A 42,148-nucleotide genomic window follows, 5' to 3' on the forward strand; every position below is an offset into this window, starting at 1 on the left:
AAGCAATTTCGCGCATTCATGCAGCATGTCCTCCCCTGCCGGGACCGCATCGACAGCGGGCGCGGGGGTGGCGGATAGGGTGGCCTTACCCGACTTCACCGCTTCAACAGCGCGACGAAGATCGCCGACCGTGAATGTTGGCCAGACCTGCATATGGGGCTCGTCCTCCGCGTCACCTTCATCAGCATCGGCGAAGGGCTGCAACGCGCCGATAGCTTCGGAAAGAGCATCCCGCACCGCATCACCCGCGCGGCTGTCGAGGGCGGCGAGGATGGCGTCGGCTTCGCTTTCGCTAAACTGGATGGGCGGCAAGGACCCGCATCCATCCCAAGCGGCTTGCAATCTGCGCACGGCATCCGGCGTCTGTCGGGTGGTCATGCTGCCATCCTTTCGAGCTTGTCAGCATAGGCGCGCACGCCGCTCCATTCATCGGGCGTCCCGGCGAATAGGCGAAGGCGATAGCGGTGATGATTCTGCGCAAGGCTGGTGCTGTCACAGCTCGCGAACGGGTAGTCACCGCCTACGGCCACACCGCGCAGCATGTGCAGCGGGTGCCAGCAGTTGCCCATCAGCGTGGAGACTTCATCCATGCGACGGCGGTACGCAGCGCAACCCACCGGCTCGCGCTTCGGATCACCGATCCAGCCCAGACAGACGCGATCATATTGCGAGCAGAGGCGCGCCAAGCGATCAAGTGGGCCGTCCATGTGCCAGACGGGCACGCCGCGCGAACGACCATGGGGCCATTCGTTGAGAAGCCCGTCGTTCATCTGCGACGGCGCGGCTGGCTTGTCGGGGATGACAGCCCAGCGCCCCGGCACGAACAGCCGATCTTCCAGCCATTCGTAGTAGCTTGACCAATCCAGCCGTCCGGCGTCCATCGGGTCAACACCGGCGCGAACCGCCTGCATCCAGTAGGAGAACGCGCCGTTGTCGTACATGATGAAGGGCGCCTGCGCCTCGACATCGGCAACACTGTCAGGACGGAAATAGCTAACGCAATATGCCCGCGCGCCAGCAGCCAACAGCGCCTCGCGTGGCGTCAGAGGCGTGCCGTGATAGACCGCCGCCATCATGCTGCCTTCCCCCCATCGCTGGCGTGAGAGGCGGGGGTGGCGAGCATCTTGCGGACAAAATTGACGGCAGCGACGATAAAGGCGGCGTTGCGCTTCCCGACCTGGTCCCAGACGTAAACGTCGTCCTCGCTGTATTCCTCCTCGATCAGCTTTGCGGTGCTGTTTTCGCTGCCGAAAAGCGTCCGCCCTTCTGCGTCGAGAATGATGTAATCGTCATAGCCGGTGCCATGATCCGGACCGCTGCCATATGCACCGTCCTCATTGCGCTCGCTGTCAATTTCCCACGGGCCATCCGAAGCATATCGTGCGGCCTCGCGCAGATCGTCGGGAATGGATATCCCCTCCCCCTGGCGGATCGCGTCTGCGGAGAGGGTGGAGAGGGCCAATGGCTGGACCACCAATCGCGCGCGTGCCTCCGTGCCTGAAGCCCCGCCCCAGAAATATTCTCCGCTTTCAAAGCAATATGCATCGACCTGATAGCGGCGCGGATCTTCCAATGTGGTCGCATATTCGGATCGGAAACCGATCGAGCCGTTGAACTCGAACGGTCCAGGCGGGCAGGCATTAAGCGTGACGGGTTCGCCCATTGGGACCAGCCCCCAGGTCATGCCAAATCCTCCCCGAGTAAAGCAAAGTCTGCAATGTTGCGCATGCGCTGGGTGGTGACGATCGGCAGGCTATGCAGTGGTTCCGCTGAGATGCGCCGGAGAGCCTTGGTCAATAGCGCCTCCCGATCCATCGCGGGCGGGGCGGCGCGGAGGTCCTCTATCGTCTGCTCGATATGAGGCAGATACGGGTGGCGCTCGAAATCGTCGGCGCGCACGTCGTTGCGAATGAAGTCCGCGTACGTCTTGAGGATATCGACCGCATCCATCAGGGCTTTTTCGGGTATGTCAGCCACGGGCGGCCTCCCCCAGGGCAAAGGGGAAAAATTCGATCGCGAGGCAGCACACCATCGCGATCCCGACGATGAAGGCGAGCGCCGATAGGGCGCGGCTAGGCTTACGCATTGGCGTTCTCCTGAGATTTCTCGCGGCGGGCCTGCTGGAGGCGCAGGTCAGCGCGGGCGAGGCCGATGGCGTCGGCCAGATACTTCGCGGCGGCAGTCGCGCTGTGCGGCGCTTCCTGGCCAGCGGTGCGGGTCCGCATGATCGAACCGCCATTCTCGACGGTGCGGGCGACCACGGTTGCCGATACGCAGCCCTCCGGCATGTCCGTCGACGGTCCATGCGCAGCGACAGCGACGACCACAGCCGCCTCCCCTTCGTCGCGCAGACTCGCCAGCATGACGCCGATCGCGTTGATCTCGGCGGCGGTCATCAGTAATCGCCCACCGACGTAACGACGCGGTCCTCATCAATCTCAATGACGGTCCCGCAGGCAAAATAGGCGCGCAGCTTCTGCTCGAGCCCGTAGCTGGTGCCGAAGTGCTTCGACGACTTGATGTCGTGCTCGCGCAACGTTGCGCTGGAGATCTTGCCATCCTTGCCGATCAACAGGCGATAGTCGCAGCGATACTTGTTGCGCTCGTCGTGCACCTGATCTTCGTCGAGATAGACCCATGTCGAGCCATATTCGTTTTGCTCGACGATCACGGTGATGACCTCGCCATAGGCGTCATCGTCATGCCGCTTGAGCATGGCGGCGGCGATCTCTGACAGCTTCACCGTGGAAGGCGCCAGCTTCAGTAGCTCGTCGATGTCCTCAGCCAGCCGACCAGCGATAAGCGGTGCGACCTTCGCCTCGACCTGGGCCTTGACCATCGCAGCAACAACATTGCCGTAAGTCGGCAGGTCGAGCCGATCGACATGCAGCGCATCCTCAATCGCCTTTTCGATCAGCTTCCCCGTGTCGCTCCACGTCCGGAGCGCCTTGTCCACGCTTTCGACAACCAGCTTCTCGACGCGGGTGTTGACTTCCTTTTCGATGAAGTCGGGCGTCATTTTGGCAGCGACGGCAGCGCCAATCAGGCTCGAAAGGTTATCCATGGGCATGCTCCTGAGGATCGGCGGCGCTCGGCGCGGAATCGGCCGAGGCGGCATTGGAGACGGGGAACAGAGCGGCGATGATCCGGCCCCAGTTCGGGACCAGGGAGCCGACCAGCGTCCACACGGCGAGACCGCCTGCGAAGACGAACACCGACACGAAAAGCGTGTCAGTCAGGGGTGACGGGGTCATCGGATGGCCCTCCGGGTGGTGGAAAATTCGGGACGCGACGCGGAACCGCCGGCACCAAGGATGCGACCGGGAATGAAGGCGTCGTACTCGTCGCGCGGACGGCGGAAGGGGCGATGTCCCCAGCCGTCCGGCAAGACGAACTTGAAGCAGCCGTTCGGCGCGATGACCTTGATCCGGCCGCCCTTCATGGCCTTGATGACCGGGCATTCGAACTCGAAGACGGCGGGAAGATTGCCCAGGCCGACGACGACCTCGTCATTGACCGACTGGCGGCGGACCATCATCGACTTGCAGGTCAGTAAATCGAGCCCCAGCCGGATCAGGGTGGCGACCTGCTCGCGGGTCCAGCGGTCCCCGCCGACCTGGTTACCGTCGACAACCTCGTACCCGCGGATATGGCCATACCATGGATAGCCATCCGCCAGTTTCGAGACGATCACGGAGCGAACGTCCGGCTGGCGCCCGATCGGGGGCGTGTTGGGGTTAGCCAAGGCTCGCCTCCACATACCGGAGGGCTTCACCAAGGGCGGCCACCTTAGCGGCGGCCTTCTTCGCCTCGCGCTGCGCGATGATAAACTCGACCCGCGCGTCGGAGGCGGCACGCTCGGCATAACCAATGCCGTCGCGCAGGTTCGCGACAACCGCGTTCGCGGCTGGGGACTTGCGTTGCCCACGGGGCTGCTTCGTCAGCGCTGCGGCCACCTCGATCAGTCGGATCAGGGCATGAGGCGACTTGATCCCCAGCTTCTCGGCGCGGACGCGGAAGGACTCGAAGAGGTCGCCTCGCTCGTCAATGCGGGCGGCAAGCGTCCGGTAAAGCTGCGGGTCGTTCGTTGCCTCGATGATCATCGGGCCCAACTGGTGGTACCGGGTGACCTTCCAGCGCATTTCCTCGACGGTCTGGTCGAGATCAGGATCGATCTCGGCGAGCGTCACCGGACCAGGGCGGCGGGCGGCGCTCACAACACGAACCCCGGCACCGAATAGATGCCCTGACACCGCGCCAGCACCGTGACGACGCTCCGGCCGTCACAGATCAGCCGATCACCCGAGGCGAGCTTGACCACCTGGCAGCCAAAATCGGCAGCGGCGCAGACGGCGCGGGCGTGCGACCGAATTTCTCGGTCAGCCGTCTCATAGTCGGCGTTCGGGTTGATCCGCTGCATCCACCGATTGACCGCGTGGCGCGTGACGCTGATGTGGTGCTCGGTCATAGCGCACCTCGCATCGCACCAGCCTGCTCGGCCAGATCGCGTTCCCAGGCCGCACGGCCCGGCCACTGCTGCCAAAATGCGGTGGCCACCACCGTGGCGTCCTGCATCGGCAGCTTCTTCTCGAAGGTGCGCCAACCGTCCCGGTGCTGCTCCTGGTGGCACTGGTCGCACAGCGGAATGCAATGGCGGTCGGCGACTTTCGTCCCCGCGCCCTTCCCGCCGGCATGATCGACATGGGCTGCGACAATGGGATTGGTTCGATCGCCGAGGGAGTGGCAGGCCACGCACGGCAGTCGGCGCAGCCAGCGCTTATATTCCTCGGCGCACTTCCATGCCGGACGACCGGCGCGAGGCGGCTTACGGGTCTGAAACGCCGAGCGCGGCAGGCCGACGGCGCGCATTATGCCTGACCTCCGGCTCGCATTTCGGCGACCGCCTGCTCGCACAGCAACGCCACGCGGGCGCGCTGGTTCGCGATGTGCGCCTCAATGATGGGTATCGCCAGCTTATAGTCGACATGGAACAGGCGGTGCCCACTCTCACCGGATGGGACGCCTAGTTGCAGACCTCCCTGGCGCCGGCCGTACGCGTCTCGGATGTCCGCCGGCGCGAACTTGTCGATCGCGCCTTTAACGTCTGCCAACAGCTTTTCGGCGGCTGCGATTTCGCCATAGGCAATCGCAATGTCGGTCGCAGTCGTCTGCGTGATCATGCCGACACCGCCTGCCCGGCCGCCATCTGCTGCAGCATGTCGACCTGCTTCGAGACCGACAGCGCCTGATACCATGCCCGCAGCGCCGACAGCGTCAGCTGCCGACGGTCATCGTTCCTATGCTGGGGAATGCCCGCGATGCAGGACATAGCGATCTCCTCGACCGCTTCGCTCGCATCAGGCGGCGATCAGCGGTGAGGGCAAATTAGTGTGACTATTCCCACCGTGTCAATGACAAATGTGATTTCTCACATCGTTCTTGCAATGTTCCTGATCTTGATCATGCTTGCAAGGTCGGGAGGTGGTGATTCGTGCTGGACGATGATGTCGATTTTTTGAGGGTGGTAGGGGTCTCGCATTATCAGGATGCTGTGTCGCGCTGCTCGCCGGGTGAGGCAGTCCGCTTCGTACATGAGCCCGACAATCCTCACGACGCCACCGCGCTGCGCGTGGTCTCGAGCCTCGGCGAGACTATCGGATATGCCCCCAGGAATAGCTGGGTGCATCACATGATCCATCAAAGCGGGCGAGGCGTCTCAGCAGTCGTGCACAGCGTCGGCTACAGCCGTTCTTGTCTACTGGGTGTGCTGCTTAGCATGGCCGTCTGCGATGATGAAATTGAGCGCGCATCGTACTATCCGGGCAGGCCTGCTCCTGAACCGCCGCCCGGCGGGTTCCGCTATTGGATCAGTACCCCAGGCGACGTCGAGCGGCGCGTGGCAGGACGAAGATGACTGGTCGAGCCCAATCGATCTCAATGTCGACAATATCCTCGGCGTTTAGCGACCGCAGCGTCCATAGCCCCGGCCTGGTGCCGAATGCGAGCTGCTTCACATAGGTTTCGCCGCTACTTGCCCGCACGACGCAGAAGTCGCCGACATCGTCAGGACTCACCCCAGGCGCGGCTTTTTCGATGTAGAGGATGTCGCCTGCCGAATAGCGCGGCAACATCGATATCCCATCAACTTCCAAGGCTTCGAGTTCGCCGCCCATGCCTGGGGGCATCGGCACTGCGCCTCCGTCAACGGGCTCGAAAATCACGGAGCCGCCAGCTCCAACGCGGCCCGCTACCCGAATGCTGCCGCCGCCCACGATATCGGCGATCGACACCTCCAGAGCATTCGCAAGACGATGGAGGTTGCCGAGCTTGACGTCATCGCCGTCCAGCATGTCGCGGACGAACGTCTCCCCTTTGCCTGCCTTCTTCGACAGCGGCTTCGCCTTGATGCCCTTTTGGTCCATCAACTGGCGAAGGCGTTCCTTCACGCGCGCGACTTCGTCCTGCTCATTCATGTGTGATCTATCACACGACGGTGACGCTGAACGATAGATGGGTGTTTTCACACCTTGACGGTGTGATAATTCACACATACTGTTGTGCTCATGGAAAAGATCCTGAGCGACATCGAGGCTTTCCTCGCCACGCATGGCATAGCACCAACTCGGTTTGGTGATGAGGCTCTGGGCGACCGTCATTTCGTTCGCCAACTCAGGGAGGGCCGGAGGCTATGGCCTGAGACCGAGGCCAAAGTCCGCAAGTTCATGTCCGAATACCAGCCTGCGCGGGCGGCGGCATGAACATCGGTTGGCCGCAGGGTATCCTGCTCGCGCTGCTGTTCCTCAGCGTCTGCTTGCACGCCAGCAAAAATGGCCGTCCTCGCGAGGGCCATTACGACCTCGGCGCTAGCATGCTGACGGCCGCGATCTGGGTCGGCCTGACGTATTGGGGCGGGTTCTTCGGATGACCGCCGACATTCACTTCCTCTCCCTGGCGGCTGACCTCCCCAAGACGGTCAGCCCCTCCCTCGCCGGCGGCGTGGTTCTCCCGCCCGTCGCCGGTGATTTTGTCGACCATCGCGCGAGCGATCGCGATGCGGACGGCGCGCGGCGCGGTGGAGAGGTGATCGGTATCCATAACCATTCCACTAATGAAACGGAGGGGCGGGATCATGTCTGATCATGCCGCAATGCAGCGACAAGTCGCCCAACGTCAGGTCGCGATGTTCAGCAGCTTCATGGGCCGTGGCCTGCACACGACGCGCGCGGCGCTGTCGGCGGCCTCGGGCATCCCGGAGAGCACGCTTCGCGAATGGGCCAACGGCGCCGCGATGCCGCTGAGCGCGATCTTCACGCTGCGCCGCCACCTTCCGCCCCAGGCTATCGCCATGGTGTGCGAGCCCGGCGACGTCCGCATGGTGGACATCGAGACCAGCGAGACGAACTGGGACGAAATCGCCTCGGAGACGGCAGGCCTGACCTTCGAAATCTGCGAGGCCCGCAAGGACGGCCACATCGACCATGTGGAGCGCGCCCGGCTTCAACACCGTGCCCGCTCGCTGATCGCCGAGCTGTCCGAAATCATCAAGGACTGAGGACCAATCGGCCGGTCTGACCCGGCTCTGGAGTGACGACAATGACGATTGCCAATGACGACGCGGTAGCGGCTGGCGCTGCTTTCGCGACCGAAGAATTGCGTCTTGCGATGGTGCAGCCTGCGGCGGCGGTGATCGTCTCCGGCGGTCAGACCTATCGCTTCCTGTCGATCAGCGATCCCGCCCAGGCGGTGATCCCGCTGTTCGAGGTGGCGGCATGACCGCCGTTCGCGATGGCGTCGCCCGCCTGCCGCGCGGTCGTCAGCTTGGCCTGCATGGCGAAGCGCTGACCCGAGCAGTCGAACTGTACGAGTCCGGTCAGAGCATGGAGGCCACAGCCCGCGCCATCGGCATGCCCACGCCCACCGTGCAGAACGGTGTCATGGCAGCGCTGTGCGTGCTCCGAGGCTATCGGCCCGCTGAGCGCGATAAGAACGGCTACCTGACGTCGGCTGGCGTCGAGCGCCTCCGGGAAATGCTGCGCAAGGGCATGAAGGGCGTCGACATTCAGCTGCGCCTCGGCGTCAGCGCGTCGACGATCAGCAATGAGCGGGGTCGCTACAACGCCGACCTGAAGGCGCGGGGCAAGCGTCCCCTCCCCCGCCCAGGCGGCGGCGCGATGTATTCGGGCGCCCGGCTGTCGCGTGAGCAGATCAAGGAGGTCGAGCGGCTGCTCCATACCGGCCTCGGCTCTCAGCAGGTCGGGCGGCAGACGGGGATTTCCAGCACCAGCGTCATCCGCATTCGCGCGGCGCTCGTGAAGAGGCTCGCCCGCAAGGGTGAAGTCCTGACGGGGTGCGATAAGCGCGGCAAGAGGGTCAAGCTGGCGAACCTCGTCCATGCTGTGCCCGAAGCCGCAAAGGCGAAGCTGCGCCAGCTGATCGCTGATCGGGTGCCGGTCAGCCGTGCGGCGGTGATGACGAACATCGGCAGCTGCTACGCCTACAAGGTCCGCGACGAGATGCGGGCCGAATATGCAGCGCGCGGTGAGGTTTTGCCTGCTCCGATCAAGCTCGGTCGGAAGCTGGCCAAGGAAGCAGACTTCCGAGCCGCTTGGTTGCCAGGCGGGCGGGCGAACAAGGTTCTCTATCGGTCGATCCTGATCGCCTGCGGCGGCGACGAAGCCGAAGCCCGTCGAAAGACGATCCGAGCGATTGCTGAGCGCGACGGTGAAGACCCCGCGATGGCGGAGCAGTTCGACCGCCTGCGCCGCGGTGCAACCGTCACGGCCAAGCCGATCATTCGCCGCGCCGATCCGGCAATGACGCTCGGCGGCGTTGCAACGGGGGCGCTGTAATGGCCGACCATATCGACATGGCGAACGACCTCGCCGCTGCCGAGACGGCGCGTCACATCGCCGCTGCGCGCCAGCCCATCCCGGTCGGCCAGGCTGGTGAATGCGACCAGTGCGGCGATCACTTCGATCGGCTGGTCCGCGATCACAAGGGCCTACGCTGCGGCTATTGCCGCGACGGTCGGAGGCGTCTGCGATGATGGGGCGCAGCTGCAGCGATGAAGCTTGGGACCTCATGCTGTCCCTGGTGCAGAAGCATTCACGGAGCACCGTCGACAGCGTTCTGCGTAAGCGCGATCCGAACGACGTCCCAAGCTGGAATGCAATCGGCCACGCCCGCCGGCAGTTCCTGACCGCGAACCCGAGCGCCCGGCGGATGGTCGGCCGCTCCGCGAAGGCGGTAGCCGAGAGGGTGTCCGTCGCCACTCCGATCCGCCAGCCAGTCTGCAACCGCGCCCCGCTGACCTTCGAGGAGAAGCTGGCGCGCGTTGCCGCAGGTGCCCGCCTCATCACCGTCTACCCGCTCCGCAAGCCCGCCCCGCCCTTCACGCTGGGCGGCGTCGGCAGCTCCACCCTTTGACCTGAGGAGAAGCTCAATGATCATCGACCCTGAGAATCCGCCTCGCGCGGCCGACGGCAATCGCATGCCGCCCGCCGCCAATAGCTTCGGCGACTTCGTCCGCTTCCTGGAAGACGGCCAGTTGGACGCCGAGTTGTCCGAAGTGCTGCGCCAGATGTCCAGCGACATGGCCCACACCGCAATCGAGAGCGGCGGCAAGGCCAAGGGCAAGCTGACGATCTCTCTCGACTTCGCCCTCGATGGCCGCGTCTTCACCATCAAGGCGAAGCACAAGGTCGACGTTCCGGAGGCCAAGCGCCCGCAGAGCGTCATGTGGTCGACCGAGGACGGCCGCTTCACCCCCAGCAACCCGCAACAGGGTCAGCTTTTCGGCGTGCGCGAAGTGCGCGGGCCCGGCTTCCGCGACGCCGTCTGATCGCGATCACCTGAAAGGACATGACCATGGAAAGCATTAACGGAGACGGCGTGATTGCGCAGGCGCGCGACCTCGTCGAGGATTACGTGAAGGCCGAGATTATCAGCGTGGCGGAGCCGAGTACCGGCATCACGCTCGCAGCGGTCCGGCGCGGCAATGACGTCACCGTCCTGCCGCCCTCGACCTTCGATCCCTATCGCCCGCAGCCGCTGTTCCGCACCGGCTCGGCGGTCATGCTGTCGCTGGACAGCCTCATCGAGCATGCGAACCGGTTCAAGGATGACGATAGCGTCGTCTTCGCCGACGACAGCCGCACGAACCCCAGCATCATCGTCGTGCTCGACTACCACCGCGCTGGCGCCGCTGCCGATCCTCGCTTCGGCAAGCATCGGTCGACCTTCACCTTCCCGCTCAGCGACGAGTGGAAGGCCTGGAACGACAAGAATGCCGAGGCGATGGGCATGGTTGATTTTGCTGCCTTCCTCGAAGAGCGCATCATCGACGTGCTGTATGTCGAGGGCGAGGACGATGTGTCCGAGGATCTCGGACGCCTGATCGATACCCTCGGCGGCCGCGATACGATCGCCACGCCGAACAAGCTGATGGAACTGGCGCGCGGGCTGCAGATCAATGAGGCGGCGGTCGTCCAAGAGGCGGTGAACCTTGCGTCGGGCGAGGGCATCGTCCGCTTCCAGTCCACCCATACCGACGAGCACGGCGCTCCGATCAAGGTGCCCGGCCTGTTCTTGATCGGCATCCCGGTTTTCCGCAATGGCCCGCTGTACCGCGTCGCGGCGCGTCTCCGGTACCGCAAGTCCGGCGGCAAGATCGTGTTCTGGTACGAACTGTGGCGCACGGATCGCACCTTCGACCATGCCTTCAAGGAATCGGTCGAGCGCGTGAAGGCCGACACCGGCCTGCCCGTCCTCATCGGTAAGCCGGAGGCCTGATCCCATGTGGTCGCTGCTTTCCCGTCTCCGCCCAGCCCCCGTTGACCGCCTCGCCCCGCTGCGCGCCGACCTCGACGCGTCATTGGCGGAACGTCGGATGCAGCGGCCCACCTCCCCCCGCTTGGAGACGCGTCGGTTCGAACTGGCGCGTCCCAAGGTCGAAGAACTGCGGCGCTCGCTCGCCGATCAGCAGGTGACCCTTTAATGCCGCCTATCCCCATCACGCCCGCCCGGATGCATAATGTCTATCGCATCGGCGGCGGTTCCTCGACGGCGGTCGGCAAGGTGGCGCGCTATACCCGCGCCACCGCTGATCACTGCGCTGAGGGTTTGGCTCGCGCTGGTGGCATGCATCGCGTCGGCATCTGGCATGTCCGCGATCACTCCGCCGTAATCGCCGCTCTGTGCTCGCCATTGGGCCGCGTCGGATGAGCGTCCGCCTGATGACCGAGGTCTGGGCCGTCAGCCTGCCGGATAGCGAGAAGCTGGTGCTGCTCGCCCTGGCCGACTGCGCCAACGACGAGGGCCTGTGCTGGCCGTCGATGGCGACGCTCGCGCGCAAGTGCAGCAAGAGCGATCGCACGGTGCAGGCGTCCATCAAGCGCCTCGTCGCCTCCGGCCACATGAGCCGGTCGGAAGTGCCCGGTAAGGGCTGCCGATACATCATTCACCCCACCACCGAAACGGCTTCACCCCCGAAGCCACTTCGCCCCGAAGTACCTTCACCCCCGAAGGGAACGACGCAGACCCCCGAAGCGGCTTCGGACAAACCATCAAGAACCATAAATCCTCAGGAGGCTTCGCCTCCTTCGGTCAAGCGCAAGCGCGAGCCGAAACCCAAGCCTCATCGCTTGCCCGACGATTGGAAGCCGACGCGCTTCGCCGAGGGCACGGTCGCTCGGGAGATCGTCGACCGGCGCGGTCAGGAATGGGCCCGAGCAACGCTCGAGCTTTTCCGGAACTGGGCCGCCAACGCCGACCACAAGCCCGGCAAGGGCCTCAAGCTGAACTGGCAACTCGCCTTCGCCAACTGGATCATCGAACAGGACAATCGCGATGGAAATCGTTCAACATCCGTATCCCGCCAGCCAGCCAGCGTTCGCGGCGGGCGCCCTGACCCGGCTCTCGACATGCTCCGAGCAGCCCGAGCAGCCCAGAGCACGCCGGATGGTGCCTCCAGTGGTGGGCGAGATCATCGCCAAACTGGGCTTGCGCTATCGACCGAGTGGACAGGCTGACCTTGAGGCCCACGCCGAAGCTCTGGTCTTGCTCGGCGAGGATTGTGCCGACATTCCTGCCGATCTTCTCGACGAAGCGGCACGGCAGTGGGCCCAGTCCAGCAGGTTCATGCCCAAGGCGTCCGAGCTTCGCGAACTGGCGCGCAACGTCCGAAACCGCGCCCGCGCGGCGACTGACTTCGGCGGTCAGCAGCTGCAAGCCCATTGCGACCGGCTCAACCAGCTCAACTGGTGCCGTGGACAATGGCATGTCGTCGGCGACGGTGAAGATCGCCGCATTGACCGGGCGGGCCGCTGAAATGCGTGCATATCACCAGGCGGCGGAGGCCAAGGCAGCATGACCGTCAAGCGCTTCATATTCGAGGTCGACCGGGAGAAGATGTTCGACATGGTCGCAGCGGTCGGCGACGGCGGCTCAACCATCGGCCTCCGCATCGCGGGCGTCCTGCTGGCGGGCCAGCCGGATTGGCGGGATGTGGTCGGCCTCACGTATTACGGGGTGACCTTCATCCCCGATCCCTCTGAGGGCTCAGGATCGTGATGTGCCGCGCAATACGGGCACCCCGCCACCGTTTGAAACGGTCGACATATGCTTCCGTAACAAGGTCGTCCTGCGGGGGATCAGCCCCAAGCGGTGGCGGTGGACGCTCAACGATCCGGCTTACCCGCCGGACTACGACTTTGACATCATCGACTGGCAGCTGACCGCAAAGGGGTGAGAGATCCACGGTGTTTATGGTATGTTCTCAACAGATTGGCAGGGCGGATTTTATGGGGCGGCAGATGAATAGCGCGGCGTTTCGAGCGGCGGCGGCAGCGGCGGTGCTGGCGGGCAAACCTGCGCCAGTGCGGAAGCTGCCGAAGCCGGTGAGCAAGCCGGCGCGCCAGCCAGTGCAGGAGCATGTCGATGCGACGCCGGAGCGCATTGCGCGGGCCAGCGACGTCGACGGCGTGCGCTACGACCGCATCGTCGACGCGACGATCGAAAAGGCTGGTGAGCGCGCCAAGCTGACCCGTCAGTTCGTGGATCGCTGGATCGACCGTATGCTGGCGCGCAAGCAGCTGACCTATCCGCAGTGGTTCGCATGCGATTGGTACGTCACCCTTCACGCTGCGGCCCACAGCGCGGCGCGCGTGGTTGCTGACTATGGTGAGGGGTGTGGCGGCGCTGGCCGAGAAAACTATGGCCAGCCGCTTTCGGCCCGCCAGTGGGATGCGCGCCGCCGCCTGCGCGATGCTCGGACGGCGATCCCGAGCAATATGGCAACGCTGTTCGATCAGGTCGTGATCGAGGACGTGATGACCGCCTTCCGCAACGGTCAGCAGCGTGCCCGGTTCGCTGCGCGTATCGCCTCGGCCGCCCAGCATCTGGCCATCGCCATCAACGCACCAGGCGCTTGACGACAGGGTCCGTTTCGTCCATACCAATCCATAGATGTGAGAGCCGCGCCCAAAGGGGTTAGCGGCTCTTGCTGTATCTGACGTCGGAGCCTGTCACGTGACCAAGCGCCTCCGAGGTCGCGCAGCCGTTCAGCAGCGCCGCCGCCGCCTTGCCGATGAACCCCTTTGCCGCCTCTGTGCCGAGCACGGTACGCCGTTTCCCCACGCAACGATCAACCCGAGCTGAGAGCGCACGCGATGGCATGGCCTACCACCAGCAGGCACGCGCGGGGCTACGGCACCGCTCACGACAAGATGCGGGCGCATCTCATGCGTACCGTTATTCTCTGTGAGGAATGCACCCGCAAAGGCGAGATCGCGACCGGCACGATTGCCGATCACATCAAGCCATTGGCCAAAGGCGGCGGGAGCGACCGCAGCAACTATCAGCTGCTCTGTAAGGCGTGCTCGGACGCTAAGACTTTGGCCGACCGCGGCGCAAAGGCCAAAGCGTCGACCGGCGCGACAGGTGTTGATGGCTGGCCGACCGATCCGCGACACCCTTGGAACGAGCGCCGACCCCGGGGGGGATAGGGAAAGTCGGGAGGGCGCGCCCTCTAGGACCGACGATCCCCTTCGCTTCATCGCTAATACAGGATTTGCTCACATGGCTCGTCGCCCGCGCATCGACAGCGCGGCGGCGGCGGTGTCGACGATGGCGCTGGCCGCTCGCGACCTGTCGCCGCCCGCGCATGTGTTCCTCCGCCCAGGCGATATGCCGTTCTGGGACAGCGTCATCTCGGAAAAGCCGAAGTCGGAATGGACCGAGAGCGATTTGCTTGTCGCTGCCAATCTGGCCCGCGCCATGGCCGATGCTGAAATGGTCTCGACCATGTCCGTCGGTCAGCGCGGCAATGTGAAGGGCAAGGTCAAGCAGGCGTTCGTGATCAAGAGTATCGGCGCCGTCGACAAGTTGGCCCGCCGGATCGTGACGCTGCGCCGCGCGCTGGGCTTGGACAACCGAGCCAAGAATGGCGAGCAGCGGGACGTGAATAAGCGTCGCGAGCACGCGCATGAAATCGAGGCGGGCCGGAACCCGCTGACCGATGACGGGGACAGCCTCCTGGCGAGGCCTGCCGGTAGCGCGTGACGCGCGGCGAGCGGGTCATCGCCTTCATCCATCGGTATTGCCTGGTCCCGGCAATTTAGATTGACGCAAAAACAGGGCTCAAACCCGCAGAAAACTGCCATTTCTTGGGGGCTTCGGCCCCCTTTTTTGTGGCCTGTTGGATTACCAAACCATCACATAAGAAACGGCGGATTTCCGGGCTTTTTCGCGAAGGTCCGGCGGGTCCGTGACGCATGGAGTGACGCATGAGTGACGCACAACCGATGAGCGAAACCGACCTGCTATATGGGGTCGACCAGATCGCCGAGCATCTGAAAATGACCCGGCGACAGGTCTATCACCTGCATGACCAAGGGCACCTCCCGACGTTCAAGATCGGCGGCAAGGTGTGCGCTCGCCGGTCGACGCTGGCAAAGCACTTTGCGGCCCAAGAGGCGGCGCAGAAGGTCGGCAAGGAATGACGCGCGGGCCCACGACACCAGATCGCGAGACGCTGGAAGCCGTCATGCTAATGCGGGTCGGCGGCGGATGGGCGGTCGGCATCGGCTGTCTTGTCGCGGGAGAGATTGGGCGGGAGCGTTCGTCGTATCTGACGGACCGGGAAGCCCAAGCGGCGGCGCTCGACCTGGCTGACCGTCATGACCTGATCGTGGTGCGCGCGTGACCGAGGGCGACGCCGGGCGGATTGTCATAGCTCCGGGCGTGGGCGGCGCGTGGATGCGGTTCGAAGGGATGAAGCACCCCCCCGTTCCTGCGGTCCGATGGCTTCCCGATATGGCGGCGGCGCGAACGTTCGCGATTGTCATGCACCAGTGCCACGGGTGGCGCATCGAGGAAGAATATCCCGACGCGGTGCAATCATGAGCCGGGTAGCGACTGATTGGGCGGCAAAACAGCGCCCCCCGCAAGCGATGGACAAGCTGGTGCTATGGGCGCTGGCAGACGCTCACAATCGGGAGAAGGGTTGCGCCTATCCTTCGATCGCCGCTGTCGAAGAGTTCACCGGCTGGCGGCGGCGCGCGATCGTCGACAGCCTCGCCCGCCTAGCTGACGCCGGGATGATAATTGATACCGGCGACCGGATCGGCCGCACCCGACAGGTGAAGGTCTGGCGGTTCCCGTTCGACGCCGAAAGGGTGCGGGATATGCACCCTTAAACCGACCTGAAAGACTGCCTTAGCGTGCACCCTTTCGGACCGGGAAAGGGTGCAGGAGATGCACACGGAACCTTTATACTAGATACTAGGGTCGCGATCCCTTTCCGAACGCCTCACCAAATTGAACCGTTCACGCCGAGCCGGGGAGCGTCAGCGACCCCGCACCGTAGCGTCAGCGGTAGGTGCGGAATGATAGGGCGGGACCTGCGCCCCATAGACCGAACACTCTGCGAGGCATCCGCGCGCGAGCGGTCACGCAATGTCACGCGGTGTCACGCAATGTCACGGGACAGGGGCGCAACTCCTGCACCCCGCACCGCCTGCACCCCGACCCCCGAAATCCCTTCCCCCCGAAGCGACTGCACCCCGAAGCGACTTCGGGGGATGCATCGGCATGGAGATGACCATGACAGCAATTGTGCCCTTCAACTTCGATTCCACGCCGATCCGCGTGCAGGTGATCGACGGCGCGCCGTGGTTCGTCGCGATCGATGTGTGCACCGTACTCGACATTGCGCACCACCTCGACGCGCTGTCTCGCCTCGATGAGGACGAAAGGGGGTCGCTAGTAGTCGATACCCTTGGCGGGCGGCAGCGCCTGTCGGCGATCAATGAGAGCGGTATGTGGAAGCTGGTGCTTCGGAGCCGGAAGCCCGCCGCGAAACGCTTGGTCCGCTGGCTCACGTCGGAGGTTCTTCCATCAATCCGGAAAACCGGCGGGTACGGTGCGCCTGCGGCGGCGCTGGACCTTCAAGATCCGACCGTGCTGCACCGGCTGCTGCTCGACCATACGGGACGGGCAATGGCGATCGAGGCGCGCGTCGCGGAACTTGAGCCCCAGGCGGCGGCGCTCGCTCGCCTGACGGATGCTGAGGGCGCGCTATGCGTGACGGATGCCGCCAAGGCGCTGGGTGTGCAGCCCAAGCGGTTGTTCGCCTGGCTGGAGCAAAACGGCTGGATATACCGACGCGCGGGCGGGTCGCACTGGATCGGCTATCAGGCGAAGGTCGCGGCGGGGCTGATCGAGCACAAGGTATCGCGCATCCGTGTGGAGCGTGGCCCCGACAAGATGCGCGAGCAGGCGCTCATTACCCCGAAGGGGCTCGCCAAGCTGGCCGAGATCGGAGCGGGTCAATGAAGCCGGGAAGCGCGACTGACGCGACAGTGGCTGCGTTCAAGGCTGCCATGGACGCGGCCCCTGACACGCTGACGGGATGCTTAGCGTTGATCGGCGCGGCGGCGGCGTGTCACGAAATGCTGGGCCCATCGTTGCCGCCGGGTCGCGCGGACGAGCTGCTGCAAATCTTGAGCTTCGCGGCGGCGATCCTGATTGAGGATGGGCGCGGGCCACTCGACCTCGCCGAGCCCGCCGGGCGCGCGTGATGCAGGCGCGTCGTGTCCCTGCTATGTCCCTAGGGACAGGCGCGGGACAATCGAGGGACAGCGCATAAGGAGGAAGCCTGATGTTCACCGACACCCGCCCCGGAGAGCGTGCCGTTGCGGATCGCCTCATGTCGGTGCTGACCGAGATGCACGGCGAGGGCGTGCATGTTGCCGACCTGACCGGAGGGGCTGCGATCCTGCTATGCACGCTGATGGACAGCTATGGCGGGCCGGGCAGGACGCCGACCTTTCTTCGCGGCCTCGCCGATCGATACGAGGCTGACCCGCTGACCGCATCGAGGCCATCGGCGAGCCGGTCCCGCAACTGATGGCATGGGCGAAGACCAGCCGCCACGCGCGGGGCTACGGCAAGGCGCACGATGCGATGCGCGCCCACCTGATGGCCACCGTGATCCTGTGCGAGGAATGCACGCGCAATAATCGGGTGGCGCCGGGCACGATCGCCGACCATATCAAGCCTCTGGCGGACGGCGGCGATGCGAGCCGCAGTAATTACCAGCTGCTATGCAAGCCATGCTCGGACGCCAAGACGATACGGGACAAGGGGCAGCGACAGCGGGTGCGCGGCGCGTGTGGCGTTGACGGCCTGCCGACCGATCCCTCGCACCCCTGGAACCGACCGTGACCTGACCCCCGAGGGGGGGAGGTCGAAACTTCAAAAGGGGCGCGGTCTAGGACCGACGGTCCCTCTTCTTTCATCGCAAATACAGTTTTCGCTCTCTGGCTGGCGGATCGCCCCCGCCCCGGCCTGTTTCCGCGCGTCTGCGCACCACCTGGGGGCGGAGGATAGCTCATGACTGCCGACGATCAGGCGGAGATCACCGATCTGCAACGCCAGCTGCACGCTTACATGAACAACCTGATCGCGTCCGGCTTATCGCCCGCGATCGTCACCACCGCCATGCTTGGTGCTGCCAGCGAGCGGGTGTTGCTGGCGAGCAGCCCGACCATGACGGCGGCGTGGCTGCGGGGGCATGCTCTGGCCATCGAAAAGTTCGGTCCGGCCATGATTGCGGCGCACGAGGCCGGTTGACCATTCACGGTCTGTTCTCTATCGATTGAGCCGACCTTGCACGCGAGAGGCTTGCAGGTCCGCCATCATCGAACCAGCGAGAGGCTGGCGCGCGAAGGCGACGAGAGAACCGACCCGGCCGGGGTGTCCCTGGCGTCAGTTCTAAGACCGTCGACCACGCAGCGAGCGATTGAGGCACCGTGCCCACTGTCCGCTGCGACACAACAAGGGCAATTTCCATGAAGAAGCGTTCGTTTTTCGCCAGTGCGGCGATCCTTGGCCCCATGACCGCAATCGAGCGGTCGCGCGGTCGTTATATGCGTGGACCGGAAGGCCATTCGGGCACCGGCGGGAAGTCGGCCGCCGAGCTGGCCGAGGAAACCAAAACCTACCTCGACAATCGGTTTTTCGCGATCGAGCAGAAGATTGCGCGCGGCGAGCTTCACGGCGGCGCCGAAGCCCCTCTGACCTGGGGCGGCGAGTTCGTCGAAGCGAAGTCGGAAGACATCGCGGCGCTGGTCAAGAGCCGCGGTCGCCTGGGAATGGAGGTCAAGGCAACCATCTCGACCCAGACGGGGAGCGGCGGCGGCCTGATCGTTCCGACGCGCGACCAAACCCTGATGATGCCGCAGCGCCGGCTGACCGTTCGCAATCTGATGACGACCATCGAAGTGTCGAGCAATTCCGTCGAGTATGCCCGCCAGACTGCGCGGCCGACGGGAGCGGATACCGTTGCGGAACTTGCTCTCAAGCCGGAAAGCGCAATCGCCTTTGACCTGACGACCGCGCCCATTCGGACGATCGCGCACTGGATCCCCGCCTCGCTGCAGGTGCTGGACGACGCGCCGCAGCTGCGCGACATGATCGATACCGAATTGCTGTACGGCGTCGCGCTCAAGGAAGAGCAGCAGCTGCTCAACGGTTCGGGCACCGGGCAGAACCTTACCGGCATGGTGACGGCAGCGACGGCATTCGATCCGGCGGTTCTGACGGCCCTGGGCTTCACGTCCCCCAACCGCATCGACCGCATCGGCGCAGCGATTTATCAGGCGGCGCTGACCGATGTTCCGCCCGACGGCATCGTTCTGCACCCCTCCGATTGGTGGGCAATGCGTCTCGCCAAGGATGGGCAGGGGAAATACATCCTGGGCGATCCGGGCGTGGACGTCACTCCGGTCCTGTTCGGTCTCCCTGTCGTGCCGACGCAGGCGCAGGCGGCCGGGCGTTTCCTGGTCGGTTCGTTCAAGTCGCAGACGGTCTATGATCGGTGGGCACCGCGCGTTGAGGTGTCGACCGAGCACGCCGACTTCTTCGTTCGCAACATGTGCGCGATCCGCGCCGAAGAGCGCATCGGTTCGGCGATCAAGCGGCCCGAGGCCCTGATTACCGGCACCTTCGCATAACCGGATCGGCTGGCGTTGCTCACCATCGCCAGCCGCTAATCCCGTCCAGTGAGCGAGGTCGATGCGGCGCGACCAATAACGGAAAGCCCGATGCCCGGGCGGGTCCCTCTCTGGGGGTTCAGGGCTCAATCGGGCAACGCCGCCACCTTTCCACAGGAGATAGACCATGGCGAAGCTCGTCAAGACTGTGGCGGCGGGTGCCGCCGTCGTCGCCCTCGCCGCGACCGGGATCGGTGCAGTGGCCTTCCCGGCATTTGCAGGATCACTCAGCATCTTCGGCATTTCGACTGCCGCCCTTGGCGCGATCAGCACAGGGCAGGCTCGAGCCGGGCCCTTGCGCCGCCGCCGGAGACGCCATCCATGACCGCTATCACGATGATGGTGCAACGCGCGGCACAGCGCGGAGTGATTCTATCAGACTGCGCTGTGACCACACCCGAGGGGGTGCTGATCGGCTCCGTGTCGAAGGTTGTTCAAGGCACCGCGTTCCCGTGGGCCTTCGCCATGACCGGCAATCTTTTGCCCGAGGCGATTCTGACGACCGCGCTGACCGACCCGGCGCGAACAGCGGATGCGGCCGCCTTTTCCCGCGCTTTGCCTGACGCGCTACGGCAGATGGTGGAGCAGACCGCGTTCAAGCTGCGCATACCGATGGCCGCCATCATGACGCAGGCCGTCGGCGTCATGTGGGACGAGGCAGAGCAGCGGCTGGTCGGTTTCTTCGTCACCACCCATTCCGGCGCGCTGAGGCGTTGCAGCGCCGCTTGGAGCACGCCGCTGGGACCGCGATGCTGCTGGCGGATAATGCATTGGTGCCCCCGGATCAGGGGAGCGCAATGTACCTCGTCGCGCACAGCCTCCAAGACTCACTCGACCGACTGGACGCGATTGTCCGCACGGCTTCGGCGGCGGCGGTGCCGTCGTGACCCGCTGGTCATCGTGGGCGTGGATCCGCGCCTTCAAGGCGGTGGGCGGCATAGTGTGGATCTCGGATGATGGGCGGCTCACCCTGGGCTGGCACATCAAGGGGTATACGCTGGCGCAGAACATCGAGGCGCGCCGCCTGTACGGCGAAATCGAGAATAGCGAACGGCGGCATCGCGCCGTCATGAACCGGGTTGCCGCGCGCAACTGACACCCTGCCCCGCCCGTCCCGATCGGCGGCGCGGCGGGGCCTTTCACATGGAGATGAGACTATGGCGAGCGTGAGCAAGCGCCGTTGGACGAAGCCCGACGGGACGACCGGCGAGCGGTGGCAAGTCCGCTATGTCGATCCTGCCACGGGGCGACGCCCGGCAAAGGTGTTTGAACTGAAAAAAGACGCTGACGCCTTCAAACGGAAGGTTGAGCGGGAGATAGAAGACGGAGTGCATACCGCTGCGGCCGACTCGCCAAAAGTCGAGACGGTGGCAGACGAGTTCATGGCCGACGCCGCCCGCCGCTTGAAGGATGGCAGGATAGGCCGGTCACGGTTCGACAAGCTGGAACTGATCGTCCGCCGCAATGTGAAACCCAGCCTGGGCCACCTTAGCATTCGCGACCTGACGCACGATCACGTCCGATCGCTATATGACGGGCTTGTGCGCGACGGCTTCACGCCGTTCCGTGCGCGAGATCGTTTGATCGATATTCGGCAGGTCGAGGCATTCGCGCTGCGGCGGCGATACACAAAGACCCAGCCCGTCGCGGACGTGCTGGAAGAGCTGCGGGGCATGTCACGCCCGGTGATCCGCACATTCGAGGTCGAAGAGGTGCAGCACCTCCTACAAGTCGCGGGCGCGCACCGTCATTGGATGAGGGGTCGTGCGGCGGCGTTGTGCAATCTCATGGTGAACCTTGCCGCGTGCTGCGGTCTGCGGCGCGGCGAGATCCTGGGACTGACGATCGCAAATGTCGACATCGAACGCCGCATCATTCAGGTCCGCCACAACCTCACCACCTACGACGAATTGAAGGGGCCAAAGACCACGGCGGGCGTTCGAGACGTGCCCATGCCACGCCATGTCGCTGCACTGCTGGAAAAATGGGCGGCGGAACATATGCGGCCCGATCCGCGTGGATTGCTTTTCCGCACGCCGACCGGGAACCAGATATTTCCCGCGCTGGTCAACCAGATGTGGAACAAGCTGCTAAAGGACGCGGGGCTAGACCACGAGACAAACGGCTTCCATTTCCACGCGCTGCGGCATTTCGCCGCGAGTTGGATGATCGAGAACAACCTCCCCTTGCCGGAGGTGGCGAAGCTGATGGGACATAGCCGCGTCGATATGACGATGCAGGTTTACGCCCACGCGCTCCGCAACGCGGATGCCCGACATGCGGAGATGCAGCGGATGGCGGACGCAATAGTGCCTAATCTGCTGACGCATGAAGGACGCATGGCAGCGTAACGCACTGTAATATAACGCCCTTTTTTTCTTGGTCCCCGAAGGCAAACTGGTCGGGAAGCCGATGCGGCTGGAGGAGTTCCAGCAGCGCTTCATACTTGATGTTTACGACAATCCGGTCGGCACGACGGAGGGTATCCTCTCCATCGCCCGCAAGAACGGCAAGTCCGGTCTGATCGCCGCGATCCTGCTGGCCCACATCGCGGGGCCTGAGGTGCGGCTGAATAGCCAGATCGTCAGCGGCGCCCGCTCGCGTGAGCAGGCAGCGCTCGTGTTCAACCTCGCGGCCAAGATGGTCGCCATGTCGCCCGACCTGTCCCGGCTGATCCGCATCGTACCATCGGGCAAGCGCCTGATCGGCTTGGCGCTGAATGTCGAATACAAGGCGCTGGCCGCAGAGGGCTCGACCTCGCACGGCCTGTCGCCGGTGCTCGCCATTCTCGACGAGCTGGGCCAGGTGCGCGGCGATCACGACGATTTCGTCGAGGCGATCGAGACGGCCAGCGGCGCCTATGACGATGCGCTTCGCCTGATCATCTCGACCCAGGCTCCCACTGACGCCGACATGCTGAGCGTCAAGATCGACGACGCGCGGCGATCCGGCGATCCGAAGATCATCTGCCACGTTTATGAGGCTCCGGCCGATTGCGACGTGCTTGACCCGGAAGCCCACCGCGCCGCCAACCCGGCGCTGGGCACCTTCCGGTCCCAGGCGGAATTGCTCGCGGCTGCCGAGAAGGCGTCCCGCATGCCGTCGGCGGAGAACGGCTTCCGGAATCTTTACCTCAACCAGCGGGTCAACCGGTTCTCGCCGTTCATCGCCCCGGGCGTCTGGCTCGCTTGCAACAGCGAGGTCGATGACGAGGCGTTCGCCAAGGGACTGGTCTTCGGTGGGCTCGACCTCGCCGAGACGACCGACCTTTGCGCGTTCGTGCTGGTTGCCTTCTGGATGGGCAAATGGCACGTCAAGGCGTGGTTCTGGAAGCCTGAGGCCACGGTGCTCGATCACGCCAAGCGCGATCGGGTGCCGTATGACCGCTGGGTCAAGGATGGGCTGATCGAGACCACGCCCGGCGTCGCGGTCGATTATGAATTCGTCGCCACCAAGATCGGCCAGATCACGGACGGGATGAACATCGGTCGCATCGGGTTCGACCGGCATCGGTTCAAGACGCTCGAGGCCCAGATGGGCAAGCTGGGGATCACCCTCCCCTTTGAGCCCTTTGGCCAGGGCCACGTCAGCATGGCTCCGGCCATGGACACCACAGAGATTGCATTCCTCAACGGCCAGGTCGCCCACGGCGCGAACCCGGTGATGACGATGTGCGCCGCCAATGCCGTCGTCGAGAAGAACGCGGCGGGTGATCGGAAACTGAACAAGGCGAAGTCGACCGGCCGCATTGACGGCATGGTCGCTCTCGTGATGGCAATGGGAGTGGCGGCGATGCAGACCAACGACGCCACGAACGCCGACGACTGGATCGCGAGCCTTTCGTGAGCAGCCGTCGCACCTTCACCGTCGAGTACGATAGCGGGCTTGCCGAAGCCGAGCGCGCAATCGCCGGTGCCCAGAAGGACATCTTGCCCTGGCGCGGCGGCCAGATGTCGACCGAGAACGCCGACAACTTCGTCCGCAATCAGGTGACCATCGCTGAGGTGCAGGACTGGCGTGCTGCCAGCGGGCGCAACGCCCTTGGCCTTTCCGCCGTCTGGGCGTGCGTAAACCTGTTGGCGGGGACGATCGCCAGCCTTCCGCTCGTCGTCTATCGCACGTCGCGTGACGGCATCCGGTCGGTCGCACGTGATCATGCGCTGTACCGCGTGCTGCACGACAGCCCAAACTATGACGACACGGCCACCGACTTCTGGGAATTCGCCGTCGCCGGGCTGGAGCTGCAGGGCAATGCCTATGCGCGCATCAGCAAGACAGCGACCGGCGGAATCGGATCGCTCGTGCCGCTCCGACCTGACACAGTTACGTCTCGCCGTCTGCCGGGCGGCGAGATCGAATATTCCTATTCGGCTGACGGCAAGAAGTTCACCGTGCCCGGATCGCAGATGCTGCATATCCGCGGCCCGTTGGGCAACTCGCTGTCGGGCGCTTCGACGCTGGCGGTCTGCCGGGGTTCGTTCGACGCGGCGGTGTCGACCGATGCGGCAGCGGCGTCGATCTTTGCCAACGGCGTTCGCCCCTCCGGCATCCTGTCGGCGGGAGAGAATGTCGCCCTGACCAAAGAGCAGCGCGACACGCTGGAAACGCTGCTGACGGACAAGTTCGCCGGGGCATTGAAGGCGGGGCGGCCCATGCTGCTCGACCGGGGCATGAAGTGGCAGCAGCTGGACCTCAATCCTGAGGATGCCCAGATGCTCGAAAGCCGTCGCTTCGGCGTTGAGGAAATCTGCCGGATCTTCGGCGTGCCGCCCCATATGGTCGGCCACACCGAAAACAGCACGTCATGGGGCACCGGGCTGGAGCAGCAGACGCTCGGCTTCGTAAAGTTCTCCCTCCGGCGCCGTCTCAAGCGGATCGAGCAGGCACTCGAAAAGCAGTTGCTGACCGACCGCGACCGCGCCGAGGGCATCACCATCGAATTCAACCTGGAGGGCCTGTTGCGCGGCGACAGCGCGGGCCGGGCCAGCTTCTATCAGTCCGGTCTCAATAACGGCTGGATGACCATTAACGAGGTGCGCCGCCTGGAGAACCTGCCCCCGGTGCCGGGTGGGGATGAGCCGCGCATGCAGTCGCAGAATGTGCCGATTACCGCGACCGGTCAGCCGGTGAAGGAGTGACCATGCAGACCTTCGATTTCCCCCTGGAAGTGAAGGACGTCGGCGAAGACGGCCAGATCGAGGGCTTCGCTGCGGCCTACAACAACGTCGACCACGGCGGGGACATCATCCTGCCCGGTGCGTTCACCAAGACGCTGCGCGGCCGCAAGTCTCTCCCCATGCTTCTCTATCACGATGGTCGCCGCCCGGTCGGGGTCTGGAATGGCTTCGAGGACAGCGATCGCGGCCTCAAGATCAAGGGTCGCATCACGACCGTGTCGGCAGATGGCGCCGAGGCGCTTGCGCTGGTGCGCGACGGCGCGCTGGCCGGTCTCTCGATCGGCTATCGCTCGGTCAAAGAACGCTACACCGACACGGCGCGCGAGTTGATCGAACTGACCTTGCTGGAAACCTCGCTGGTCGCGGTACCGATGAACGATCGCGCGCAGGTGACCAAGGTCAAGCATATTGCAGGCGACGGCAAGTTGCCGTCCCTCCCAGACTTCGAAGAGTTCCTGCGCGAGGCAGGCTTTTCGCGGGCCCAGGCCACGGCAATCGCCGGTAAAGGCCTGTCGCATCTGCTCCGGGGTGAGCCCGGCGATGCACCCGGTGTCGACTTCCTGTCGGCGCTTTCGGCGGCCCTTGCCGCCTAGCTCACCTGACAACCTGGAGAATACCATGCGCAAGCACATGATGCTGGCCAGCGCGGCGTCGCTGCTCGGCCCGATGACCCCGACCGAACGCGCCCGCGGCCGGTATATGCGTGGCCCCGAAGGCCACCCCGAAACGAAGACGGCCGCCCAGCTGGCCGACGAGACTAAGTCGCTGGTCGAGCGCAAGTTCGACGAGGTGAAGGCGATTGCCGAACGCGCGCTCGGCATGGCCGAGAAGGGCGAGAAGATGTCGCCCGAGGACAAAGCCAAGGCCGACGAGGCGCTGACGACCGCCAACGAGGTGAAGGGCGCCCTCGCCACGCTGGAACAGAAGATCGCGCGCCAGGCGGAGCAAGAGCAGGTCCACGCGTCGGCAGGCGAACGCTTCGTCAATGACGAGCAGTTCAAGAGCTTCGCTGGTCAGACCCGTCCGCGCGGCCGCATCATTGTCGATGTGAAGGACATCACATCGCTGACCACCGACGCCGCAGGTTCGGCCGGCGCGCTGGTCAACTCGGATCGCCGTGGCCTGCAGGTCGAACTGCCGCAGCGTCGCCTCACGATTCGCTCGCTGCTGTTGCCCGGAACCACCACGAGCAACCAGATCGAGTACGAGCGCGAGAAGCTGTTCACCAACAACGCCGCGCCGGTCGCCGAAGGTACGCTGAAGCCTCAGTCGGAGCTGCAGTTCGAAGACGCGACCGCCAATGTCCGCACCATCGCCCACTGGATGCGCACGTCGGTGCAAATCTTGGCGGATGCTGCGGGCCTGCAGTCGATCATCGACCAGCGTCTGCGCTATGGCCTGGCCTATGCCGAAGAGCAGCAGCTGCTCAACGGTTCGGGCACCGGTCAGAACCTGCTCGGTCTCGTCACCGCCGCAACCCCCTATGCGGCGCCCGGCAGCCTGACCGCTACCTCGCAGGTCGACATCATCCGCCTCATGATCCTGCAGGCGGCGCTGGCGGAATATCCGCCCAACGGCATCGTGCTCAACCCGATCGACTGGGCATCGATCGAGATGCAGAAGGACGGTCAGGGCCGTTATCTGATCGGCAATCCGCAGGGCACGCTGTCGCCGACCCTCTGGGGTCTGCCGGTCGTCGCCACCCAGGCGATGGGGGTCGACAAGGCGCTGGTTGGTGCGTTCAATCTCGCCGCCCAGATCTTCGACCGTCAGGACGCCACGGTCGATGTCTCGACCGAGGATCAGGACAACTTCGTCAAGAACAAGGTCACGATCCGCGCCGAGGAACGCCTCGCCATGGCGATCTATCGCCCGCAGGCGATCGTCTACGGCGATCTGGGCCGCGTCGCCTGATGATCTCGGGGGTGGCACATCGCCGCCCCCGTTTTCGCGAACGCCGCGAGCGGCGCTCCCGAAAGCGAAGGAGTGACACCATGAAGGTACAGGCCATTCTGACCAAGCCGCTCGATGGGCAGCCCGAGGGTACGCCTGTCGAATACGAGCAGGCCGACTTCGATCAGCTGAAGGCAATGGGTGCAGTTCGCCTCGCTGCCGACAAGCCCGCCCCGGCCCCGGCCCCGGCCCCGGCTCCAGCCCCGGCGCCCACCCCCGCCCCTGCGGCAGGCCAGCGTCGGGCGCGCGCGTAATACTGTGCGCGTCTTCGTCATCACCCCTCCCGAGCCGGTCATCAGCTGGCAGGACGTAGACGCGCATCTGAAGCTGGACGGTGATGTCGAGCAGGCCGCGCTGGTCGAGGGGTATGTCGCTGCGGCCACCGGCCATATCGACGGGCCCGACGGCTGGCTGGGTCGCTCGATCGGCGTTCAGACCCTCGAAGCTCGGTGCGATGCCCTCACCTGCGGTAACTGCATCCGCCTCCCCTTCCCCCCCGTTATCGAACTGGTCAGTGTTTCGTATCTTGATGCCACCGGCGTCGAGCAGATGGCCGACCTGGAAGACTTCGAGTTGATGGGCCGCGACCTCGTCGCGTCCGGCAGCACCTGGGCATGGGAGGGCGGATCGGTGCGGCGAGAGGCTGTCCGCATCCGCTACCGCGCGGGCTACGAGACCATTCCCGCCCCCATCAAGGCGGCAATCCTCCTCATGGTCGGCGATCTGCACCGCAACCGGGAGACGGTCAGCGCGGGCGCAATGACGCAGGTGCCGATGTCGACCACCGTCGAAAACCTCCTGGCCCCGTTTCGAGTGTTCGGCTGATGGACGCCGGTGCCATGGATCGCCGGGTCGCGCTGTTGCGCGCCGGGACGGTCACGGATGATTATGGCGACGAGGTCGACGGCTTCGCGCCGCTTGCCACCGTCTGGGCTTCGGTGAAGCCGTCACCCGGCACCGAACGCCTTGCCAGCGCCGAGAACGCGGCCACCGCGCCGACCGTCATCACCATCCGCTATTCCCGCAAGGTCGCCGACCTCAATCCGCGCGACCGCATCGAATATCCTGTTGGCTCCGGCCGTCAGTTCGACATCAAGAGCGTGGTCGAGATCGGACGGCGTGAAGGTCTTCAGATTGCCGCCATCGGGCGGGCAGACGGATGAAGCCGTCGTTCCACTTCGAAGGGGCGGACGATTTCGACGCTGCCCTTTCGGCGATCGGCGACGTTCCTGACGCCACGACGATCATGGCCGCGCTGACCGCAGGCGGCGAGGTAATAGTCGATATCGCCCGACCGCTGACGCCGTATCGCACCGGCGCGACGCGGGCGAGCATCACGACATCGCCGAATGCGATCAACGCGCCCCCCGAGCGCGGCTACGCCGTCTATGTCGGACCGACGACCGATGTGCCCTACGCGATCGATGAGGAATTCGGCCGCGCCGCGTCGTCCAGCGGCGGAGGCGCCACCCGCGCTCATCCATTCATGCGGCCAGCATTCGACATGGGCGGGGCCGACGCCCGCAACGCGATCCTGTCGGTGATCTCTCCAAAGTTTCGCGCCGCGGCGAGCAAGGCGAAGGGCTGAACCATGGCGTCAATGACAGCGGCCCTGCGCGATCGCCTGAAGGCGGACGCGGGGGTGAAGGCCCTCGCCGCGACCCGCGTTTACCGCGACGAACGACCCCAGGGGTCGGCCCTTCCCGCCATTGTCATCCTGCTCATCAGCGACCCGCGCGATTACACCTATGCCGGGCGCACCGATTTCCGTCGGTCACGCGTCACCGTCGAATGCCTCGCATCGAGCCGGGGCGGCGCTGACGAACTGGCTGAGGCCGTGATTGCAGCGAGCGAAGGCGCTGCGGTTGTTGGTGCGACGACATTCCAGCGCGCGATCGTCGCGAACCAGATCGGGGACAGCGACCGCGTCACCGACGGCACCATCTTCCGGGCGGCAGTGGATCTGTTCGTCTGGCACTCCACCCCAGACGGGACGCCCGGCCTGGCTAACACCACCACCCAAGGAGACTGACCATGGCCGCAGCAAAAAGCCAGGCGATGACGGGCCTCGGCATCGTCATCGGCATGAAAGCCGCCGCAGCAGCGACGACCTATACCGACATCGGTGAGCCGATCGAGATCACGCCGCCCGAGCAGATGGATGACGAGATCGAGGTCACCCACTTCAACAGCCCTGGCGGCGTGAAGGAATTCATCGGTGGCCTGACCGACCCGGGCGAGTGCACGTTCACGATCAACTACATCCCGGGCGGCCCGACCGAGACGCTCATCCTAGGCGCGAAGTCCGAGCGTCGGCCGCGCGGCTTCCAGCTCGTCTGGCCGAACGGGGTGAAGTGGACCTTCGACCTCTTGATCCGCGGCTTCCAGCCGACCGCGCCGCTCAATGATCGCCTGACCGCGGAGATCACCGGCCGCGTCAGCGGCTCGATCGTCATCACTCCGGCGCCCGGGGGTAACTGATCGTGGCGAACCCCAAGGGCGAAGTGACGGTCAAGATCGACGGCGAGACGTTCACGCTGGTCTATGACTTCAACGCGCTGTGCGCGATCGAGGAGCAGCTCGAGCTCGATGTCGCCGAGATGGGCGAAGCGATCCAAAGCCCGTCCAAGATGCGCAGCGTCTTCCGTATCGGTCTTCAGGCGAAGCATGGCTCGATGACCGACCTGGAGGCGGGCAACCTGATCTATCGTCTGGGCATCCGTGAGGCTGCCGAAGCGGTCGGCCAGGCATTCCAGGCCGCCTTCCCCGATCCGTCCGCGGACACGGGGGGAAACGGGACGACGATCAAGAAGACTGGGACTGGTCGAAAGCCCTGATCATCTGGGTTGAGTTGGGGTTGGGCTCGCACGAGGCCTTCTTCCGCTCGACCCCAAGGCTGATGGCGCTGCTGGTCGAGGGCCGAAAGCGCCGGGCAGAGGCCGAACATAACGCGCGCGCCTGGGCTGTGTGGCACATCGCCGCTCTGCCGAAGATGAAGCGGATGCCCCCGCTCAAAGACCTTGAAGCTAAGAAGCAGCGGAAGCCGAAGCGCCGGGCGATGACCGCCGACGCGATGCTGACGCTCGCGCAAATGTGGTCGTCAGTGGCCGGACCACAGGGAGAATAACCGATGAGCACGGGAGCAGTCATTGGCGCGCTGCGCGGCGTGCTCGTCCTCGACACCTCGAATTGGTCACCGGCTGTCGGCCGTGCGCGCGGCGATATGTCCGTCTTGCGCAACGCCTGTGATTCGTTGGCGAAGTCGTTGGACGACCTGGGCGAACGGGCCCGTACGGTTGGCGCCGGCCTCACTGCCGGGCTGTCGGTACCGCTGACCGCCATGGGCGTGACGTCGATCAAGACGGCCAGCACCTTCCAGGCATCGATGAAGCGCGTCGAGGCGGCGCTCGACAATGTCACCGGCGAGCAGCTGAAACAGCTGTCGGACCAAGCACGCGAACTTGGCCCGCGCGTCGGCAAGGGCGCAACCGAAGCGGCGGACGGAATCGAAGAACTGGGCCTCGCAGGTCTCGCCACCTCGGACATTCTCGGCGGCGGCCTGAAAGCCACCCTCGACCTCGCGGCAGCTGGCGCCGTCAACCTCGCTCCGGCGGCGGGTCTCGTCACCGATGTGATGGGCCAGTTCAAGGTGACGGCCAGTCAGCTGCCGTTCGTGGTCAAGAACGTGGTCGGCGCGATGGACGCGTCCAAGTTCGGCTTCGAGGATTTTGCCGGTGCAGTCGCACAGGGCGGCGGCGTCGCCGCGTCCGCAGGCCTGAGCTTCACCGATTTTGCGGCGGCAGTCGCGGCGACCAGCACTCAGTTCAGCAGCGGTTCGGACGCGGGCACCTCCTTCAAGACGTATATCCAGAGCCTCGTGCCGGTCTCCGATGAGGCCGAACGCGCCATGAAGGCGCTGGGCATCGAGTTCTTTGACCTGAAGACCGGTCGGATGAAGCCGCTTGCCGAGCAGGCCGAGGTGCTGCGGAAGGCCTTTGCCGGCCTGTCGGATCGGTCCCGCACCAACGCGTTGAAGACAATCTTCGGATCGGATGCGGCACGTACTGCGATCGCGCTCATGGAGCAGGGCCGCGCAGGTATCGAGAAGACCCAGGCCACACTATCCGGCGGCGACGTGGAGGCGAAGATCGCCAAGCGCCTGGAGGGCGAAGCTGCCGCGACGACTCGCCTCGCCAACGCGTGGGAAAGCCTCAGGATATCGATTGGCGAGGCAGGGCTCCTCGATATCATGACCAACATCAAGACGGCGATGGCTGGCGTGTTGGAGAGCATGGCGCGCGCCAACCCGATCTTCCTGAAGATCGGGGTCGCGTTCGGCGCGCTGGCGGCGGTCATCGGCCCGGTCACGCTCGCCCTCGGCGGCCTTGCTGCCCTGATCGTCGCGAAAATCGCGCGCGGTTTCGGCATCCTCGGTACCGCCATAAGTTTCATCATCGAGCCATTCTCGACGGCCGCGATCGTCGTCACGCGCCTGCTGACCCAGTTCGGACTGACGAAGGGCCTACAGGCCGTGGCCGGCTATTTCCTTCGCCTAGCCGGTCCTGTCGGCATCGCCATTTCGGCCCTTCTGCTCTTGAAGGATAGCGTTGTTCCCGCTCTCCAGCAGGTCTGGACGACGGCGCAGTCCACCCTCGGGCCACCGCTCATGGCGCTGTTTTCCCAACTCGGCACCCTGTTCACCTCCATCGTGCAAGGCCCGATCGGTACCGCGATCAGCGGCCTCGGCAGCTTGTTCAACGTCCTGCTCGACGTCGCAGGGACGGTGGTCGCAGCGCTTATCGAACTCATCGGCGCGACGTTGGTGGCGGGCCTCCAGATGGCAGTGCGCGCGATTTCCGGCATCATCTCGGTTGTCCAAGATGTGGTGACCGCCGTCGGCGCGTTGCTGGCCGGCGACTTCGCTGGCGCATGGGATGCGGCAACCAGCGCCGTTGATGCTGCATGCCAGACGGTGATCGACCTGATCGCCATGATCGTGCCCGGTGTCACGCTGCCCCTCCAGGCGGTGTACGAGGCCGCCAAAGCATGGTTGGTCGACGGCTTCTCCGCCCTGGGCGAGGCGTTCACGTCGATCATCACCGGCGCGGTCGCCGCAGTCGGCGCGGCGTTTCCTGGCGTCGTGTCCGCTGCAAAGAGCGTTTACGAGGGGGTCAAGGGCTGGCTGGTCGACAAGTTCGGCGCCATCATGGCCTGGGTCGGCAACGCCGCGAAGTGGATCGGCGACCGGTACGCCGCGCTGAAGACGAAGCTTGGCTTGGGGCAGGCCGCCGCAACGAACGACAACGCCGCGCTCCCCGCCGCGCCAAAGGTTGAGGCACCTGCTGCACGACCGGCCGGCACGCGTGATGTCAGCTTCGAGAAGCCGAAGACCGGTCGGGCCGGATCGCGTCACGCTAAAGGCCGCAACACAACGTTCGACGGTACCAACCGCGATCAGCTGCAGCTGGCGGCCGAGCTTGAGGCGGCGCGCGAGCGTGGCGACCGTGAATCCGTCAAGCGCATTCAGGACCGGCTCGACTTGGAGCGTCAGGTCGAGGCCTATCAACGCACCGGCCTCACCCTCGATCAGGCGCGCGTGGCTGCGAACCGTGACATGGCGACGATCCAGGCGGGGCGAGCCGCATCGGCTGCCCGTGAGATCGCCGACGAGCAGGCAAAGGTCGACCTCGACGTTGCCCAGCTGGGCAACAACCGAGCGCTGGAGGACAGCCTCGCGCGTCAGGTCGAGCTAAAGCAGCGGGTCGCGTACTACTATGAGCAGACCAAGAACCTCGCAGAGGCGACCCGGCTGGCCGAAGCCGATCAGGCCAAGGTCGATGCCGCCCGCCAGCGTGTCCGCGACCAGTGGTTTGCCGACGATGCGCAGGACCGTGCGCTCCGTCTGGCGCAGGCGCGTGGCGATAGCGAAGAGAGCATCCGTCAGCTTCAGCGTGAGATCGACATTCGTGAACGCGCTCGCAACCTTGAGCGACAGGGTATGGATGCCGATCGCGCTCGCACCCAGGCGACAACGGAGTGGAGCGAGCAGGACAAGGCACGCCTAACCGGCGCCTTCCGCGAGACCTTCAAGGATGGCGTCCGGGCGGCGCTCGATGGAAACCTTGGCGACTGGTTCCAGAATTTTTGGAAGAACCGCGTCGCGAAGGGGATGGAGGACGCCCTGAACAGCCTAGCCGACGTGATCGCCAACCTGTTCCGCCAAGCTGGCAGCGGGCAGAGCAGCGGCGGTGGCCTGCTGTCCGGCCTCGGTAGCGCGCTGGGCAGCCTATTCGGGAAAAAGGGCACGTTCTCACCGGTCGACACGAGCGGCTGGGGCATCTCGGAGCGCATTCCGATGGCCCTGGATACCAGCAGCCTGCCCCGGTTCGCGACCGGCGGTTCGTTTAAGGTCGGAGGTATGAGCGGGATCGATCAGAACGTCGTGTCGATGCGGCTCAGCAAGGGGGAGATGGTCGATATCAGCAAGCCTGACGCCAGCGCGCCCAATGCGCCTGTCGTAAATCAGACGATCAACTTCAGCGGTGCTGTAGATCTTGCCACACGGTCCGAGGTCTATCGTGTGGCGGACGCCGCGCGCGTCGCCGCCATAAACGGCATCCGCGACCAGGATCGTCGGCGTGGCTGATATCGCATGGCCAGCCGACCTGATTCCCTACCGGGTCATGTTCTACCTCCAACCCCACATAGGCGGCCAGGAAAGCCCGTTCACGCGCACTCGAAAGGTCTATGGCCTCTCCGCCCCTCGCTGGATCGCCCGACTGACCTTTCGCGGCGGCTACGAGGGCGCGCCGCTGACCGGCAATGCGGCGGGTTTTGGGCCCCGCCTGGACAGCCTGATCGCCGACCTGCAGGGCGGCCTGAATAAGGCCGTCTTCCACGACTTCCGACGCCCGCGGCCATTGCAAGCCCAGCAAATTGCGGCGGCGCTGACCATCGATGCGGCACCTGCGGGGGCAACGTTTGTCGTGATGCGTGGGTTCGCTCCACGCGGGCGAGCGTTAAGCGCTGGCGATTACATCGGCGGCGACGGGCGGCCACATATCGTCTCGCTGGCGGCCACCTTGGCGGCCGGTGGCGCAGTGAGCGGCGCGGGCACCATCCTCGCGGACGCTACGGGTGCAGCGATCATCGGGATCAACCCGCCGCTGTCGCAGGCGATCGGCGGCGGAGCGGTGCCGCGCTGGCCCGTGACCGGGCGGTTCGAACTTACCGGCGAAGATGCGGGACAGAACGAAACGACCGTTGGCGAGGCATCGGAATATACCCTCGACTTCGTGGAGGACCTGCTGTGAGTGGCATCCGTGACCTCGACCCCAGCCTATCGGCGGAGATCGAGAAGCCCGAGCTTCGCCCCTTCATCGGCGTGCATATCGACCTGCCCGACCCCGTCCATGCCATCACCGGCAATATGTCGATCCGCTATGACGGGCAGGATTGGCACGCGATCGGTGGCCTCGGCGCGATCGATACCATCGGCGAGGGCACGGACGGCTCGGCGGTCGGCGTGAAGGCAACCCTATATCAGGTCCCATCCGAGTTTCGAGACGATGTCGCTGACCAGGCAAAGCGAGGGTGCCTCTACGAGTTGTTCGTAGGCGCAGTCGACGCGACCTATCAGAACGTCATCGGCTTCAAGAAGCTCTGGGTCGGCAGGCTCGACAGCTATGAGATTGTCGACGCGGGCGAGACCATCACCGTCAGTGCGGGCGGCGAGAGCCGGATGCGAGACCAGCGCCGCCCAGCGATAAAGCGGTTCACCGACTGGTGGCAGCAGCGGCGTTACCCTGGTGATCGCGCGTTCGAGTACACATCACGCATGGTTGAGGTTCCCGTCCTATGGGCAAAGGCCCGCCAGGACCCGGTGCTGTGATTGATCCAGGTTGGGCCGCGCACTGTGGGGACACCTGGCGCGCTCACGTTCTGGCGAGCGGTGGCGGAGACATCTGCGACGTCGTCGGCCCCTCTCCGCGCTGCCCGCGCGAGTGGGCTGCGATGATGAGACGGCTTGGCGTTCGGACGATGGATGGTGTGATCTGCGCCGTGCATGGCGACCCGATCCCGCTGAGAACGGCAATGCGTGGCGACATTGTACGCCGCGGCTGGGCAATTGGTATATGCCGCGGCGACAACGTTGAATTCTTCGGCGGTGACATGGTACCGGTGAAATACGCAGATGCGGCTTGGCGTCTAGCTTCCGATAGCCTGAGCAAGGTTCGCTAAAGCGACCTTCGGCTTGGGCTTGCAAGTAATGGTGTTCCCGCACCACGCGCGCGCTGCGATTTCGAAGCCCCCGGCAGGCCGAATTCTACGCTCCATGACGAACGAAAGGTCGGTATTCGCGTAGATCGGCTGATGCGTCGCCAGCAGATTGGGTTGGTCGACCGCGATCTGGAACCGGCTGTTCGCCTGCACCCATGCCTTGGCCTTAGACCACTTCGCATCGCATTCCGAAGCCGTCGTACAGGTCGCGATAGGCTTTGCCTTCTTCGCCCACCCCTGGGCCCGTGCCGCATCATCAGCGCCGACCACCAGCAAAAGACCGAGCAATAGCATCCGATTCTCCCTCGGCATGCTTGTCCTATGGAGGGGCCACTTGGGCAAGGTATTGAAAGCGGTCGCAGTTATCGCCGCTGCGGCGGCTATTGCGTACTTCGCGCCCCAGATTTCAGCGGCCATTCTGGCGTCATCGGCATCGGCAGCGACCACGGCGGCTGTAACCGCTGCGGTGGCGGCGACGCTGACGGCGGCCGTCGCGGCCGGCATGTCGCTATTGTCGAGTAAGCCCCGCACCGACGCAACGCCGTCCATCTTCCGCCAGGCGATTTCGAACAGCTTCATCATTTACGGTAAGCGGCGCGCCGGCGGCCTGCTGATTTTCTTTCATCCAAAGGGGAAGGACTTCCGCTATTTCGTGATCGCGGTCGCGGGGCACCGGTGCAAGGGCGTGACCCGCTGGTATCTCGGCGATGACGAAGTCACCGTTGATGGCTCGGGCAAGGTGACCAGCGGGACTTATGCCAACAACGCATGGCTGTATTTCATGCGCGGGACGGATGATCAGCAGGCCCACCCGACGTTCGTATCCGAGACCGATGGGAAGTGGACCGCAGCGCACCGGGGGCGCGGCACGGCGCTGATTTACGCCAAATTCAAAATGGTCGACGAGGTCGTACAGGCGGGGATGCCGAACATCACCGCAGAGATCGAGGGGAAAGACGACATTCTCGACCCTCGGACTGGCGCACGCGGCTACACCCGCAACGCCGCCCTCGTCTTCTACGACTGGATGGCGTTGGCTCGCGAGGAAGGCGGCTTTGGCACCTATCCGGACGAGATCGATTGGGATTGGGTCTCGGCGCAGGCCAATGTGAGCGACGAGCAAGTCCAGACCCCTGGCGGTCCAGAGGCGCGTTTCGCCTTCGACAGTTACATCCAGACCGGCGCCGCACCAAGTGAGGTTCGCGACACCTTCGTCACCTGCTGTGCGGGATCGTTCACATTCTCGGGCGGCAAGATGCTGATGCGGCCGGGCTATTATGTGCCACCATCGGCGCAGCTTCAGGAGCGCGACCTCGCCGGACCGATCACCGTCCCTGCGTTGCTCGCGGGCGACGAGATCGCGACGGAAGTTTCCGGCAGCTACGTCGACCCGATCAATCTCTATCAGCCGCGCGACGTGCCGACCCGATCGACCAACGATTCGGACGTGCGGCAGCAGTCCTATGACCTCCCGCACATCACCAGCCCGTGGGCAGGGCAGCGTTTGCTGGAAATCTACCTCCGCAAGAGCGCGGCAGAACGCCGAGTAACTTGGCCGATGAACATCATGGGCCTGGCCATCTCGACGCTTGATACAGTGACGATCGCTACCCAGCGCTATGGCCTCAGTAACTATGCCTTTCAGGTGACGAGTTGGGGTTTAGCATCGGACTTTTCGGTCGCTCTGCAGCTTGAAGAGCACGGCCCCGATATTTTCGAGTTTAACCCTGAGACCTATCTTCTGGTCGGCCAGACCGGCCAGTTGGACCGTGCGGACCCGATCGAAACAGAGCCTGCAGCCCTGGCGCAGCTCATTATCGCAACTAGCTATACGGTCGGTGCGGCGATCAGTGCGGCGGATGCAGGGGGCAGCGCGACGGCGACGATCTCGGACCATAGCCGGGTTTATCAGGACCGCACTGTCGCGGTGACCGGCTTGACGATCAGCGGACTGACCAGCTCGACGACCTATTTCTTCTATTACGACGACGCGGCGCGCGCGGGCGGCGCGGTGACCATCATTGCCACGACCGACGGTGCCCAGGCCTTCCCATCGTCAACCGCACCGGCCCGCCACTATGTCGGCTCGGTCACGACCCCGGCCCCTGGCGGAAATCCGTCGGATGGTGGTGGATCCAGCCCGCCCAGCGGCGGCGAACCGATCCGCTACCCCGAAGAACGACTCCCCTAACCGTAAATCGGAGCACCATATGGCGCATACCGCCTATCTGCCGATCATCGCCGATCGCTATGGCGCCGTCGTGCGCCACATCTTCGTCGTGGGGCTGGACCTCACCGGCATCGAGATGCGTGCGCAGATTCGATTGTACGGCGATGTCCCCGGCACCCCGCTGGTCGACCTGACAACCGTGACGAACGGTAACGCGCAGGGCCTGCGACTGGTCGAAGTCACCAGCGACGACATCGGTGTTCCGACCTCCCATGTCGAGATCGTCATCAACGAGACGACCATGGAGTCGCTGCCCTATGCGGGCGAGGTCGGCGATGCGACGACGCTGGCCTGGGACTGGCAGGTGATAATCGCGGGCCGCAAGCGTCGCTTGGCCAAAGGCGAATTCCAGATCACTGGCGATGGCGTCACCGGCGCCAACGCCGCCCCCACCAATCGTGCTGCGCCCTATGGCCTCCCTCTGCGCCCTGTCGCCGACGTCTGGACGTCCGCCCGCATGACATTCGGAGAAGAGCAAGTGACCGTACAGATTGATGGTGCCGACCTGATTGCGCCGCTGGCGGCAAAGGCGACTGATGCTGCGGCACGGGCCGAAGCGGGGCGGGATGCCGCAGAGCTTGCGAGCGCAAGCGCTTTGGCGTCGTCGCGCTACTATCCGACCAAGGCCGCTGGCGAGGCCGCGACGACCGCCAATCAGCTATTCTCGACAGATGATGGGGCGGGTACCCTCATCTTCTACCGCCGTACCAGCAGCGGCTCGACCGAGATTTCCCGCGCGCTGACTCCGGCGGGGCTGGCGGCTGCCGACGGTGGAGACCGGGTGGGCTGGCAATCGCCCGGCACCGGGGCGACCCCGCGCACGATGCGGGTACGGGTCCGTGATCTGCCCGTCAGCCCGTTAGATTTTGGCGCGGTCGGCGATGGTGTCGCAGACGATGGCGGCTATCTGCAAAAGGCCGCAGCCTATGCCGCTCTGTCCGGCAAGCCTCTCGACCTGACGCCCGCACCGACGGCGTGGAAGGTGCGGTCTGGCCTGGATTTCTCTGGTGTGCCCATCATCATGGCCGGGTTCGGCAAGGCGATCCGGCCCGATCCATCCGGAAATTTCCCGACCGGCTACGCCGTGACGATCGGCGATCCCACGAAAGGCTTTGGCGAGGGCCGGGTGGTCGGCGCCCAGATCCTGGGAAACCTCACGGTGGAGGGTGATCGCAGTGCTGATCTAAACGGCGTCTATCTGAAGGGCAGCTGGCTCAACGTCGGTGCGATCCGGGTTAATGGCTTCAAGGGCATGGGCATTTGCGGCGAGGCGGTCTGGGATAGCCTCATCGGTCGCCTCTCGGTCGAGCTGTCCGGTGACCTGGATAGCTGGGCTCTGTGGTTGAAGGCGGGCGGGGACACGTTCAACGCCACGCAAATCTCCTCCATTCAGGTCGAGCAGGCGTACCAGAAGGGTATCTTTGCCGACCTGCTGCGCTGCCGCGTCCAGAACATCCACTCGGAGCGGATGACGATACTGACCGCCGACGAGGGCGGCGGGTCGTACGAAAACTACAGGTTCCTCCTGTCTAATAGCTCGGTGGATCAGGCGGTCATCCATGCCCGAGAAGTCGATGCAGCCGAAGCAGCCAATCGGGTCGGGCCTGCTGGGGAACCGCTTGCCCGACTGGCGGATGGAAGCGGTGCGCCCTGCCGGATCACGATGAACGGGGATGCGTCGAGCTTCCGCGAGATGGCCTGCCCCGGTGCCCTCGTGTTCACCGATTACGGCACCGGCCTCCAGATTTCGAACCTGGGGTGCCGGGATTATTCCCAGATGGCGCCGTCGCGTCGTATCCTTCTGACCACACCGGCAGTGTCTGGCCTGTGCACCCTCGGACAGGACACGAGCGTGCTGGAGCCGCAAATCAACCGGATCGATTTTGCATTCAACGGACAGAACATCGTCATCGAAGGCGGCACGATCGCGCAGCCCATCAATTGCAGCCAGAACATCATTGGCAACATCGTATTCGAGAAGGTGTCGCTTGGTGAGATTCTCGATACCCGCGAGCCCGCCGCGGACAAGCTGCCGATCACCTTCCGCGCCTGCAACATCGCGCGCATGACCGGCGCTTTCAATGCGGTCGCGGTAGTCGACGGTGGCTATGTGAAGGACGTCGCTCTGGCCTCGCAGGCGCGGGTCGAGATGATCAACGGGCGATCGGCCACCTTTACCTATACGGGCAATCGCGCCTTCCTGACCCGCAATTGGCGCTCTGCGGCGGTGGCCGCGTGGGACCGGCCAATCGAGCAGGCATACCCGGCTGGCACGCGTACAGAGCGCGTCGGCTACAGCGCAGACGGTAGCCTCTACCAGAACACTGGCGGCACGAACTGGGTCAAGGTCGCCTGACGGCAATTGGGTCAGCCGTCTAGCGCGGCCCCCGCTCTTTCGGAGTGAAATCGATGGACAATGCAAGCTTCGCGGCCCGTGCGGTCGCGGACGGGCCGCCCACTGTCGCGCCCCCGTCATTCGACGGCCACGGATGGCTGGTCGTCCTCAACCTCGCCGTCATGACTTTCGCCACCGTCGTCGCGCTGATGTTCGCAGTCGACGCGATCAGGGCATGGCACCGCAATCGGGCGGTCGACCGCCCCTCCCATCCCGTCTCGATCTGGCGCTGGGCGGGATTCTGTTTTGCCATGGGGATATTCCTGACGCGTGGCGCCGACGCCGTCGTCCTCTGGAATTGGAATATCCGCGATCCTGCGGGGACGGGCTGGTGGCTGACGTTCCAGCGCTTCATCGATCCTATCGCCATGTGCTTCGGCCTGACCGGCCTGGCGCTTCTCTATCTCTCGGCGCGGGGCATGGTCGTGCAGCTGCGGCGCAGGCCCTTCCCGATCGACATGTGGTCGAGCCTGCCGATGCTGAAACGCCCGGCCTACATCGCGCTGCTGAGCCTGATCGCGGCGATTGGCGTGGTCTCCACTCGATGATCTGGAAAATGGGGGCGACCATGGGCGCATTCATCCCCGTCGCGGCTGCGGCCGTTGCACGGGATACCGGGGCGACCGTCGCGACGAGCGCGCCCACCATCTGGCATTTCGCTGGCTATCCCTTCGAGGCTGGCAGCATGATTGCCGCGCTGTGCGCTTGCCTGGCAGTCCGCTTCTATGTCGCCCAGACCGATCGCCAGCAGCACCGCTGGACGGTCGATGCGCCAGTGACGATCCTGGCGCTGCTCTTCACCGCGGGGGCAGTGATGCGGCTTCGGCCTGATCCGGCGCTGGCGCTTATTTACGGCACCGGCCTCGGCGCGCTGGGCGCGGGCATCATCGCAATCGCGCTAAATTTCGTGCGGTCGAAGCTGCCGGGCACCGATCAGCCGCAGCCGTAAAACAGGGGCCGCCGTTAGGGAGAATAGGCGGCCCCTGCGGCCGACACACCGGGGGGATGGTGCCGGCCCGATCCGAATAGCCCGGCTGTCGGGCTCGTGTCTCCAACAAAGGACATCGATATGACCGAACCAACGTGGCTCACCGCCGCGCGGGCGAAACTTGGCGTGCGCGAAACGCCCGGCCCCGCGAACAATCCGACCATCATGGGCTGGGCCAAGGCGCTCGGGACCAAGGTGCTGGGCATGGTCTTCAATGCCGACAGCGTGCCGTGGTGCGGCCTGTTCGTCGCCAAGTGCATCACCGAAGCCGGGTTGACCCCGCCCCCGATCGCGGTCCGCGCGAAGGCGTGGGCAACCTGGGGCAAGCCGATCGCGGCCGATGCGCTGGCACCGGGCGCGGTGCTGGTCTTCGAGCGCGAGGGCGGCGGGCACGTCGGCTTCTATGTCGGCGAGGATGACACGGCGTACCGGGTGCTGGGCGGCAATCAGAGCGATGCCGTGACCACCACCCGCATTGCGAAGGCCCGTTGCGTGGCCCGGCGCTGGCCCGCTGGCTTGCCCGTGATCGGCAAACCGGTACGACTGTCCGCCGCCGGGCAACCGCTGTCGGTCAATGAGGCATGAACGCGGCTACGTTGGTCCGCCTGTGGCCGTTCGCGGCTATCGCGGCGATGGGCCTTTGGGTCGCGCGCCTCGACTATCTGCGGGCCGATTATCGGCTGACCCTGACCAATGAGCGGGCCGCGTGGACCGAGAGCATCGCCGCCGCCGACAAGGCCCGCCTGAATGCGCAGGCCGATTACGCGGACCGGCTGGCGACCGCCGCACAAGGCTACGCCGCCGACCTCGCCAACCGGCAACCCATCATCCTCCGATCCAGAGACACGGTGACGCGCTATGAACAGACCGATGCTGGCCGGGCTTTGTGCCTTGCTGCTGACCGCGTGCGGGGAGCGGCAGAGGATCGCAACGCCCTCTTTGCCGACCCTTCCCGATCGACCGAAGGCGGCGGCGGACCCGTGCCATCCAATTCCTCTGACCATCCAGGCTGACGGCAGCATGTCGAGCGCCGACGCCGAACGGGCCATTCGCAATGGCGACATCGCGCTTGCCGCCTGTGAGGCGAAGCGCCGCCTGCTGTGGAGCGCCTGGCCGACCAACACCCCGAACCCTCGAAAGGACTGACGATGGCTGACGTATTTTCTTCCTCGGCGGACACGGTATCTAGCCCCGCCACGCGTGCCGTCGCGATCACTCCAAGCGATTCCACAGACCTGCCCGACATTCCGAAGGGGGTCTATGTCGGCACGGGCGGCGATATCACGATGATCGGCGTAGGCGCTCCAGCATCCGCCACCGGCGTGACGTGGAAGAATGTGCCAGCCGGGGCGCTGATCCCCTTCCGCCCGCGTCGCATTCTGGCGACCGGCACCACGGCTGCCTCCATGCTGGGGCTCTACTGATGCCGGGCCTTGGCATCGGCTTGGGCATCGGCCTAGGCGGCAGCGCGGGCGGCGGGCCGGGTCTTTCGGCCAACAAGACCACCTATTACACCACTATTTCTCAGGGTGCGCTGATTGCGTCCCTGACGGATCCTTTCGGTACCGGATC

Annotated in this window: 72 protein-coding genes (1 of these 72 cut by a window edge); 56 read left to right on the plus strand and 16 right to left on the minus strand. The window is 64.8% G+C overall.

Annotated features, from left to right (window positions below; translation table 11 throughout):
• From NZL82_RS15390 to NZL82_RS15450, 13 genes are all read right to left on the minus strand, one after another.
• On the minus strand, window positions 1-378 hold the 5' portion of the coding sequence (locus NZL82_RS15390) for a hypothetical protein (RefSeq protein ID WP_261270628.1). The gene continues 114 nt to the left of window position 1, outside the view; 378 of the gene's 492 nt are visible here — the first part of the coding sequence; its start codon is at window positions 376-378; its stop codon lies beyond the left edge, outside the window.
• Entirely contained in the window at window positions 375-1,076 is a 702-nt protein-coding gene (locus tag NZL82_RS15395; protein WP_261270629.1) for a hypothetical protein, read from the minus strand. The genes NZL82_RS15390 and NZL82_RS15395 overlap by 4 nt, the downstream gene beginning before the upstream one ends.
• On the minus strand, window positions 1,073-1,684 hold the full coding sequence (locus NZL82_RS15400; protein ID WP_261270630.1) for a hypothetical protein: 612 nt from the start codon (window positions 1,682-1,684) through the stop codon (window positions 1,073-1,075). Before NZL82_RS15400 ends, NZL82_RS15395 begins: the two co-directional genes overlap by 4 nt.
• Window positions 1,681-1,977 (minus strand): hypothetical protein, encoded by a 297-nt coding sequence (locus tag NZL82_RS15405; RefSeq protein ID WP_261270631.1) that lies wholly within the window; start codon window positions 1,975-1,977, stop codon window positions 1,681-1,683. Before NZL82_RS15405 ends, NZL82_RS15400 begins: the two co-directional genes overlap by 4 nt.
• Before the next feature lie 101 nt (window positions 1,978-2,078).
• Window positions 2,079-2,396 (minus strand): hypothetical protein, encoded by a 318-nt coding sequence (locus NZL82_RS15410; protein WP_261270632.1) that lies wholly within the window; start codon window positions 2,394-2,396, stop codon window positions 2,079-2,081.
• On the minus strand, window positions 2,396-3,070 hold the full coding sequence (locus NZL82_RS15415) for a hypothetical protein (RefSeq protein ID WP_261270633.1): 675 nt from the start codon (window positions 3,068-3,070) through the stop codon (window positions 2,396-2,398). The genes NZL82_RS15410 and NZL82_RS15415 overlap by 1 nt, the downstream gene beginning before the upstream one ends.
• Window positions 3,057-3,254 carry a hypothetical protein gene (locus NZL82_RS15420; protein ID WP_261270634.1) on the minus strand — a complete coding sequence of 66 codons (198 nt, stop codon included), beginning with the start codon at window positions 3,252-3,254 and terminating at the stop codon, window positions 3,057-3,059. The genes NZL82_RS15415 and NZL82_RS15420 overlap by 14 nt, the downstream gene beginning before the upstream one ends.
• Window positions 3,251-3,745, minus strand: a complete 495-nt coding sequence (locus NZL82_RS15425) for a hypothetical protein (RefSeq protein WP_261270635.1) — start codon at window positions 3,743-3,745, stop codon at window positions 3,251-3,253. The genes NZL82_RS15420 and NZL82_RS15425 overlap by 4 nt, the downstream gene beginning before the upstream one ends.
• The gene (locus NZL82_RS15430; protein ID WP_261270636.1) at window positions 3,738-4,217 is read right to left on the minus strand and encodes a hypothetical protein; all 480 of its coding nucleotides are present in this window, start codon (window positions 4,215-4,217) and stop codon (window positions 3,738-3,740) included. The genes NZL82_RS15425 and NZL82_RS15430 overlap by 8 nt, the downstream gene beginning before the upstream one ends.
• Window positions 4,214-4,468 carry a hypothetical protein gene (locus tag NZL82_RS15435; protein WP_261270637.1) on the minus strand — a complete coding sequence of 85 codons (255 nt, stop codon included), beginning with the start codon at window positions 4,466-4,468 and terminating at the stop codon, window positions 4,214-4,216. Before NZL82_RS15435 ends, NZL82_RS15430 begins: the two co-directional genes overlap by 4 nt.
• Window positions 4,465-4,869: a hypothetical protein gene (locus NZL82_RS15440; protein ID WP_261270638.1), complete on the minus strand. Its 405-nt coding sequence runs from the start codon at window positions 4,867-4,869 to the stop codon at window positions 4,465-4,467. The genes NZL82_RS15435 and NZL82_RS15440 overlap by 4 nt, the downstream gene beginning before the upstream one ends.
• On the minus strand, window positions 4,869-5,180 hold the full coding sequence (locus NZL82_RS15445; protein WP_261270639.1) for a hypothetical protein: 312 nt from the start codon (window positions 5,178-5,180) through the stop codon (window positions 4,869-4,871). Before NZL82_RS15445 ends, NZL82_RS15440 begins: the two co-directional genes overlap by 1 nt.
• Window positions 5,177-5,329, minus strand: coding sequence for a hypothetical protein (locus NZL82_RS15450; protein WP_261270640.1), 153 nt, complete (start codon window positions 5,327-5,329; stop codon window positions 5,177-5,179). The genes NZL82_RS15445 and NZL82_RS15450 overlap by 4 nt, the downstream gene beginning before the upstream one ends.
• Window positions 5,330-5,491: 162 nt before the next feature.
• On the opposite strand from NZL82_RS15450, the gene NZL82_RS15455 reads away from it, so the two are divergent.
• Window positions 5,492-5,914 (plus strand): HIRAN domain-containing protein, encoded by a 423-nt coding sequence (locus tag NZL82_RS15455; protein WP_261270641.1) that lies wholly within the window; start codon window positions 5,492-5,494, stop codon window positions 5,912-5,914.
• Here NZL82_RS15455 and NZL82_RS15460 read toward each other — a convergent pair.
• Complete coding sequence (locus NZL82_RS15460) at window positions 5,868-6,473, minus strand: helix-turn-helix domain-containing protein (RefSeq protein WP_261270642.1); 606 nt, start codon at window positions 6,471-6,473, stop codon at window positions 5,868-5,870. The two genes, NZL82_RS15455 and NZL82_RS15460, sit on opposite strands and share 47 nt — an antisense overlap.
• Window positions 6,474-6,563: 90 nt before the next feature.
• On the opposite strand from NZL82_RS15460, the gene NZL82_RS15465 reads away from it, so the two are divergent.
• The 16 genes from NZL82_RS15465 to NZL82_RS15540 all read left to right on the plus strand — a co-directional run bounded on the left by NZL82_RS15465 (window position 6,564) and on the right by NZL82_RS15540 (window position 13,430).
• Entirely contained in the window at window positions 6,564-6,758 is a 195-nt protein-coding gene (locus NZL82_RS15465; protein WP_261270643.1) for a hypothetical protein, read from the plus strand.
• Entirely contained in the window at window positions 6,755-6,925 is a 171-nt protein-coding gene (locus NZL82_RS15470; protein ID WP_261270644.1) for a hypothetical protein, read from the plus strand. The genes NZL82_RS15465 and NZL82_RS15470 overlap by 4 nt, the downstream gene beginning before the upstream one ends.
• Entirely contained in the window at window positions 6,922-7,137 is a 216-nt protein-coding gene (locus tag NZL82_RS15475; RefSeq protein ID WP_261270645.1) for a hypothetical protein, read from the plus strand. The genes NZL82_RS15470 and NZL82_RS15475 overlap by 4 nt, the downstream gene beginning before the upstream one ends.
• 43 nt (window positions 7,138-7,180) lie before the next feature.
• Window positions 7,181-7,552, plus strand: a complete 372-nt coding sequence (locus tag NZL82_RS15480) for a hypothetical protein (protein ID WP_261270646.1) — start codon at window positions 7,181-7,183, stop codon at window positions 7,550-7,552.
• Between the two features lie 41 nt (window positions 7,553-7,593).
• The gene (locus NZL82_RS15485) at window positions 7,594-7,773 is read left to right on the plus strand and encodes a hypothetical protein (protein WP_261270647.1); all 180 of its coding nucleotides are present in this window, start codon (window positions 7,594-7,596) and stop codon (window positions 7,771-7,773) included.
• Window positions 7,770-8,849, plus strand: coding sequence for a hypothetical protein (locus NZL82_RS15490; RefSeq protein WP_261270648.1), 1,080 nt, complete (start codon window positions 7,770-7,772; stop codon window positions 8,847-8,849). The genes NZL82_RS15485 and NZL82_RS15490 overlap by 4 nt, the downstream gene beginning before the upstream one ends.
• Window positions 8,849-9,046, plus strand: coding sequence for a hypothetical protein (locus NZL82_RS15495; protein WP_261270649.1), 198 nt, complete (start codon window positions 8,849-8,851; stop codon window positions 9,044-9,046). The genes NZL82_RS15490 and NZL82_RS15495 overlap by 1 nt, the downstream gene beginning before the upstream one ends.
• 35 nt (window positions 9,047-9,081) lie before the next feature.
• Window positions 9,082-9,426: a hypothetical protein gene (locus NZL82_RS15500; protein ID WP_261270650.1), complete on the plus strand. Its 345-nt coding sequence runs from the start codon at window positions 9,082-9,084 to the stop codon at window positions 9,424-9,426.
• A gap of 16 nt (window positions 9,427-9,442) precedes the next feature.
• Complete coding sequence (locus NZL82_RS15505; RefSeq protein ID WP_261270651.1) at window positions 9,443-9,841, plus strand: hypothetical protein; 399 nt, start codon at window positions 9,443-9,445, stop codon at window positions 9,839-9,841.
• 26 nt (window positions 9,842-9,867) lie between these two features.
• Entirely contained in the window at window positions 9,868-10,791 is a 924-nt protein-coding gene (locus tag NZL82_RS15510; RefSeq protein WP_261270652.1) for a YfdQ family protein, read from the plus strand.
• A gap of 204 nt (window positions 10,792-10,995) precedes the next feature.
• Window positions 10,996-11,223, plus strand: a complete 228-nt coding sequence (locus NZL82_RS15515) for a hypothetical protein (protein WP_126053615.1) — start codon at window positions 10,996-10,998, stop codon at window positions 11,221-11,223.
• Window positions 11,224-11,234: 11 nt separating this feature from the next.
• Entirely contained in the window at window positions 11,235-12,029 is a 795-nt protein-coding gene (locus NZL82_RS15520; protein ID WP_261270653.1) for a helix-turn-helix domain-containing protein, read from the plus strand.
• Window positions 11,974-12,327: a hypothetical protein gene (locus tag NZL82_RS15525; RefSeq protein ID WP_261270654.1), complete on the plus strand. Its 354-nt coding sequence runs from the start codon at window positions 11,974-11,976 to the stop codon at window positions 12,325-12,327. The genes NZL82_RS15520 and NZL82_RS15525 overlap by 56 nt, the downstream gene beginning before the upstream one ends.
• A 39-nt stretch (window positions 12,328-12,366) precedes the next feature.
• Window positions 12,367-12,570 (plus strand): hypothetical protein, encoded by a 204-nt coding sequence (locus NZL82_RS15530; RefSeq protein WP_261270655.1) that lies wholly within the window; start codon window positions 12,367-12,369, stop codon window positions 12,568-12,570.
• Window position 12,571: 1 nt separating this feature from the next.
• Window positions 12,572-12,748, plus strand: coding sequence for a hypothetical protein (locus NZL82_RS15535; RefSeq protein WP_261270656.1), 177 nt, complete (start codon window positions 12,572-12,574; stop codon window positions 12,746-12,748).
• A 52-nt stretch (window positions 12,749-12,800) separates the two neighbouring features.
• A complete protein-coding gene (locus NZL82_RS15540) occupies window positions 12,801-13,430 on the plus strand; it encodes a hypothetical protein (RefSeq protein WP_261270657.1) in 630 nt (209 codons plus the stop codon).
• A 58-nt stretch (window positions 13,431-13,488) separates the two neighbouring features.
• Here NZL82_RS15540 and NZL82_RS15545 read toward each other — a convergent pair whose 3' ends face one another.
• Entirely contained in the window at window positions 13,489-13,635 is a 147-nt protein-coding gene (locus NZL82_RS15545) for a hypothetical protein (RefSeq protein ID WP_261270658.1), read from the minus strand.
• Window positions 13,636-13,739: 104 nt separating this feature from the next.
• Between NZL82_RS15545 and NZL82_RS15550 the strand changes: the two genes are divergently transcribed.
• The 31 genes from NZL82_RS15550 to NZL82_RS19855 all read left to right on the plus strand — a co-directional run bounded on the left by NZL82_RS15550 (window position 13,740) and on the right by NZL82_RS19855 (window position 34,924).
• A complete protein-coding gene (locus NZL82_RS15550; protein WP_261270659.1) occupies window positions 13,740-14,003 on the plus strand; it encodes an HNH endonuclease signature motif containing protein in 264 nt (87 codons plus the stop codon).
• Window positions 14,004-14,076: 73 nt separating this feature from the next.
• On the plus strand, window positions 14,077-14,559 hold the full coding sequence (locus NZL82_RS15555) for a hypothetical protein (RefSeq protein WP_261270660.1): 483 nt from the start codon (window positions 14,077-14,079) through the stop codon (window positions 14,557-14,559).
• A gap of 224 nt (window positions 14,560-14,783) precedes the next feature.
• The gene (locus NZL82_RS15560; RefSeq protein ID WP_261270661.1) at window positions 14,784-14,999 is read left to right on the plus strand and encodes a helix-turn-helix domain-containing protein; all 216 of its coding nucleotides are present in this window, start codon (window positions 14,784-14,786) and stop codon (window positions 14,997-14,999) included.
• Entirely contained in the window at window positions 14,996-15,202 is a 207-nt protein-coding gene (locus NZL82_RS15565) for a hypothetical protein (RefSeq protein WP_261270662.1), read from the plus strand. The genes NZL82_RS15560 and NZL82_RS15565 overlap by 4 nt, the downstream gene beginning before the upstream one ends.
• A 247-nt stretch (window positions 15,203-15,449) precedes the next feature.
• Window positions 15,450-15,695: a helix-turn-helix domain-containing protein gene (locus tag NZL82_RS15570; protein WP_261270663.1), complete on the plus strand. Its 246-nt coding sequence runs from the start codon at window positions 15,450-15,452 to the stop codon at window positions 15,693-15,695.
• Between the two features lie 406 nt (window positions 15,696-16,101).
• A complete protein-coding gene (locus tag NZL82_RS15575; RefSeq protein WP_261270664.1) occupies window positions 16,102-16,833 on the plus strand; it encodes a phage antirepressor in 732 nt (243 codons plus the stop codon).
• A 47-nt stretch (window positions 16,834-16,880) separates the two neighbouring features.
• Entirely contained in the window at window positions 16,881-17,078 is a 198-nt protein-coding gene (locus NZL82_RS15580) for a hypothetical protein (protein WP_261270665.1), read from the plus strand.
• Between the two features lie 80 nt (window positions 17,079-17,158).
• On the plus strand, window positions 17,159-17,407 hold the full coding sequence (locus NZL82_RS15585; RefSeq protein WP_261270666.1) for a hypothetical protein: 249 nt from the start codon (window positions 17,159-17,161) through the stop codon (window positions 17,405-17,407).
• Window positions 17,407-17,724 carry an HNH endonuclease signature motif containing protein gene (locus tag NZL82_RS15590; protein WP_261270667.1) on the plus strand — a complete coding sequence of 106 codons (318 nt, stop codon included), beginning with the start codon at window positions 17,407-17,409 and terminating at the stop codon, window positions 17,722-17,724. Before NZL82_RS15585 ends, NZL82_RS15590 begins: the two co-directional genes overlap by 1 nt.
• Window positions 17,725-17,892: 168 nt before the next feature.
• Window positions 17,893-18,132, plus strand: a complete 240-nt coding sequence (locus NZL82_RS15595; protein WP_261270668.1) for a hypothetical protein — start codon at window positions 17,893-17,895, stop codon at window positions 18,130-18,132.
• A 218-nt stretch (window positions 18,133-18,350) separates the two neighbouring features.
• A complete protein-coding gene (locus NZL82_RS15600; protein ID WP_261270669.1) occupies window positions 18,351-19,514 on the plus strand; it encodes a phage major capsid protein in 1,164 nt (387 codons plus the stop codon).
• Window positions 19,515-19,680: 166 nt separating this feature from the next.
• Window positions 19,681-19,878 carry a hypothetical protein gene (locus NZL82_RS15605; RefSeq protein WP_261270670.1) on the plus strand — a complete coding sequence of 66 codons (198 nt, stop codon included), beginning with the start codon at window positions 19,681-19,683 and terminating at the stop codon, window positions 19,876-19,878.
• Window positions 19,875-20,510 carry a hypothetical protein gene (locus NZL82_RS15610; RefSeq protein WP_261270671.1) on the plus strand — a complete coding sequence of 212 codons (636 nt, stop codon included), beginning with the start codon at window positions 19,875-19,877 and terminating at the stop codon, window positions 20,508-20,510. The genes NZL82_RS15605 and NZL82_RS15610 overlap by 4 nt, the downstream gene beginning before the upstream one ends.
• Entirely contained in the window at window positions 20,494-20,649 is a 156-nt protein-coding gene (locus NZL82_RS15615; protein ID WP_261270672.1) for a hypothetical protein, read from the plus strand. The genes NZL82_RS15610 and NZL82_RS15615 overlap by 17 nt, the downstream gene beginning before the upstream one ends.
• A gap of 61 nt (window positions 20,650-20,710) precedes the next feature.
• The gene (locus NZL82_RS15620; protein ID WP_261270673.1) at window positions 20,711-21,904 is read left to right on the plus strand and encodes a site-specific integrase; all 1,194 of its coding nucleotides are present in this window, start codon (window positions 20,711-20,713) and stop codon (window positions 21,902-21,904) included.
• A 28-nt stretch (window positions 21,905-21,932) separates the two neighbouring features.
• A complete protein-coding gene (locus NZL82_RS15625; RefSeq protein WP_261270674.1) occupies window positions 21,933-23,399 on the plus strand; it encodes a terminase large subunit in 1,467 nt (488 codons plus the stop codon).
• The gene (locus NZL82_RS15630) at window positions 23,396-24,691 is read left to right on the plus strand and encodes a phage portal protein (RefSeq protein ID WP_261270675.1); all 1,296 of its coding nucleotides are present in this window, start codon (window positions 23,396-23,398) and stop codon (window positions 24,689-24,691) included. Before NZL82_RS15625 ends, NZL82_RS15630 begins: the two co-directional genes overlap by 4 nt.
• Window positions 24,692-24,693: 2 nt before the next feature.
• A complete protein-coding gene (locus tag NZL82_RS15635; RefSeq protein WP_261270676.1) occupies window positions 24,694-25,323 on the plus strand; it encodes an HK97 family phage prohead protease in 630 nt (209 codons plus the stop codon).
• Window positions 25,324-25,348: 25 nt separating this feature from the next.
• On the plus strand, window positions 25,349-26,644 hold the full coding sequence (locus NZL82_RS15640) for a phage major capsid protein (RefSeq protein ID WP_261270677.1): 1,296 nt from the start codon (window positions 25,349-25,351) through the stop codon (window positions 26,642-26,644).
• A gap of 80 nt (window positions 26,645-26,724) precedes the next feature.
• Window positions 26,725-26,937 (plus strand): hypothetical protein, encoded by a 213-nt coding sequence (locus NZL82_RS15645; RefSeq protein ID WP_261270678.1) that lies wholly within the window; start codon window positions 26,725-26,727, stop codon window positions 26,935-26,937.
• A 4-nt stretch (window positions 26,938-26,941) separates the two neighbouring features.
• Window positions 26,942-27,508, plus strand: coding sequence for a head-tail connector protein (locus NZL82_RS15650; protein ID WP_261270679.1), 567 nt, complete (start codon window positions 26,942-26,944; stop codon window positions 27,506-27,508).
• A complete protein-coding gene (locus NZL82_RS15655) occupies window positions 27,508-27,846 on the plus strand; it encodes a phage head closure protein (protein WP_261270680.1) in 339 nt (112 codons plus the stop codon). Before NZL82_RS15650 ends, NZL82_RS15655 begins: the two co-directional genes overlap by 1 nt.
• The gene (locus NZL82_RS15660) at window positions 27,843-28,271 is read left to right on the plus strand and encodes an HK97-gp10 family putative phage morphogenesis protein (RefSeq protein WP_261270681.1); all 429 of its coding nucleotides are present in this window, start codon (window positions 27,843-27,845) and stop codon (window positions 28,269-28,271) included. Before NZL82_RS15655 ends, NZL82_RS15660 begins: the two co-directional genes overlap by 4 nt.
• Before the next feature lie 3 nt (window positions 28,272-28,274).
• Window positions 28,275-28,715 (plus strand): DUF3168 domain-containing protein, encoded by a 441-nt coding sequence (locus tag NZL82_RS15665; RefSeq protein WP_261270682.1) that lies wholly within the window; start codon window positions 28,275-28,277, stop codon window positions 28,713-28,715.
• 2 nt (window positions 28,716-28,717) lie between these two features.
• Window positions 28,718-29,164: a phage tail tube protein gene (locus tag NZL82_RS15670; protein ID WP_261270683.1), complete on the plus strand. Its 447-nt coding sequence runs from the start codon at window positions 28,718-28,720 to the stop codon at window positions 29,162-29,164.
• Window positions 29,165-29,166: 2 nt separating this feature from the next.
• Window positions 29,167-29,520, plus strand: a complete 354-nt coding sequence (locus NZL82_RS15675) for a GTA-gp10 family protein (protein ID WP_261270684.1) — start codon at window positions 29,167-29,169, stop codon at window positions 29,518-29,520.
• Between the two features lie 62 nt (window positions 29,521-29,582).
• Window positions 29,583-29,810: a hypothetical protein gene (locus NZL82_RS15680; protein ID WP_261270685.1), complete on the plus strand. Its 228-nt coding sequence runs from the start codon at window positions 29,583-29,585 to the stop codon at window positions 29,808-29,810.
• A 3-nt stretch (window positions 29,811-29,813) separates the two neighbouring features.
• Window positions 29,814-33,329, plus strand: a complete 3,516-nt coding sequence (locus NZL82_RS15685; protein ID WP_261270686.1) for a phage tail tape measure protein — start codon at window positions 29,814-29,816, stop codon at window positions 33,327-33,329.
• Window positions 33,322-33,996: a hypothetical protein gene (locus NZL82_RS15690; RefSeq protein WP_261270687.1), complete on the plus strand. Its 675-nt coding sequence runs from the start codon at window positions 33,322-33,324 to the stop codon at window positions 33,994-33,996. The genes NZL82_RS15685 and NZL82_RS15690 overlap by 8 nt, the downstream gene beginning before the upstream one ends.
• Entirely contained in the window at window positions 33,993-34,574 is a 582-nt protein-coding gene (locus NZL82_RS15695) for a hypothetical protein (RefSeq protein WP_261270688.1), read from the plus strand. Before NZL82_RS15690 ends, NZL82_RS15695 begins: the two co-directional genes overlap by 4 nt.
• Window positions 34,541-34,924, plus strand: a complete 384-nt coding sequence (locus tag NZL82_RS19855) for a DUF6950 family protein (protein ID WP_405051382.1) — start codon at window positions 34,541-34,543, stop codon at window positions 34,922-34,924. Before NZL82_RS15695 ends, NZL82_RS19855 begins: the two co-directional genes overlap by 34 nt.
• On the opposite strand, the gene NZL82_RS15700 is transcribed toward NZL82_RS19855, so the two are convergent.
• Complete coding sequence (locus tag NZL82_RS15700; protein WP_261270689.1) at window positions 34,892-35,257, minus strand: hypothetical protein; 366 nt, start codon at window positions 35,255-35,257, stop codon at window positions 34,892-34,894. The two genes, NZL82_RS19855 and NZL82_RS15700, sit on opposite strands and share 33 nt — an antisense overlap.
• 40 nt (window positions 35,258-35,297) lie before the next feature.
• On the opposite strand from NZL82_RS15700, the gene NZL82_RS15705 reads away from it, so the two are divergent.
• From NZL82_RS15705 to NZL82_RS15740, 8 genes are all read left to right on the plus strand, one after another.
• Window positions 35,298-37,154, plus strand: coding sequence for a phage tail protein (locus tag NZL82_RS15705; RefSeq protein WP_261270690.1), 1,857 nt, complete (start codon window positions 35,298-35,300; stop codon window positions 37,152-37,154).
• A gap of 19 nt (window positions 37,155-37,173) precedes the next feature.
• The gene (locus tag NZL82_RS15710) at window positions 37,174-39,549 is read left to right on the plus strand and encodes a hypothetical protein (RefSeq protein WP_261270691.1); all 2,376 of its coding nucleotides are present in this window, start codon (window positions 37,174-37,176) and stop codon (window positions 39,547-39,549) included.
• A gap of 53 nt (window positions 39,550-39,602) precedes the next feature.
• Window positions 39,603-40,136, plus strand: coding sequence for a hypothetical protein (locus NZL82_RS15715; protein WP_261270692.1), 534 nt, complete (start codon window positions 39,603-39,605; stop codon window positions 40,134-40,136).
• 20 nt (window positions 40,137-40,156) lie between these two features.
• Window positions 40,157-40,537 (plus strand): hypothetical protein, encoded by a 381-nt coding sequence (locus tag NZL82_RS15720; RefSeq protein WP_261270693.1) that lies wholly within the window; start codon window positions 40,157-40,159, stop codon window positions 40,535-40,537.
• Window positions 40,538-40,657: 120 nt separating this feature from the next.
• Window positions 40,658-41,161 carry a TIGR02594 family protein gene (locus NZL82_RS15725; protein ID WP_261270694.1) on the plus strand — a complete coding sequence of 168 codons (504 nt, stop codon included), beginning with the start codon at window positions 40,658-40,660 and terminating at the stop codon, window positions 41,159-41,161.
• Window positions 41,158-41,589: a hypothetical protein gene (locus NZL82_RS15730; protein WP_261270695.1), complete on the plus strand. Its 432-nt coding sequence runs from the start codon at window positions 41,158-41,160 to the stop codon at window positions 41,587-41,589. The genes NZL82_RS15725 and NZL82_RS15730 overlap by 4 nt, the downstream gene beginning before the upstream one ends.
• Window positions 41,590-41,596: 7 nt before the next feature.
• On the plus strand, window positions 41,597-41,722 hold the full coding sequence (locus NZL82_RS15735) for a hypothetical protein (protein ID WP_261270696.1): 126 nt from the start codon (window positions 41,597-41,599) through the stop codon (window positions 41,720-41,722).
• Between the two features lie 2 nt (window positions 41,723-41,724).
• Window positions 41,725-42,000 carry a hypothetical protein gene (locus NZL82_RS15740; protein ID WP_184107181.1) on the plus strand — a complete coding sequence of 92 codons (276 nt, stop codon included), beginning with the start codon at window positions 41,725-41,727 and terminating at the stop codon, window positions 41,998-42,000.
• Window positions 42,001-42,148: the final 148 nt, after the last annotated feature.

The organism is Sphingomonas sp. LC-1 (genome assembly GCF_025371035.1).
Taxonomy (GTDB): Bacteria; Pseudomonadota; Alphaproteobacteria; order Sphingomonadales; family Sphingomonadaceae; genus Sphingomonas; species Sphingomonas sanguinis_E.

Coding starts and splice junctions, on each gene's coding strand:
- NZL82_RS15395 (WP_261270629.1), bottom strand. CDS start 1,076: ATGATGGCGGCGGTCTATCACGGCACGCCTCTGACGCCACGCGAGGCG.
- NZL82_RS15400 (WP_261270630.1), bottom strand. CDS start 1,684: ATGACCTGGGGGCTGGTCCCAATGGGCGAACCCGTCACGCTTAATGCC.
- NZL82_RS15410 (WP_261270632.1), bottom strand. CDS start 2,396: ATGACCGCCGCCGAGATCAACGCGATCGGCGTCATGCTGGCGAGTCTG.
- NZL82_RS15415 (WP_261270633.1), bottom strand. CDS start 3,070: ATGCCCATGGATAACCTTTCGAGCCTGATTGGCGCTGCCGTCGCTGCC.
- NZL82_RS15420 (WP_261270634.1), bottom strand. CDS start 3,254: ATGACCCCGTCACCCCTGACTGACACGCTTTTCGTGTCGGTGTTCGTC.
- NZL82_RS15435 (WP_261270637.1), bottom strand. CDS start 4,468: ATGACCGAGCACCACATCAGCGTCACGCGCCACGCGGTCAATCGGTGG.
- NZL82_RS15440 (WP_261270638.1), bottom strand. CDS start 4,869: ATGCGCGCCGTCGGCCTGCCGCGCTCGGCGTTTCAGACCCGTAAGCCG.
- NZL82_RS15445 (WP_261270639.1), bottom strand. CDS start 5,180: ATGATCACGCAGACGACTGCGACCGACATTGCGATTGCCTATGGCGAA.
- NZL82_RS15450 (WP_261270640.1), bottom strand. CDS start 5,329: ATGTCCTGCATCGCGGGCATTCCCCAGCATAGGAACGATGACCGTCGG.
- NZL82_RS15460 (WP_261270642.1), bottom strand. CDS start 6,473: ATGAATGAGCAGGACGAAGTCGCGCGCGTGAAGGAACGCCTTCGCCAG.
- NZL82_RS15465 (WP_261270643.1), top strand. CDS start 6,564: ATGGAAAAGATCCTGAGCGACATCGAGGCTTTCCTCGCCACGCATGGC.
- NZL82_RS15470 (WP_261270644.1), top strand. CDS start 6,755: ATGAACATCGGTTGGCCGCAGGGTATCCTGCTCGCGCTGCTGTTCCTC.
- NZL82_RS15475 (WP_261270645.1), top strand. CDS start 6,922: ATGACCGCCGACATTCACTTCCTCTCCCTGGCGGCTGACCTCCCCAAG.
- NZL82_RS15480 (WP_261270646.1), top strand. CDS start 7,181: ATGTTCAGCAGCTTCATGGGCCGTGGCCTGCACACGACGCGCGCGGCG.
- NZL82_RS15485 (WP_261270647.1), top strand. CDS start 7,594: ATGACGATTGCCAATGACGACGCGGTAGCGGCTGGCGCTGCTTTCGCG.
- NZL82_RS15490 (WP_261270648.1), top strand. CDS start 7,770: ATGACCGCCGTTCGCGATGGCGTCGCCCGCCTGCCGCGCGGTCGTCAG.
- NZL82_RS15495 (WP_261270649.1), top strand. CDS start 8,849: ATGGCCGACCATATCGACATGGCGAACGACCTCGCCGCTGCCGAGACG.
- NZL82_RS15500 (WP_261270650.1), top strand. CDS start 9,082: ATGCTGTCCCTGGTGCAGAAGCATTCACGGAGCACCGTCGACAGCGTT.
- NZL82_RS15505 (WP_261270651.1), top strand. CDS start 9,443: ATGATCATCGACCCTGAGAATCCGCCTCGCGCGGCCGACGGCAATCGC.
- NZL82_RS15510 (WP_261270652.1), top strand. CDS start 9,868: ATGGAAAGCATTAACGGAGACGGCGTGATTGCGCAGGCGCGCGACCTC.
- NZL82_RS15515 (WP_126053615.1), top strand. CDS start 10,996: ATGCCGCCTATCCCCATCACGCCCGCCCGGATGCATAATGTCTATCGC.
- NZL82_RS15520 (WP_261270653.1), top strand. CDS start 11,235: ATGACCGAGGTCTGGGCCGTCAGCCTGCCGGATAGCGAGAAGCTGGTG.
- NZL82_RS15530 (WP_261270655.1), top strand. CDS start 12,367: ATGACCGTCAAGCGCTTCATATTCGAGGTCGACCGGGAGAAGATGTTC.
- NZL82_RS15540 (WP_261270657.1), top strand. CDS start 12,801: ATGGGGCGGCAGATGAATAGCGCGGCGTTTCGAGCGGCGGCGGCAGCG.
- NZL82_RS15550 (WP_261270659.1), top strand. CDS start 13,740: ATGCGTACCGTTATTCTCTGTGAGGAATGCACCCGCAAAGGCGAGATC.
- NZL82_RS15555 (WP_261270660.1), top strand. CDS start 14,077: ATGGCTCGTCGCCCGCGCATCGACAGCGCGGCGGCGGCGGTGTCGACG.
- NZL82_RS15560 (WP_261270661.1), top strand. CDS start 14,784: ATGAGTGACGCACAACCGATGAGCGAAACCGACCTGCTATATGGGGTC.
- NZL82_RS15565 (WP_261270662.1), top strand. CDS start 14,996: ATGACGCGCGGGCCCACGACACCAGATCGCGAGACGCTGGAAGCCGTC.
- NZL82_RS15570 (WP_261270663.1), top strand. CDS start 15,450: ATGGACAAGCTGGTGCTATGGGCGCTGGCAGACGCTCACAATCGGGAG.
- NZL82_RS15575 (WP_261270664.1), top strand. CDS start 16,102: ATGACAGCAATTGTGCCCTTCAACTTCGATTCCACGCCGATCCGCGTG.
- NZL82_RS15580 (WP_261270665.1), top strand. CDS start 16,881: ATGGACGCGGCCCCTGACACGCTGACGGGATGCTTAGCGTTGATCGGC.
- NZL82_RS15585 (WP_261270666.1), top strand. CDS start 17,159: ATGTTCACCGACACCCGCCCCGGAGAGCGTGCCGTTGCGGATCGCCTC.
- NZL82_RS15590 (WP_261270667.1), top strand. CDS start 17,407: ATGGCATGGGCGAAGACCAGCCGCCACGCGCGGGGCTACGGCAAGGCG.
- NZL82_RS15595 (WP_261270668.1), top strand. CDS start 17,893: ATGACTGCCGACGATCAGGCGGAGATCACCGATCTGCAACGCCAGCTG.
- NZL82_RS15600 (WP_261270669.1), top strand. CDS start 18,351: ATGAAGAAGCGTTCGTTTTTCGCCAGTGCGGCGATCCTTGGCCCCATG.
- NZL82_RS15605 (WP_261270670.1), top strand. CDS start 19,681: ATGGCGAAGCTCGTCAAGACTGTGGCGGCGGGTGCCGCCGTCGTCGCC.
- NZL82_RS15610 (WP_261270671.1), top strand. CDS start 19,875: ATGACCGCTATCACGATGATGGTGCAACGCGCGGCACAGCGCGGAGTG.
- NZL82_RS15620 (WP_261270673.1), top strand. CDS start 20,711: ATGGCGAGCGTGAGCAAGCGCCGTTGGACGAAGCCCGACGGGACGACC.
- NZL82_RS15635 (WP_261270676.1), top strand. CDS start 24,694: ATGCAGACCTTCGATTTCCCCCTGGAAGTGAAGGACGTCGGCGAAGAC.
- NZL82_RS15640 (WP_261270677.1), top strand. CDS start 25,349: ATGCGCAAGCACATGATGCTGGCCAGCGCGGCGTCGCTGCTCGGCCCG.
- NZL82_RS15645 (WP_261270678.1), top strand. CDS start 26,725: ATGAAGGTACAGGCCATTCTGACCAAGCCGCTCGATGGGCAGCCCGAG.
- NZL82_RS15655 (WP_261270680.1), top strand. CDS start 27,508: ATGGACGCCGGTGCCATGGATCGCCGGGTCGCGCTGTTGCGCGCCGGG.
- NZL82_RS15660 (WP_261270681.1), top strand. CDS start 27,843: ATGAAGCCGTCGTTCCACTTCGAAGGGGCGGACGATTTCGACGCTGCC.
- NZL82_RS15665 (WP_261270682.1), top strand. CDS start 28,275: ATGGCGTCAATGACAGCGGCCCTGCGCGATCGCCTGAAGGCGGACGCG.
- NZL82_RS15670 (WP_261270683.1), top strand. CDS start 28,718: ATGGCCGCAGCAAAAAGCCAGGCGATGACGGGCCTCGGCATCGTCATC.
- NZL82_RS15680 (WP_261270685.1), top strand. CDS start 29,583: ATGGCGCTGCTGGTCGAGGGCCGAAAGCGCCGGGCAGAGGCCGAACAT.
- NZL82_RS15685 (WP_261270686.1), top strand. CDS start 29,814: ATGAGCACGGGAGCAGTCATTGGCGCGCTGCGCGGCGTGCTCGTCCTC.
- NZL82_RS19855 (WP_405051382.1), top strand. CDS start 34,541: ATGGGCAAAGGCCCGCCAGGACCCGGTGCTGTGATTGATCCAGGTTGG.
- NZL82_RS15700 (WP_261270689.1), bottom strand. CDS start 35,257: ATGCTATTGCTCGGTCTTTTGCTGGTGGTCGGCGCTGATGATGCGGCA.
- NZL82_RS15710 (WP_261270691.1), top strand. CDS start 37,174: ATGGCGCATACCGCCTATCTGCCGATCATCGCCGATCGCTATGGCGCC.
- NZL82_RS15715 (WP_261270692.1), top strand. CDS start 39,603: ATGGACAATGCAAGCTTCGCGGCCCGTGCGGTCGCGGACGGGCCGCCC.
- NZL82_RS15720 (WP_261270693.1), top strand. CDS start 40,157: ATGGGCGCATTCATCCCCGTCGCGGCTGCGGCCGTTGCACGGGATACC.
- NZL82_RS15725 (WP_261270694.1), top strand. CDS start 40,658: ATGACCGAACCAACGTGGCTCACCGCCGCGCGGGCGAAACTTGGCGTG.
- NZL82_RS15730 (WP_261270695.1), top strand. CDS start 41,158: ATGAACGCGGCTACGTTGGTCCGCCTGTGGCCGTTCGCGGCTATCGCG.
- NZL82_RS15735 (WP_261270696.1), top strand. CDS start 41,597: ATGTCGAGCGCCGACGCCGAACGGGCCATTCGCAATGGCGACATCGCG.
- NZL82_RS15740 (WP_184107181.1), top strand. CDS start 41,725: ATGGCTGACGTATTTTCTTCCTCGGCGGACACGGTATCTAGCCCCGCC.